Annotated in this window: 40 protein-coding genes (1 of these 40 running past the window's edge); 18 read left to right on the top strand and 22 right to left on the bottom strand. The window is 61.7% G+C overall.

Features of this window, described 5'->3' with window-relative positions:
• A protein-coding gene (locus BJQ17_RS06515) for a GGDEF domain-containing protein (protein ID WP_004577496.1) crosses the window boundary here: on the top strand, positions 1 to 144 show its 3' end. The gene continues 1,002 nt to the left of window position 1, outside the view; the window shows 144 of its 1,146 coding nt (coding positions 1,003–1,146); the start codon falls outside the window, past its left edge; the stop codon is at positions 142 to 144.
• Positions 145 to 265: 121 nt separating this feature from the next.
• Here the strand turns inward: BJQ17_RS06515 and ppnN are convergent, their stop codons facing one another.
• A complete protein-coding gene (gene ppnN, locus BJQ17_RS06520; protein WP_003256095.1) occupies positions 266 to 1,639 on the bottom strand; it encodes a nucleotide 5'-monophosphate nucleosidase PpnN in 1,374 nt (457 codons plus the stop codon).
• A 213-nt stretch (positions 1,640 to 1,852) separates the two neighbouring features.
• The gene (locus BJQ17_RS06525) at positions 1,853 to 2,914 is read right to left on the bottom strand and encodes a YeiH family protein (protein ID WP_070095790.1); all 1,062 of its coding nucleotides are present in this window, start codon (positions 2,912 to 2,914) and stop codon (positions 1,853 to 1,855) included.
• Positions 2,915 to 3,026: 112 nt separating this feature from the next.
• Here BJQ17_RS06525 and BJQ17_RS06530 point away from each other — a divergent pair, with 112 nt between their 5' ends.
• On the top strand, positions 3,027 to 3,914 hold the full coding sequence (locus BJQ17_RS06530) for a LysR family transcriptional regulator (RefSeq protein ID WP_070095791.1): 888 nt from the start codon (positions 3,027 to 3,029) through the stop codon (positions 3,912 to 3,914).
• Between the two features lie 217 nt (positions 3,915 to 4,131).
• Here BJQ17_RS06530 and BJQ17_RS06535 read toward each other — a convergent pair whose 3' ends face one another.
• Positions 4,132 to 4,587: a MaoC family dehydratase gene (locus BJQ17_RS06535; protein WP_004577493.1), complete on the bottom strand. Its 456-nt coding sequence runs from the start codon at positions 4,585 to 4,587 to the stop codon at positions 4,132 to 4,134.
• A gap of 231 nt (positions 4,588 to 4,818) precedes the next feature.
• On the opposite strand from BJQ17_RS06535, the gene BJQ17_RS06540 reads away from it, so the two are divergent.
• The 4 genes from BJQ17_RS06540 to BJQ17_RS06555 all read left to right on the top strand — a co-directional run bounded on the left by BJQ17_RS06540 (position 4,819) and on the right by BJQ17_RS06555 (position 9,644).
• A complete protein-coding gene (locus BJQ17_RS06540) occupies positions 4,819 to 5,844 on the top strand; it encodes an AraC family transcriptional regulator (RefSeq protein ID WP_004577492.1) in 1,026 nt (341 codons plus the stop codon).
• Positions 5,845 to 6,110: 266 nt separating this feature from the next.
• Positions 6,111 to 7,463 carry an aromatic acid/H+ symport family MFS transporter gene (locus tag BJQ17_RS06545; RefSeq protein WP_003256085.1) on the top strand — a complete coding sequence of 451 codons (1,353 nt, stop codon included), beginning with the start codon at positions 6,111 to 6,113 and terminating at the stop codon, positions 7,461 to 7,463.
• 28 nt (positions 7,464 to 7,491) lie between these two features.
• Positions 7,492 to 8,220: a nitroreductase gene (locus tag BJQ17_RS06550; protein WP_003256082.1), complete on the top strand. Its 729-nt coding sequence runs from the start codon at positions 7,492 to 7,494 to the stop codon at positions 8,218 to 8,220.
• Positions 8,221 to 8,324: 104 nt separating this feature from the next.
• On the top strand, positions 8,325 to 9,644 hold the full coding sequence (locus tag BJQ17_RS06555) for an OprD family porin (RefSeq protein WP_003256081.1): 1,320 nt from the start codon (positions 8,325 to 8,327) through the stop codon (positions 9,642 to 9,644).
• Between the two features lie 150 nt (positions 9,645 to 9,794).
• Here BJQ17_RS06555 and BJQ17_RS06560 read toward each other — a convergent pair whose 3' ends face one another.
• Together BJQ17_RS06560 and BJQ17_RS06565 are read right to left on the bottom strand one after the other, a co-directional pair.
• The gene (locus BJQ17_RS06560) at positions 9,795 to 11,207 is read right to left on the bottom strand and encodes a cytosine permease (protein ID WP_014860036.1); all 1,413 of its coding nucleotides are present in this window, start codon (positions 11,205 to 11,207) and stop codon (positions 9,795 to 9,797) included.
• A gap of 378 nt (positions 11,208 to 11,585) precedes the next feature.
• Entirely contained in the window at positions 11,586 to 12,038 is a 453-nt protein-coding gene (locus tag BJQ17_RS06565; RefSeq protein WP_012052000.1) for an Lrp/AsnC family transcriptional regulator, read from the bottom strand.
• 111 nt (positions 12,039 to 12,149) lie between these two features.
• Here BJQ17_RS06565 and BJQ17_RS06570 point away from each other — a divergent pair, with 111 nt between their 5' ends.
• The gene (locus BJQ17_RS06570) at positions 12,150 to 12,764 is read left to right on the top strand and encodes a LysE family translocator (RefSeq protein WP_003256078.1); all 615 of its coding nucleotides are present in this window, start codon (positions 12,150 to 12,152) and stop codon (positions 12,762 to 12,764) included.
• 66 nt (positions 12,765 to 12,830) lie between these two features.
• The gene (locus BJQ17_RS06575; RefSeq protein ID WP_003256077.1) at positions 12,831 to 13,463 is read left to right on the top strand and encodes a LysE family translocator; all 633 of its coding nucleotides are present in this window, start codon (positions 12,831 to 12,833) and stop codon (positions 13,461 to 13,463) included.
• A gap of 22 nt (positions 13,464 to 13,485) precedes the next feature.
• Here BJQ17_RS06575 and BJQ17_RS06580 read toward each other — a convergent pair whose 3' ends face one another.
• The 10 genes from BJQ17_RS06580 to BJQ17_RS06625 form a co-directional block, all read right to left on the bottom strand.
• A complete protein-coding gene (locus BJQ17_RS06580; RefSeq protein ID WP_070095792.1) occupies positions 13,486 to 15,669 on the bottom strand; it encodes an ATP-binding protein in 2,184 nt (727 codons plus the stop codon).
• Between the two features lie 150 nt (positions 15,670 to 15,819).
• Positions 15,820 to 16,383 carry an NUDIX hydrolase gene (locus BJQ17_RS06585; RefSeq protein WP_012052004.1) on the bottom strand — a complete coding sequence of 188 codons (564 nt, stop codon included), beginning with the start codon at positions 16,381 to 16,383 and terminating at the stop codon, positions 15,820 to 15,822.
• 2 nt (positions 16,384 to 16,385) lie between these two features.
• Positions 16,386 to 17,138, bottom strand: coding sequence for a GntR family transcriptional regulator (locus BJQ17_RS06590; RefSeq protein WP_003256074.1), 753 nt, complete (start codon positions 17,136 to 17,138; stop codon positions 16,386 to 16,388).
• A gap of 88 nt (positions 17,139 to 17,226) precedes the next feature.
• Entirely contained in the window at positions 17,227 to 17,616 is a 390-nt protein-coding gene (locus BJQ17_RS06595) for a carboxymuconolactone decarboxylase family protein (RefSeq protein WP_003256073.1), read from the bottom strand.
• Positions 17,617 to 17,802: 186 nt separating this feature from the next.
• Entirely contained in the window at positions 17,803 to 18,288 is a 486-nt protein-coding gene (locus BJQ17_RS06600) for a flavin reductase family protein (RefSeq protein WP_070095793.1), read from the bottom strand.
• A gap of 12 nt (positions 18,289 to 18,300) precedes the next feature.
• Positions 18,301 to 19,782 carry an aldehyde dehydrogenase gene (locus BJQ17_RS06605; protein WP_070095794.1) on the bottom strand — a complete coding sequence of 494 codons (1,482 nt, stop codon included), beginning with the start codon at positions 19,780 to 19,782 and terminating at the stop codon, positions 18,301 to 18,303.
• On the bottom strand, positions 19,779 to 20,612 hold the full coding sequence (locus BJQ17_RS06610) for an alpha/beta fold hydrolase (RefSeq protein ID WP_003256070.1): 834 nt from the start codon (positions 20,610 to 20,612) through the stop codon (positions 19,779 to 19,781). Before BJQ17_RS06610 ends, BJQ17_RS06605 begins: the two co-directional genes overlap by 4 nt.
• Positions 20,613 to 20,680: 68 nt before the next feature.
• The gene (locus tag BJQ17_RS06615; RefSeq protein WP_003256068.1) at positions 20,681 to 21,277 is read right to left on the bottom strand and encodes an amino acid synthesis family protein; all 597 of its coding nucleotides are present in this window, start codon (positions 21,275 to 21,277) and stop codon (positions 20,681 to 20,683) included.
• Between the two features lie 264 nt (positions 21,278 to 21,541).
• On the bottom strand, positions 21,542 to 22,582 hold the full coding sequence (locus BJQ17_RS06620) for an LLM class flavin-dependent oxidoreductase (RefSeq protein WP_003256063.1): 1,041 nt from the start codon (positions 22,580 to 22,582) through the stop codon (positions 21,542 to 21,544).
• A gap of 80 nt (positions 22,583 to 22,662) precedes the next feature.
• Positions 22,663 to 23,148 carry a flavin reductase family protein gene (locus tag BJQ17_RS06625; protein ID WP_003256061.1) on the bottom strand — a complete coding sequence of 162 codons (486 nt, stop codon included), beginning with the start codon at positions 23,146 to 23,148 and terminating at the stop codon, positions 22,663 to 22,665.
• 316 nt (positions 23,149 to 23,464) lie between these two features.
• On the opposite strand from BJQ17_RS06625, the gene BJQ17_RS06630 reads away from it, so the two are divergent.
• Entirely contained in the window at positions 23,465 to 24,871 is a 1,407-nt protein-coding gene (locus BJQ17_RS06630) for a cytosine permease (RefSeq protein WP_003256059.1), read from the top strand.
• 52 nt (positions 24,872 to 24,923) lie between these two features.
• Here BJQ17_RS06630 and BJQ17_RS06635 read toward each other — a convergent pair whose 3' ends face one another.
• Both BJQ17_RS06635 and BJQ17_RS06640 read right to left on the bottom strand, forming a co-directional pair.
• Positions 24,924 to 26,549 (bottom strand): methyl-accepting chemotaxis protein, encoded by a 1,626-nt coding sequence (locus tag BJQ17_RS06635; protein WP_003256058.1) that lies wholly within the window; start codon positions 26,547 to 26,549, stop codon positions 24,924 to 24,926.
• Positions 26,550 to 26,779: 230 nt separating this feature from the next.
• Positions 26,780 to 27,982, bottom strand: coding sequence for an NAD(P)/FAD-dependent oxidoreductase (locus tag BJQ17_RS06640; protein WP_003256056.1), 1,203 nt, complete (start codon positions 27,980 to 27,982; stop codon positions 26,780 to 26,782).
• A gap of 193 nt (positions 27,983 to 28,175) precedes the next feature.
• Between BJQ17_RS06640 and BJQ17_RS06645 the strand changes: the two genes are divergently transcribed.
• On the top strand, positions 28,176 to 28,715 hold the full coding sequence (locus BJQ17_RS06645) for an Rrf2 family transcriptional regulator (protein WP_003256055.1): 540 nt from the start codon (positions 28,176 to 28,178) through the stop codon (positions 28,713 to 28,715).
• Between the two features lie 46 nt (positions 28,716 to 28,761).
• Here the strand turns inward: BJQ17_RS06645 and BJQ17_RS06650 are convergent, their stop codons facing one another.
• The gene (locus BJQ17_RS06650; protein WP_003256054.1) at positions 28,762 to 29,673 is read right to left on the bottom strand and encodes an AraC family transcriptional regulator; all 912 of its coding nucleotides are present in this window, start codon (positions 29,671 to 29,673) and stop codon (positions 28,762 to 28,764) included.
• Between the two features lie 102 nt (positions 29,674 to 29,775).
• On the opposite strand from BJQ17_RS06650, the gene BJQ17_RS06655 reads away from it, so the two are divergent.
• The 5 genes from BJQ17_RS06655 (at position 29,776) to BJQ17_RS06675 (ending at position 34,265) form a co-directional block, all read left to right on the top strand.
• Entirely contained in the window at positions 29,776 to 30,336 is a 561-nt protein-coding gene (locus BJQ17_RS06655) for a carboxymuconolactone decarboxylase family protein (protein ID WP_003256052.1), read from the top strand.
• 99 nt (positions 30,337 to 30,435) lie between these two features.
• On the top strand, positions 30,436 to 31,500 hold the full coding sequence (locus tag BJQ17_RS06660) for an acyl-CoA dehydrogenase family protein (RefSeq protein ID WP_003256051.1): 1,065 nt from the start codon (positions 30,436 to 30,438) through the stop codon (positions 31,498 to 31,500).
• Positions 31,497 to 32,318 (top strand): ABC transporter ATP-binding protein, encoded by an 822-nt coding sequence (locus BJQ17_RS06665; protein WP_003256048.1) that lies wholly within the window; start codon positions 31,497 to 31,499, stop codon positions 32,316 to 32,318. Before BJQ17_RS06660 ends, BJQ17_RS06665 begins: the two co-directional genes overlap by 4 nt.
• Positions 32,305 to 33,510 carry an ABC transporter substrate-binding protein gene (locus BJQ17_RS06670; RefSeq protein WP_019751100.1) on the top strand — a complete coding sequence of 402 codons (1,206 nt, stop codon included), beginning with the start codon at positions 32,305 to 32,307 and terminating at the stop codon, positions 33,508 to 33,510. The genes BJQ17_RS06665 and BJQ17_RS06670 overlap by 14 nt, the downstream gene beginning before the upstream one ends.
• The gene (locus tag BJQ17_RS06675; RefSeq protein ID WP_003256045.1) at positions 33,510 to 34,265 is read left to right on the top strand and encodes an ABC transporter permease; all 756 of its coding nucleotides are present in this window, start codon (positions 33,510 to 33,512) and stop codon (positions 34,263 to 34,265) included. Before BJQ17_RS06670 ends, BJQ17_RS06675 begins: the two co-directional genes overlap by 1 nt.
• 111 nt (positions 34,266 to 34,376) lie before the next feature.
• Here BJQ17_RS06675 and BJQ17_RS06680 read toward each other — a convergent pair whose 3' ends face one another.
• On the bottom strand, positions 34,377 to 35,063 hold the full coding sequence (locus BJQ17_RS06680) for a GNAT family N-acetyltransferase (protein WP_003256043.1): 687 nt from the start codon (positions 35,061 to 35,063) through the stop codon (positions 34,377 to 34,379).
• A 75-nt stretch (positions 35,064 to 35,138) separates the two neighbouring features.
• The gene (gene argC, locus BJQ17_RS06685; protein ID WP_070095795.1) at positions 35,139 to 36,080 is read right to left on the bottom strand and encodes an N-acetyl-gamma-glutamyl-phosphate reductase; all 942 of its coding nucleotides are present in this window, start codon (positions 36,078 to 36,080) and stop codon (positions 35,139 to 35,141) included.
• Positions 36,081 to 36,236: 156 nt separating this feature from the next.
• Between argC and BJQ17_RS06690 the strand changes: the two genes are divergently transcribed.
• Entirely contained in the window at positions 36,237 to 37,115 is an 879-nt protein-coding gene (locus BJQ17_RS06690) for a LysR family transcriptional regulator (RefSeq protein WP_070095796.1), read from the top strand.
• Positions 37,116 to 37,180: 65 nt separating this feature from the next.
• On the opposite strand, the gene BJQ17_RS06695 is transcribed toward BJQ17_RS06690, so the two are convergent.
• Positions 37,181 to 37,831, bottom strand: a complete 651-nt coding sequence (locus BJQ17_RS06695) for a TIGR04211 family SH3 domain-containing protein (protein WP_010954473.1) — start codon at positions 37,829 to 37,831, stop codon at positions 37,181 to 37,183.
• A gap of 271 nt (positions 37,832 to 38,102) precedes the next feature.
• Between BJQ17_RS06695 and BJQ17_RS06700 the strand changes: the two genes are divergently transcribed.
• Together BJQ17_RS06700 and BJQ17_RS06705 are read left to right on the top strand one after the other, a co-directional pair.
• The gene (locus BJQ17_RS06700) at positions 38,103 to 39,446 is read left to right on the top strand and encodes an OprD family porin (RefSeq protein ID WP_070095797.1); all 1,344 of its coding nucleotides are present in this window, start codon (positions 38,103 to 38,105) and stop codon (positions 39,444 to 39,446) included.
• A 185-nt stretch (positions 39,447 to 39,631) separates the two neighbouring features.
• On the top strand, positions 39,632 to 40,111 hold the full coding sequence (locus tag BJQ17_RS06705; protein WP_070095798.1) for a VOC family protein: 480 nt from the start codon (positions 39,632 to 39,634) through the stop codon (positions 40,109 to 40,111).
• 80 nt (positions 40,112 to 40,191) lie between these two features.
• On the opposite strand, the gene BJQ17_RS06710 is transcribed toward BJQ17_RS06705, so the two are convergent.
• Positions 40,192 to 41,052 (bottom strand): BCCT family transporter (locus BJQ17_RS06710; RefSeq protein ID WP_175442712.1); only part of this gene is annotated, 861 nt, incomplete at its 5' end.

The following is a 41,052-nucleotide window of genomic DNA, read 5'->3' on the forward strand; positions in this document are numbered from 1 at the left end:
ATTGGTGCCAACGTGTTCGACCAGCCGCCGGCGAGCCTGGCGGCGTTGATCGAGCAGGGGGATGTGGCGTTGTACCAATCCAAACGTGGGGGGCGCGACAGCATTCGGTTTTTCGAGCGGACGGTGGTTGAACTCCGGCAGTGAGCGAGTCACCTAGGTGGGGGCGCTTTCATGTAACCCATGTGGGTGATCCGTACAGACGCTCCCGTCACCCGGCCCCCGCGTTTGACGGGCATCCATGCCCGTCCTCAGTAAAGCAGCGTGGTCAGGTTGCCACCTGATAGCACGGTACATACGCCGCGCCGCCTGGCAGCTTCATCCGGTGCTGGTCGACGAATGCCTGCAGCAGCCGGCCCAGCGGGTCCAGTACGGCGCTGTCACCGTGGATCTGATACGGCCCATGTTCCTCGATCAGGCGGATGCCTTTGTCCTTGACGTTGCCTGCGACAATCCCGGAAAACGCCCGGCGCAGGTTGGCCGCCAGTTCATGGGGCGGCAGCTCGCGACGCAAGTCCAGGTCGGCCATGGCCTGGTGGGTCGGGTCGAACGGTCGCTGGAAGCTCTCCTCGATCTTCAGCAGCCAGTTGAAGTGGAAGGCATCGTTGCGCTCGCGGCGGAACTGCTTGACCGCTTTGAGGCCTTCGACCATGTGCCGGGCGACTTCCGCCGGGTCATCAATGATGATTTCGTACAGGCGATGGGCCGCTTCACCCAGCGTGGCGCCGACGAAAGCGTGCAACTGTTGCAGATAAGGCTCGGCGCTGCGCGGGCCGGTGAGCACCACCGGGAACGGCAGGTCGTGGTTGTCCGGGTGCATGAGGATGCCCAGCAGGTACAGGAACTCCTCCGCCGTGCCGGCACCGCCTGGGAAGATGATGATGCCGTGGCCGACACGCACGAAGGCCTCCAGGCGCTTCTCGATGTCTGGCAGGATCACCAGTTCGTTGACGATCGGGTTGGGCGCCTCGGCGGCGATGATGCCGGGCTCGGTGAGGCCCAGGTAGCGGCTGCCGTGCATGCGTTGCTTGGCGTGGGCGATGGTGGCGCCCTTCATCGGGCCTTTCATCACGCCCGGGCCGCAGCCGGTGCAGACATCCAGCTTGCGCAGGCCCAGTTCGTGGCCGACCTTCTTGGTGTACTGGTATTCCTCGGTGCTGATCGAGTGGCCGCCCCAACACACCACCATCTTCGGCTCCACGCCCGGGCGCAAGGTACGCGCGTTGCGCAGCAGGTGGAACACGTAGTCGGTGATGCCCTGGGAGCTTTCCAGGTCGATGCGCTGGCTGGCCAGCTCGCTTTCGGTGTAGACGATGTCGCGCAAGGCGCTGAACAGCATTTCACGGGTGCTGGCGATCATTTCGCCATCGACGAAGGCGTCGGCCGGCGCGTTCAGCAGCTCCAGGCGCACGCCACGGTCCTGTTGGTGGATACGCACCTCGAAGTCTTTGTAGGCCTCAAGGATAGTCTTGGCATTGTCGACATGGGCGCCAGTGTTGAGGATTGCCAGGGCGCACTGGCGGAACAGTGTGTAAAGGCTACCGGTACCGACTTCACTCAGTTGCTGCACTTCACGTTGTGACAGCGTCTCCAGGCTGCCTTTGGGGCTGACGGATGCATTGATGACATGGCGTTGAGGCATCTAAGTCTTTCCTGTGCGGGTAAAACATCCTTCTTTGACACCACCATACCGAGAAATGTGGACGGCAACGAGGGGGGCTGTGAAAAACCTTGAGACCGGGCGGCCTGCTTCGCGAGTAAACCCGCTCCTATACAGGTACAGCGCAAGCCTTGATGGCGGTGCGGACCTGTGTAGGAGCGGGTTTACTCGCGAAGCAGCCGACTCGGTCTCCCGTCAGCCCAACAGCTTCTGCACCCCCAGGGTAATCGCCAACCCCCCGCCAACCAGCCACAGGTTGAGGATCGCCCCGGTCGCCAGCGCCCGTGGCCCGGCCTGGCGAATCTGGCTGAAGCGGGTCTCCATGCCCAACGCCGTCATGGCCATGGTCAAGGCAAAGGTGTCCAGGTTGTTCACGGCCTGGGTCACGCTGCCAGGCAGCACTTGCAGTGAATTCACCAGTACCAGTGCCAGGAAGCCGAAAGCGAACCAGGGCATGGCAATGCGCCCGTTGCCCTGCGCCTGGCCAGCCTTGCGCGAACGGCTGATCCACAGGCCCACCACCAGCAGTACCGGCACCAGCAGCATGACCCGGGTCATCTTGACGATGGTGGCGATATGCGTGGCTTCGGGGCTGACATTACTGGCCGCGCCTACCACCTGCGCCACTTCGTGGACTGTGCCGCCCAGCAACAGCCCGGCGCCCATGGTATCCAGATGCAGCCAGCCGGCATTGATCGCCAGCGGGTAAAGGAACATCGACAAGGTACCGAACAGCACCACGCTTCCGACTGCCATGGCGCTTTTATGGGGGGCGCTGCGCAGCGCCGATTCAAATGCCAGCACGGCGGCAGCGCCGCAGATAGCGCTGCCGGCGGCGGTGAGCAAGGCGGTATCGCGGTCGAGCTTGAACACTTTCATGCCACACCACAGGCCGATCAGCAGGGTACTGGTGACTACCAGCACCGACACGATAAGCCCCGACCAGCCGACTTCGGCAATTTCCTGCAGGCTTACCCGCAGGCCAAAAAATGCCACCGCAATGCGTAACAGGCCGCGAGCGGAAAAATTGATGCCTGCCGCCCAGCTTGCCGGTACGCCGTCACGCAGCGCGTTGCCATACAAGGCACCTGCGACGATACCCACGATCAGCGGGCTGATGCCCAGGTTGGCGATAGCGGGCAGGGCCGCCAGTTGAGTGACTGCGACCGCGAACAGCGCGACGAAAAGAATGCCATTGAGCCGCCCTCGGGTGGAGAGGGTAGGGGCAAAGGCAGGGTTGGACGGAACCGTGGCCATGTGAGTCCTCCGGAAAAGGTGTTTCGACAAGGCCTACGTTAATCTGGTTATAAGCTTATAAAAAATCGTAATTTAGGATGGCAAATATCCGAAAAGCTGATAATTTTCAAAAATGACCCCAGAACAGCTGATAACATTCGCCACGGTTGCCGAACACGGCAACATCAGCCATGCCGCTCTAGCCCTGCACCTGTCGCAGCCGGCGGTGTCCGGCCAGCTCAAGCTCTTGCAAGAGGCGTTTGGCGAACCCCTTTACCAACGTGCCGGCCGCGGCGTGCGGCTGACCGCGGCCGGTGAGCAGTTGCTGGCGCATGCCGAGCGCCTGCGCGAAACCTTCCGACAGGCGCAAGCATTGCGCGAGGCCATGCGCGGGCTGGAGCGCGGCACCTTGCGTATCGGCGCCAGTACCACGCCCGCCAGTTACCTGCTGCCTTACCTGATCGCCGATTTTCACGGGCGTCATCCGGATGTGCTGGTCAGCACCTCGCATGGCAACACGGCGGAGATCGTCGCCGCCCTGGACAGTGTTGATATTGCCCTGATCGAGGGGCCGCCCGGGCAGGAGTTGCCGTTGGGTACGCAAGTGACGCCGTGGCGCGAGGACGAGATCGTGGCGATTGTGCCCCGTGGGCATCCCCTGGCAAGCGGTGACCAGCAGACACTGGCGGCGCTCGGCACCTACCCCTTGGTACTGCGTGAAAGCGGCTCGGGTGTGCGGCAGATCGTCGAGCGGGCGTTTGCCCGTGATGGCGTGGCAATACGAGTGGCGCTGGAGATCGCTGGCGTTGAAGGGGTAAAAGAGGCGGTCCGGGCCGGGATGGGGGTTGGCTTTGTGTCGGCGATGTCCATTCGTCATGAAGATGGGGCGCTGCACCGGCTGCAGGTTGCGCCGCAGGCGCTGGTGCGGCGTTTTTCCATTCTGTTGCCGCATGGGGCTACGCCTTCGCGGGCTGCCTCGCGGTTTCTTGAATTGTGTGTTGCCATGCAAGAGGTGGGTTGACGGTGCTGGCCTCTTCGCGGGCGTGCCCGGTCCCACAGGTTACAGCACAGATGTTGAAGACTGCGCTGTACCTGGACTGCCCGCCAAAATTTGAAAGCCTGCGCGCTGCGCTTGCTCAGCCGCTTCGCGCAATTGCGACCCTCTGACGGCGGTACTTGAGAGAGATGTTTGGGGGCTTCTGAGCAATGAGGATTGGCCAAATGGATCGGCGTCGGGGTCATTTTGCTCGTGCGATTAGCACAGTCAGGTCGTAGGTCAACACCGAACCGGTGCCGGCTACCTGCACAGCAATCGCGAGCGTGACCCAGCCGCAATCGTCTCGACGAGCGTGCTGTGAGACATTCATCACCTTTGCCGTCAGGCTGAGCCTATCTCTCGGCTTCACAGGTCGATGCATGATGAAGTTTTCAATGCGGTGCCCGGCCACGACATGCGTCACCGAAAACAGCGCATCACACAGCATTCGCTGAGCCAGTGCGAAGGTATGCACGCCGCTTGCACAATGTACGCCCAGGGGGCTGGAAAGCGCCTGAACAGGATCAGTGTGCATGTATAGCGGATCGTATTGCTTTGCGAAGGCGATGATTTCGTCTTGCGCCAACGCTTCATCTCGATGGTGCGTCCACGCCTGGCCGACAGAAAACTGCTCCCAGAACATCTCGCTGGCACTCATGGAAAGGGCCTTAAACAGGTGGGGTGACTATCCTGTATGCAGGGGCGAGAATGAAGCAATGCCCGCTTACCTCAGGTGTTGTGACCTCTCTGGGCGGTAATCCAAAACGTGTTGCAATAAAAAACAAGGGGCGTTGACACCTGGCACAGTGATATTGGTACGGTAGATCTTCTACGGGTGTGTCTGCTTTGCAAGGCAGCCTTTGGTATCGAGTTAGCAACGGAGCCCCAGATGGAGTTTTCTGCCCACAAAGGCACTACGTCGATCAGCCTCGTGCGGGACGCACTTCAAGGAGCAGAACTGCGTGGCCTGGATGTTGCTACTGTGCTCAGCCACGCGCATATTGATCCACGCCTGCTGGACCAGCGCTATGCCAGGGTACCTGCTGGTACGTTCTCCAGATTGTGGATTGCGTTAGCGGATTTGCTCGACGATGAGTTTTTTGCGGCAGACAGTCACCCCCTTCGCAGAGGTAGTTTCAAGCTGATGGCGCAGTTGGCCCTCGGCTGCGACACCATTGGACAGGCGCTCAAGCGGATTCTGGCGTTTCTCAGGACTGCCCTTGATGACATCTATGGGTCGGTGGAGTGCGATGGAGAGTATGCTGCAATTGTCATCCATGATCATGGTGAGTCGCGAAGGGCGTTTTGTTATGGTGCCTGGCTGGTCCTCGTGCACGGTCTGCTTTGTTGGCTGTGCGACAGGCGCATCCCTGTTTTGAAGTTATCGATGCGTCCTCCTCAGCCAGAGGACGACAGCGACTATCGAATGCGTTTTTGTGAGGAAATCGAGTGGCGGGCCGAGAGAACCTCCGCTGTTTTCGAGAAGAATGTTCTGGAGTACAAGGTTTGCCAAACGCTCAGCACACTGCCTTTGTTTTTGAAGGGAACGCCAAGTAACTTCCTTGTGAAATACCGTAACGACGACAGCACGAGCATTACGATCCGGCGGCGACTAAAACTGCTCTCTCCACACACGTGGCCTGAACTCGATGAACTCGCACGCGACTTGAGCATGTCCAGTTCCACCCTACAGCGAAGGCTCTACGCTGAGGGTTTCACCTACCAACGGCTCAAAGATAATCTAAGGCGGGATATTTCCATCAGTCTGCTCTGCCGGGCAGGTATGACGGTGGATGGCGTTGCGTCAGAGGTTGGCTTCATTGAGACCAGTGCGTTCCACAGGGCATTCAAAAAATGGACGGGTATCACCCCTGGTGCTTACCGACGCTCGTTGCGTAGCCCTCGAGGGGACTAGTCCTCTGCGCTTGGGCTGATCACCCGCTGATTGAAGCCATCTGGTTTTCCAAAACTGCCCGTTCCGGTCAAGCAGAATGATGCCATTGGGCATGGTTGGGCCTTGCCATTAGGCCTACGATTTTTCTCGGGCGCCTTCTAGGGTCTCTCAACTCTCCCGACTTACACGCGGAACCATGCGTACCTGTGCGTGTGGTCGAGTTGTGCCAGATCGCTATACGTATGTGGACTTCAAAAACACAACAATAAGATTGAAGGAGACACGGTATGAGTTCTTTGAATATGTACACGTTGACCGAAGAGTCGAAGTTTAACCGCTTTCATGGGATTATTCTGTTCTGGTGCGTGTTAATTCTAATTATCGATGGCTACGACTTGGCAGTGGTGGGGGCTGCCTTACCGGCCATCATGGCCGATATGCAAATTGACGCAACCAGCGCCGGGGTAATGGCTGGCTCAGCATTGTTTGGGACAATGCTGGGCGCCATTTTTTTAGGCACATTGGCAGATCGAATTGGCCGGCCGAAAATGATCGCGATCTGTGTGGCGCTGTTCAGCGTTTTCACCGCTGCGGCAGGGTTCACTGACAGCCCGCTGACCTTCAGTATCATGCGCTTTATCGCCGGCTTGGGCATCGGCGGTGTGTTGCCCATCTGTACGGCGCAGATGGGTGAGTTCTCGCCCTTGAAAGTTCGCACCCGGCTGGTGACCATCGTTTTCGCAGGCTATTCGGTGGGCGGAATTCTGGTAGCCCTGACGGGTAAACAACTGATCGAAAGCTACGGTTGGCAATATGTGTTTTACGTGGCCGTCCTGCCAGTGGTTTTGATTCCTTTCATTCTCAAGTCAATGCCCGATTCTATCGGCTTTATGTTGAAGCAGGGTCGACAAGACGAGTTGAAAATCATCGCGCGTCGCCTTCGTCCTGACCTTGTGATCACGGATGACACGCAGCTCGTCGGCAATCCTCAGATTATCTCTGCTCAAGATAAGCCAGTACGAAGCCTTTTCCTGGAAGGCCGTGGATACAGCACGGTCATGATCTGGATGGCATTCATGACCGGGCTGTTCATGGTGTATGCGCTCAATTCGTGGCTCACCAAGTTGATGGCCATGGCGGGTTTCAGCCTCGGTTCAGCCCTGAATTTCGTCATCGTGTTCAACCTCGGTTCGATCTTCGGTGCAATTCTGGGTGGATGGCTTAGCGACAAATTCAGCATCAAACACGTCTTGGTGGTGTTCTATGTAGTGGGCGCGGTCGCACTCACGTTGCTGGGATATACCCGCTCCACCGAACTGCTCTTTGTCGTCGTGTTCATCGTGGGGGCCTCGACCCTTGGCACCCAGCTTCTGGCCTATGCATACGCCGGCGATTTCTATCCCTCCACCATCCGCTCAACTGGCGTCGGTTTTGCCTCGGGCGTCGGTCGCGTCGGGGCGATTGTCGCACCTGTTTTGATTGGTGCCTTGGTGTCGATGGCGTTGCCGCTGGAGCAGAACTTCATGGCAATCGCGCTCGCCGGCCTGGTAGGGGCTGTTGCAGTGACCATGATCAACCAATCTCGCTCGGACTCGGCTGTAGTGAGGAAGAAGGCCACGGTTGCCCACGAGCTGACCTGACCATAATGCTGAGAGACAGGTGCCAGGTATGCTTATTGATCGCTTGCGCAAATCACCGGTAGGTTCGGACGAAACTGCCCGTTTGATCGACTGGGCAATCGTCTCACGTCGGAGCATCAGGTCGTTCCTCCCAACCCCAGTTCCGCGAGAGGAAATTGAAGCGGTTCTGAACGTTGCGCGCTATAGCGCAACAGGCGTCAACCTGCAGCCCTGGAACGTGCATGTTGTTACCGGCGATATGAAGGCACGGTTGTCCGCAGCAATTACTGAGGTTGATGACCATCCGGCTGATGACCAACGCTTTTCTGATCCCTACGCGTATTACCCCAGGGAGTGGACATCTCCCTACATCGAACGGCGCAGGGAGGTAGGGTGGGGGCTCTATAGCTTGTTGGGCATCAGTCGAAGCGATAAACAAAGGATGCACGAGCAACACGGCCGGAATTATCGCTTCTTCGGGGCGCCTGTTGGCCTGTTCTTCACGATTGACCGCGTGCTTCAGGAAGGGAGCCTGCTGGACTATGGCATGTTCCTGCAAAGCCTCATGATTGCCGCACGGGGAAGAGGCTTGCACACCTGCCCGCAGGCAGCATTCCTTAAATATCACAGCATCATCACTGAAATGCTGGCAATACCGAAGAGCCAAATGCTCGTCTGTGGGATGAGCTTGGGTTATGCCGATGATGGCAGCATTGAGAACACGTTGGTTACTGGCCGTGAACCCGTGCGTGCATTCACGACCTTTCACTCAGAATGAAAAACCTGGCGTGCGCCCTGTCCAAGTTTAGCGCCGGGCAGGGTGATACTGTTTCGATCATTCCGCTAAAGCGGGCCTTCACCCATTTGTAGGATTGGCATTGCATGGGGCGCTTCGCTGCGCTCCATGTTCAAGCACACAACAAGAACAAGGTGCCTGTGATGTCTATTGCTTTAAAAAAATCGTTGGCTTGTTCAGCAGCATTGTTGGTCGCGCCTTATGCTTCTGCCGCGTTCGTGGAAGACTTCAAAGGCAGTCTCGAACTCCGTAACTTCTACTATAATCGCGATTTTCGCAATGATGGCGCCACTCAGTCCAAGCGCGATGAGTGGGCGCAAGGCTTTATTTTGAACTTGCAATCGGGTTTTACAGAAGGGCCCGTGGGCTTCGGTATTGATGCGATGGGCTTGCTGGGGGTGAAGCTTGATTCCAGCCCGGACAGAACGGGATCAGGGCTGCTGGCCTACGATTCCGACAGGCAGGTTGAGGATGAATACGGTAAGTTCGTAGCCACCGCCAAAGCAAGGATGGGTAAGACGGAGTTGAGGATAGGAGGGGTGAACCCTCTGATGCCTCTGCTCTGGAGTAATAACAGCCGCCTGCTGCCTCAGGTCTTTCGCGGTGGTTCGCTGACCGTCAACGACATCGATAAATTGACGGTAACGGCTATAAGGGTCAACGCCGTGAAGCAGCGTAATTCCACCGATTTCGAATCACTCACAGCCACGGGCTATGCCCCGGTTGAGGCGGATCACTACAACTACCTGGCATTTGACTTCAAGCCCACGAAGGACATGACCTTCAGCTTGCACGCCGCCGAGCTTGAAGACCTCTACACCTCCTACTTCGCCGGTATTAAAGTCATCAAACCGTTGGGGGAAGGCAATGTGATCGCGGATGTTCGCGTGTTCGATGCCAGCGAGACAGGCTCCAAAAAACTGGGTGAGGTGGACAACAGAACGCTGAGTAGCTACTTCGCCTACAGCATCAAGGGACACACCCTCGGTGGCGGTTACCAGAAGGCTTGGGGCGACACCTCGTTTGCGTTTGTAAACGGCACGGATACCTACCTGTTCGGCGAATCGCTGGTCAGTACATTCACTGCCCCTGAGGAGCGGGTGTGGTTCGCAAGGTACGACTTTGATTTCGCTGCGTTGGGTGTACCAGGCTTGCTGTTCACCACCCGGTACATGAAAGGTGATGATGTTGATCCTGATCTGCTGAAGAGCCGCCAAGCCGCTTCACTCCGCCTTAACGGGGAGGAGGGCAAAGAATGGGAGCGGGTCACTGATATCTCTTATGTCATTCAGAGTGGGCCGGCGAAGGGTGTTTCGTTCCAATGGCGAAACTCCACGAACCGCTCGACCTACGCTGACAGCGCTAATGAAAATCGCTTGATCATGCGTTACACCTTCAACTTCTGAATAGCGAAATGGGCCGGCCTTCTGGCGCCGGCCCCTTTTTTGCCATTCATTCCCAATCGACGGGTTCGCTGTTTCCCGCCTGAATTGCACCAGGCGTTCGGACGCCTGCACCCAGCCGTTTCATCTTTTGCTGCGAAAGGCCAGTACCGATCAAGCCACTGCTGCCAGCTTGGCGCTGGTCTGCCGACGACGGTAGGCACTGTCACGGCTCGCCAGCCACCAGTACAGCGGCGAGGTGATCGCCAACCCTACCAGCCACGACAGGTCAGCCCCGTTGATATGCTCGGAAATCGGCCCGACGTACAGCGGGGTGTTCATGAACGGTATCTGCACCACGATACCCACAGCGTAGGCGATCAGGGCCTGCGGGTTGTAGCGCCCATAGATCCCACCATCGACCTGGAAGATCGACTGGATGTCGTAGTCACCTTTGTGAATGGCGTAGAAGTCGATCAGGTTGATCGCCGTCCACGGCACCAGCACCACCAGCAGTACCAGCACCATGTCAACGAAGTGGCCGATGAAGTCTGCCGAAGCGAACACCGCTACCACGCAGCAGGCCGACAGCACGATCAGCGACAGCACTGCACGGCTTTTGGCGGTGGGGATCCAGCGGTAGGCGAACGTTTGCACCAGGGTGATGATCGACAGCACCGCGCCATACAGGTTGAGGGCGTTATGGCTGATCACACTGAGCAGGAACAGCACCAGCATGATCGGGCCGAGCGTGCCGGTGGCCAGCTTGACCGCGTCCATGGTGTCCATGCCGGCCGGGATCGCCAGCACGGCCACGGCGCCGAAGATGAACGACAGGCTTGAACCCAGGGCCGAGCCCAGGTAGGTGGTCCAGAAGGTCGAGCTGACTTTGACATCTGCCGGCAGGTAGCGCGAGTAGTCCGACACATAGGGCGCAAAGGCGATTTGCCACAACGCCGCCAGCGACACGGTGGCCAGCCAGCCGGCCAGGTTGAAGCCGCCGCGGGTGAGGAAATCGTCGCTCTGCACATGGGTGAAGATGTAGGCGAAGCCAACCACGATACCGATACCCAGTACCCAGGTGCCAATGCGATTGAGCACGTGGATGAAGCGGTAGCCGATGATGCCGATGATGCCTGAACCCAACGCACCGATGACGATGCCCACCGGTACCGGAACGGCGTCGACCACGCCATGCAGTGACTTGCCGGCAAGGACGATGTTGGAAGCGAAGAAACCGATGTACATGACGCCGGCGATCACCACCACCAGCAGCGCGCCGAGGGTGCCGAACTGGGCGCGGCTCTGGATCATCTGCGGAATGCCCATTTGCGGGCCCTGGGCCGAGTGCAGGGCCATCAGCACCCCGCCGACCAGGTGACCGACGAGGATGGCGACGATGCCCCATACCAGGTTCAGGTGGAACAGCTGCACACCCAGCGCGCCGGTGACGATGGGCAACGGCGCGATGTTGCCGCCGAACCAGAGTGTGAACAGATCCCTTACCTTTCCATGGCGGTCTTGCGGGGGCACGTAGCCGATCGTGTGTTTTTCTATCAGGGGTGCCGAATTGGCTGCACTGGTCATGACTGACTCCAAGGCAAGGTAGGGCATTGGGAACTGCCCGGGGGCGTGCCGGCGGTGGGCGACGCGTTCTTGTTGGAGCGATGATGAGGGGCGCGGGGGTAACGAGAAATTAGTAAATATGTGCCCATAAGCGTTAAAAAAACTAAGGCTGACAAAAGCTTAAGCGGGTGACGGTAGCAAGGAGAGTGCCAGCTGGCTGAAGGCCGTGGGGTAGAGGGGCGGCGGGTTGGCAACCCGGATCACGGTGGGCTGGGTTGGTGCGATGTGCGCGTTTTCAGGGCAGATGAAAGGTTGCCTGGGCTGGCCTTTTTGCGGGTAAACCCGCTCCTACAGCAGGCGCGGGTTTACCCGCGAAGGGGCCGGCACAAGAGGAAACAGCTACATGGGGAGCAACCGATCCTGAATCACTTCCTTCATCACCAAGGTCGAGCTCAAGCGTTTCACATTGGGAATACTGGTCAGATGCTCGTCATACAGCTTCTGAAACGCCGGCAGGTCCTTGGCGACCACATGCAGCAGGTAATCCGGGTCGCCAAACAGCCGCTGCGCTTCGACAATCTGCGGGATCTGCGCCAGTGCCGTTTCAAAGTCCGCCACCGGCTGGCGGGTCACCTCGCGTAGCGTCACGAACACCAACGCGGCAAAGTTCAGCCCAAGGGCGCTCGGTGCCAGCCGTGCGTGATAGCCCAGAATGGCGCCGGACTCTTCCAGTGCCTTCAAGCGCCGATGACAGGGTGACAGGCTGAGCCCCACGCGGTCGGCCAGCTCGGTTACCGACAGGCGCCCGTCTTTTTGCAGCTCGGCAAGGATTTTTCGATCGGCTCTATCCATTGGGAAGAATCTTCCAATTCATGAATGCAAAGGGGAAATATACGAAAGAATATCCCCGAGCGAAATCCGTAATCTTTCGACATCCCAATGCAGTAGATAAGGAAGATTCAAGTGGCTATCAGTGTGCTGACGGCGTTCTGGGCTGTGTCGATGCTGTTCGTGATTACCCCCGGTGCAGACTGGGCCTATGCCATCTCGGCCGGCATGCGTGGGCGCTGGGTGATGCCAGCGGTGGCGGGGATGTTGTCGGGGCATTTCCTGGCCACGCTGGTGGTGGCGGCCGGGGTCGGCAGTTTGCTGGCAGGTCACCCGTTGGCGCTGACCTTGCTGACCCTGGCGGGGTGCAGTTACTTGCTGTGGCTGGGCGGCAACCTGTTGCTCAGCCCGGCATTGCCGGCGGCCGGGCAGGGCGGCGCGGGGGAGTCGGGCTCACGCTGGGCGTTGAAGGGTTTTTGCGTCAGCGGCCTGAACCCCAAGGTATTCCTGCTGTTCCTGGCCCTGCTGCCGCAGTTCACCGACCCGCAGTCGAGCTGGCCTGTGCCCTTGCAGATCTTGTTGCTGGGGCTGGTCCACCTGTGCAGTTCGCTGGTGATCTACACGCTGGTCGGCTATGGCGCCAAAGCTGTACTGAGCACTCGGCCGGGTGCGGCAAAGCTGGTCGGGCGGGTGTCGGGGATGGCGATGATTACCGTAGCCCTGGGCTTGATAGCCGGGCAAATGACCTGAATTTACCGGTTCAGCATGACTTCAGATAAACTCGCTGCAACCTAATGCACAACCAGGATGTGCCCCGTGCCCGAAACCACGCAACTGCTCACGTTCGCCTTGATTTGCCTCGGCATGGTCCTGACCCCAGGGCCGAACATGATCTACCTGATTTCCCGCTCGATCTGCCAGGGCCGCCAAGCCGGGTTGATTTCGCTTGGCGGTGTGGCTCTGGGCTTCGTCATCTACATGTTCTGCGCGGCAATGGGCATCACGGCGCTGGTGATGGCGGTACCCTTTGCCTACGACGCGCTGCGCATCGGTGGCGCGCTGTACCTGTTGTACCTGGCCTGGCAGGCGCTGCGGCCGGGTGGCCAATCGCCGTTCCAGCTCCGTGAACTGCCCGCCGACAGCCCGCGGCGGCTATTCACCATGGGGTTTGCCACCAGCCTGCTCAACCCCAAGATTGCCGTCATGTACCTGTCGCTCATGCCGCAATTCATCGAGCCGGGCCACGGCAGCGTGCTGTTGCAGTCGCTGGTGCTGGGTTCGACGCAGATCGCCATCAGCGTTACGGTCAACGCGCTGATTGCGATCATGGCCGGTTCCATCGCCGTGTTCCTGGCTGGCAGGCCGCTGTGGCAACAGGTTCAGCGTTGGTTGATGGGAACGGTGCTGGCGGGGCTGGCGGTGCGCATGCTGGCAGAAGGGCGCCGTTGATCGCCTATTGCGATGCAAGGTATCAGTGGCCGAATACTTTGCCGAGTATCTGGCACACCTGTTCTGCCGAGTAGGGTTTGGCCAGGAAGGTGAACCCTTGGTGCCCGCCTTCGGCAATCGCCTCGCTATAGCCCGAAGTCAGGATCACCGGCAACTGCGGGCGCTGGCGGCGAAGTTCGCGGGCCAGTGCCAAGCCACCCATTCCGGGCATGACCACATCGGAAAACACCGCATCAAAATCACCTGCCGGGCCAGTCAACTGCGCCAGCGCTTCTTCTGCCGACCGTGCATAGCTGATTTGGTAGCCGTGGTCCTCGAGGAGCTGAGCTGTGAAACTGCCCAGGTCGGGATTGTCTTCTACCACCAGTATTCGTCGCCGCTCGCCCTGTACCTGTGGCTGGCTGCCGGCCGAGGCGTCTTCGGGCGAGGCCGCAGTTGGTGCCTCCTGCGGCAGATACAGGGTAAAGGTGGTGCCCTGGCCGGGGATGCTGTTCACCTGTACATCGCCCCCGGATTGCTTGGCGAAACCAAACACCTGCGACAACCCGAGCCCGGTACCTTCACCTGGGGCCTTGGTGGTGAAGAACGGGTCGAAGATGCGCTCCAGCAACTCGGTGGCAATACCGACTCCGTTGTCGCTCACCGATATCGCCGCGAACGGGCCTGGCTGTGAAGGCTGACCGCGCAAGGCCGGCAGGCACTGGTCGGCCTGCAGGCGCAGCTGCAAGGCACCTTCGCCAGCCATGGCATCGCGGCCGTTGAGCATCAGGTTGATTACCGCGGTTTCCAACTGGCTGAGGTCGGCGCGGATGTGGCAGGGCGCCTGGGGTAGCTGCAGCTCGACCCGGATGCGCGCGCCAGTGACGGTGTCGAGCATGTCGGCCATGGCTTCCAGCCGTGGCCCGGCTTCGAACACCTGTGGGCTGAGGGCCTGGCGTCGGGCAAAGGCCAGTAGCTGGCCGGTCAGTTTGGCACCACGGTCGACTGTGTCGGACATGGTCTTGAGGTAGCGCTCGCGGCGCTCCTCGGCCAGGTTGGGGCGCTGCAGGAAGTGCAGCGACGAGCGGATGATGGTCAGCAGGTTATTGAAGTCGTGGGCTACGCCGCCGGTCAGCTGGCCAATGGCTTCCAGCTTCTGGGCTTGGCGCAGCACGGCCTCGGTGTGCAGCAGCTGAGTGGTGCGTTCTTCTACGCGATGTTCCAAGGTCGTGTTGAGCGCTTCAAGGGCCGCCATCGCTTCGCGCACTTCGGCATGGGCCTGCGCCCGCTGTATGTGCGCCCAGCATCGCTCGGTCACTTCGCTGATCAGTGTTTGCTCGTAGTCGGTCCATACCCGGGGTACGCGGTCGTGAATCGCCATCAGCGCGGTCAGCCTGCCACCCTTGATCAGTGGCATGCAGATGGTGGCCGTAATGCCGATGGCCTGAAAAGTCGCCGCCTCGTCAGTGGCCAGTTCGCGCAGGTTGTCGTTGATCACCAAGGCCAGGCCGCTGCGCAGGCGGCTGACCGCCAGGCGGCCGAAGTCATGCAGGTGATAGTGGCCCACCAGGCGTGGTGAGCCGGGTGTCACCGCATCGCCGCAAATGGTGAAACCGTCCTCGTCGGGGTCCATCGTTGCATAGGCGCAGCTGGACAAGCCAAGGTGCTCGACCAGCATGCGGGTGGTGATGGCCATGATCTGGTCCGGGTCGGTCGCCTCGGTCACGGCTCGCCCGAGGGTATCGAGAAAGTTCAGGCGCTGGTTGGTGACCACGCTGGCGGTGGTTTCGGTGACCGTGTCGAGCATGCCCAGTATCTCGCCATCGTGGCCGCGAATCGGGCTGTAGCAGAAGGTAAAATAGGCCCGCTCCAGGCCGCCGTTGCGGTCGATCATCAGCGGGAAGTCTTCGATGTAAACCGCTTCGCCGGCCAACGCGCGGGCCGCCATGCTGCTGATTTCATCCCAGGCTTCGTGCCACACGTCGCGGAAGGGGATGCCCAAGGCCAGGGGCTTGCGACCGAGAATCGGGGTGAAGGCATCGTTGTACAGGGTAATCAAGTCCGGGCCCCAGAGCACGGCTTGCGGAAAGCGCGAGGCCAGGCACAGAGCTATCGTGGTTTTCAGGGCATCGGGCCAATGTTCCAGCGGGCCCAGCGGGGTGGTGGCCCAGTCGTGGTTGCGGATGCGTTCGGCCATTAGCCCGCCGCCATCTAGCCATCTAGCCATGTGCTTTGCCGGTCCTCTTTCTCAAGGCCCTTAGGGTGCACCGAGAATAGACCGTTGGCGAGGGTTTTGTGAGGGCTGTGCCACTGCACGAGCCTCTGTAACTGCGCGATCCGGGTGAGTGCAGGTTCACCCGCGAAGAGGCCGTACCGGCTAGCGCATGAAGTGCACCTTGCCGGTGTCATCATTGCCCATGTAAATGCCATACACCCCGGCCTGCCGCTCGAGGATGTAGCGTTCGAGAATTTGCCGGATGGCCGGGTAGTAGATCTCATCCCAGGGGATTTCATCCGGCTCGAAGAACTTGTACGCCAGCGTCTCAGGCCCGTACTGCCCGGTTTCTTCGGTGACGATGGCTCGGAAGATGATGTACACCTCGCTGATCTTTGGCACGCTGAAGATCGAATACGGCGAGACGATGTCTGCACGTACGCCGCTTTCTTCCCATACCTCGCGCAGCGCCGCCTGCTCGGTGGTTTCGCCAGCCTCCATGAACCCGGCAGGCAAGGTCCAGGTGCCGGGGCGAGGGGGAATGGCGCGCTGGCACAGCAGGTACTTTCCATCGCGCTCGATGATGCAGCCGGCGATGATCTTGGGGTTGATGTAATGGATGTAGCCGCAGCCGGTGCAATGCAGGCGTTCGTGGGTATCGCCTGTGGGAACGCCCCGGGCCAGTTCCGTGGTGCAGTGCGGGCAGTAGCGCGGGGCATTGGGCATGATCAGCGACCTATGCGGGGTTCCTTCAGGGCCAAGGGTTCGACAATGTCGCGCACCTTGGCGTTGTCATCCTGCTTCTGGCGCAGGTAGTCCAGGGCCACCTTGGCGGCGGCGCGGACGTGGTCGACCGAGGCCTGGTGGGCTACCAGCGGGTCACCGCCCTTGATGGCCTCGACGATCTTTTCCATTTCGCGGTTGCTGGCGCCGCGGCGGTTTTCCTGCGATACCGAGGTGGCGCGCAGGTAGCTGATGCGTGCTTGCAACTGGCGCAACTGCTGGGCCGCCACCTGGTTGCCGGAGCCTTCCAGCAGCACATCGTAGAAACCTTGTACCGAATCCAGTACCTGTTGCAGCTCACCTTCTTCCAGTGCCTCGCGGTTCACTTCCAGCGCGCGTTCCAGCGCACGGATGTCCTTGGCCTTGGCGTTGAGGGTGAACAGTTGCACGATCAGGCCTTCGAGCACACAGCGCAGCTCATAGATGTCACGTGCGTCTTCCAGGGTGATGATGGCCACCCGTGGGCCTTTGGCGTCGGCGAACTCCACCAGGCCTTCGGACTCCAGGTGACGCAGCGCTTCACGTACCGAAGTGCGGCTGACGCCGAGGCGGTCGCACAGGTCGCGTTCGACCAGGCGGTCGCCGGGCAGCAGGTGAAAGTTCATGATAGCGGCGCGCAGCTTGTCGAGCACGATTTCGCGCAGAGTAACGGGATTGCGGTTGACCTTGAAGCTGTCGTCGAGTGGCTGGCGTTTCATCAGGTGCGCTCTTTATGAGGCTGTTGCGCCAACATCGCGGAATGCCTCGAACCGAGGCTTTCCATGCAGTGGTTCGAACAGCCCGTTGTTAACGGGTTGGCTCCGCATCGGCTTCGGCAAAGGCTTCACGGGCCAGGCGGAAACTGTCCACCGCCGCGGGTACGCCGCAATAAATGCCGACCTGGAGCAGGATTTCGCGAATCTGTTCACGGCTCAGGCCATTGCGCAGGGCACCGCGAATGTGCAATTTGAGCTCGTGGGGCCTGTTGAGCGCGGAAATCATGGCCAAGTTTATCATGCTGCGCTCTTTCAGCGACAAGCCTTCACGGCCCCAGACGTGACCCCAGCAATACTCGGTGACCAGCTCCTGCAACGGTTTGGTGAACTCATCTGCGTTCTGGATCGAGCGGTTGACGTAGTCCTCGCCCAGCACCTGGGTGCGGATTTTCAGACCCTTTTCGTACTTTTCATTGCTCATGTGCAGTACTCCGGCATAAAACAGGGGCCGCAACCGAGGGTGAGACGATTAGCGCGACCCCTGAAAACAGGGTCATCGGTGTTGGCTTTTTCGCGGGCTTGCCCGCTCCCACGGGTCCCAGGATCTGTGCGATACCTGTGGGAGCGGGCGAGCCCGCGAAAAAGCCAACACCGACTTCAAGATGTATCAGCCAAGCGGCGGCAGGGCGCCGAGCTTGCCTTTGTGGTAGACCATCGGGGTCTCCGGCTCGGCCGGCAACACCAGGTTCTTCACCGCGCCGACAATGATCGCGTGGTCACCGCCGTCGTACTCGCGCCACAACTCGCACTCGATGATCGCCGTAGCCTTGGCCAGCAGGGGGTTGCCCAGCTCGCTCAGGTGCCACTCCACGCCCTTGGCCTTGTCCTTGCCCTTGCCTGCGAAGGCATAGGCTTCGGCGGTCTGGTCGGCGGACAGCAGGTGGATGGCGAACTGCTTGCTGTCGCGCAGGATCGGGTAGGTGTCGGAGGCGTAGTTGGGGCAGAACAGCACCAGCGCCGGGTCGATCGACAGCGCGCTGAATGCACTGGCGGTGATGCCGACGATGCCGCCGTCGGCGTCCAGGGTGGTCACTACCGTGACGCCGGATGGGAAGGAGCCCATCACGTCTTTGTAGATGCCGGGTTCGATCATCTCGTGTTCCTCTTAGCGCATCACGAACGGGTCGGGCATCGGCGCGATGGACAAGTTGATCCACACGGTCTTCAGCTCGGTATAGGCCAGCACCGAATCGATGCCGCTCTCACGGCCGTAGCCGCTGTTCTTGAAACCACCTATCGGTGCCATGGCCGACACGGCACGGTAGGTGTTGACCCAGATGATCCCCGAACGCACGTCGCGGGCCAGGCGGTGGGCACGGCCCAGATCGCGCGTCCAGATGCCGGCAGCCAGGCCGAATTGCGAGTCGTTGGCTATGGCCAGTGCTTCTTCTTCGGTCTTGAAGCGGATCACCGCGGCGACCGGGCCGAACACTTCTTCCTGCATGATGGTCATCGCGTTGCTGTCGCACTCGAACAGGGTCGGCTCGTAGAACCAGCCGTCACCTTCAACGTCGGCACGCTTTCCGCCCATGTGCAGTTTTGCGCCTTCGGCCTTGGCTGCTGCCACCAGGCCTTCGACGACTGCCAGCTGTTGCGCGGTGGCCATCGGGCCCATTTCGCTGGCGTCGTCCTGCGGGTTGCCGATGCGGATGCGCTTGGCGCGGGCAATCAGGCGCTCGACGAACACGTCGAAGATTTCATCCTGCACCAGCAGGCGCGAACCGGCCACGCAGCTTTGCCCGGACGCGGCGTAGATGCCGGCCACGGCGCCATTGATGGCGCTGTCCAGGTCGGCGTCGGCGAAGATGATGTTCGGCGACTTGCCCCCCAGTTCCAGCGACAGCTTGGCGAAGTTTTCGGCACTGCTGCGCACCACGTGGCGGGCGGTGGCGGCACCGCCGGTGAAGGCGATCTTGCGCACCAGCGGGTGGCGGGTCAGCGCCGCGCCGGTGCTGGGGCCGTAGCCGGTGACCACGTTGACCACACCGGCCGGGAAGCCGGCCTCAAGGGCCAGTCGGGCCAGCTCGAGGATGGTCGCCGAGGCGTGCTCGGACGGTTTGAGCACGATGGTGTTGCCGGCAGCCAAGGCCGGCGCCAGCTTGATCGCGGTGAGGTACAGCGGGCTGTTCCACGGGATGATCCCGGCAACCACGCCGATTGGCTCGTGCACGGTGTAGGCGAACAGGTCGGGTTTGTCCAGCGGCAGGGTGCCGCCTTCGAGCTTGTCGGCCAGGCCCGCAGTGTAGTGGAAGAACTCTGGCAGATAGCCGACCTGACCGCGGGTTTCGCGGATCAGCTTGCCGTTGTCACGGCTTTCCAGCTGGGCCAGGTGCTCCTTGTTCTCGGCAATCAGGTCACCCAGACGACGCAACAGCTTGCCGCGCGCGGTGGCGGTAATGCTGCGCCACGCCTTGCTGTCGAAGGCACGCTGGGCGGCCTGAACGGCCAGCTCCACATCGGCTTCATCGGCGTCGGGCAGTTGCGCCCAGGCCTGGGCGGTGGCCGGGTTGAGGCTGTCGAAGGTCTTGCCGCTCTGGGCATCGCGCCATTGGCCGTCGATGCACATCTGGAAACGAACGAGGGTCATGCAACAATCCCCTTGGCGGATTCGGTGAGGGTGCGGGCTTGGGTGAGGAAGTCCAGCAGCATCTTGTTGACTTCACGCGGTGCTTCCACCGGCATCATATGCCGTTGCTCGGCGAGGACCACACTGCGTGCGCCAGGAATGCTGGCGGCGAGCTGGCGGGTCATGGCCGGGGTGGAGCCCGAGTCGAGTTCGCCGGTGGCGATCAGCGTCGGCACCTGGATACTGCCCAGGTCGTCGGCGCGGTACATGTCCTGAGTGGCGAACAGCGAATAAGTGGTGTGGTAACCCTGCGGGTCGTTGCTCGCCAGCACCTGGCGAATGGCGGCGACCTGCGCCGGGTTGGCAGCCTTGTATTCACGGCTGAACCAGCGGTCCAGGGCAGCATCGACGTTGGCGTCTGGGCCCAGCTCCGCCGCCTGGGCAGCGCGGGCGATCACCCCGGCACTTTGCTCGGGGGTGCGGTTGAACACGCTGTTGAGCACGACGAGTGCAGCCAGGCGCTGCGGGTAATTGAGGGCGAACGCACGGGCAACCAGGCCGCCCATGGAGAAGCCGATCACGGTGGCTTGTGCAATTTGCAGGTGGTCAAGCAGTTCGGCGAGCTGGTCGGCATAGCCTTCCAGCGGTGTGTCGGCGGCCGGTACGCGGCTTTGACCGTGGCCGAGCATGTCGTAGGCGATGACGCGGTAGTCGTTGGCCAGGCCAACGAACTGACCGCCCCACATTTCCTTGTTCAGGCCCACGCCGTGGATCAGTACCACGGGTTGGCCCTGGCCGACATCCAGATAGCTGGTGCCGGCAGGTGTGCGTTCAGCGACAGGCTGAATCATGGAGGGCGCTCCTTGAAGGTCGGGCGCGGCGGGTAAGCACGCCACGCCCCGGCCCGTCTTGGTTGTTGTTATTGAGCGTTGGCTTTTTCGGCAGCCAGTTCTTCCAGGTCGATGTAACGGTTGCCGATGCGCGGGTGCAGGCGGCCGCCATCGGCTGCGCCCAGGACCACGACGATTTCATCGGCACGCGGGGCATCTTCGATCTGCATTTCCAGGGTGATGTAGTGCGAACGCAGGCCTTCGTCGTCCTTCTGCATCATCGGGATCTGGATCGAAGTGCCTGGGCCGCCGCGCTTGTTGGTGAAGCTCAGGTAGCTCTTGGCCTGTACCGCCTCGCGGTAGTGGTTGCCGAAGCGCAGGGTATGGATGACGGCCGAGGCGTGCTCGATTTCGCCATCGGCGCCGACGACGGCGGCCTTACCGTAGGCCTCGATCTTGTCGGCGCCGCCAATGGCAGCAGTCAGGCGCTCGACCATCAGGGCACCCAGCTCCGAGCAGTTGGCGCGAATTTCCGGCTTCAGATCTTCAACGAAACCGCGACCGGCCCATGGGTTCTTGATCACGACGGCCAGGCCGACCATGGTCACCGGCTTGTCGGTGGCTTTGCCGCCTTCGATGCGGGTCTCTTCGGAGTAGGTGACGATCTTGCGGATTTCGAAACTCATGGATGGCTCCTGGTGAGGGTTATCAGCTCTTGTTGTCTGATGGTATACCATAATATTTGTTGTGCAAGAGGTGTCAGGAAATTTCTCTTGCCGGGGGACGAAAGGTGGCCTGATGCCTTGATTTCTCTGTTGTCTGTACTGGCCTCTTCGCGGGCTTGCCCGCTTCCACAGGGACTGCACAGGTTTCAAAAAAAAGCCCGCTCACGCAGGCCGAAGGGGCCCACGGGAGCGGGCGCGCCCCGCAATGATTCAGGCAATGGGAATTCAGGCGAACGCCGGCACCACTTCCTTGATGAACAGCTCGAGCGACTTCTTCTTCTCGGCGTGGGGCAAGCTGTTGTCGCACCAGAAGCTGAACTCGTCGACGCCCAGTTCCTGGTAGTACTTGATGCGTGCGATGATCTCTTCCGGCGTGCCGATCATGGTGTTCTTGCGGATGTTCTCCAGCTGGAACGCCGGCACTTCGGCGAATTTCGACTCCGGGCTCGGCTCCAGAAAGCCATTCACCGGGGTGGTCTTGTTGCCGAACCAGGCATCGAAGGTGCGGTAGAAGCGCGAGATCGCCTGGGCGCCGACCTTCCAGCCTTCCGGATCAGCCGGGCTGTGCACATGGGTGTGGCGCAGCACCATCAGTTGCGGGCGCGGCACGTCTGGGTTGTTGTCCAGGGCGGCCTGGAACTTGTTCTTCAGGTCCAGCACTTCTTCGTCCCCCTTCATCAGCGGGGTGACCATGACATTGCAACCATTGGCAACGGCGAAGTTGTGCGAGTCCGGGTCGCGGGCGGCGATCCACATAGGCGGCGTGGCGTTGAACGGCTTCGGTACGCTGGTGGAGGTCGGGAACTTGTAGATTTCACCGTCGTGGGCGTAGTCGCCTTCCCACAGCTTACGCACCACCGGTACCATCTCGCGCAGCGCCTTGCCGCCGTCGGTGGCCGGCATGCCACCTGCCATGCGGTCGAACTCGAACTGGTAGGCGCCGCGGGCCAGGCCCACTTCCATGCGGCCGTTGCTGATCACGTCGAGCAGGGCGCATTCGCCAGCGACGCGGATCGGGTTCCAGAACGGCGCGATGATGGTGCCAGCGCCCAGGCGGATCTTCTCGGTGCGCGCGGCCAGGTAGGCCAGCAGCGGCATCGGGCTTGGCGAAATGGTGTATTCCATGGCGTGGTGTTCGCCGATCCACACGGTGCTGAAACCGCCGTCTTCGGCCATCAGGGTCAGTTCGGTCAGGTCTTCGAACAGCTGGCGGTGGCTGACCTGTTCATCCCAACGTTCCATGTGTACGAACAACGAAAATTTCATGGGTTTTTCCTCAACGCTTGTTATTGCCCGTCAGTCAATCGGGCTTCAGTGTGGGAGCAGGCTGCGTCCAACTGCAGGCTTCAGGCAAAGGCCGGCAGGCTGGCCATCTTGCCGCGGCAGTACACCATCGGCCGTGGCGCTTCGGCAGGGACGATCAGGTTGTGTACCTTGCCGACCATGATGGCGTGGTCGCCACCTTCATATTCACGCCACAGTTCGCATTCGATGACGGCGGTGGCACCGGCCAGGATCGGGTTGCCCAGTTCGCTCAGGGTCCACTCGATGCCGCTGGCCTTGTCCTTTCCCTTCTTGGCGAACGCGTAGGCTTCAGCCTGCTGTTCACCGGACAGCAGGTGAATGGCAAAGCGCTTCTGCTTGATCAGTACCGGGTAGGAGTCGGAGGTGTAGTTGGGGCAGAACAGCACCAGCGGCGGGTCCATCGACAGGGAGGAGAAGGCGCTGGCGGTCAGGCCGACGACCGAGCCGTCGTCGTCCTGGGTGGTGATGACGGTAACGCCGGACGGGAAGGAGCCCAGAACGTTCTTGTAGACAGTTGCGTCGATCATCGGGAGTACCTCTGAAGGGCTGCGGTGGTCCGCGGTTTTTATCGTTGATGTGTCTGATGGTATACCGTAATACCTATTTTGCAAGCGGAATTTTCAACCCTGCGTTTTCGCGATGAACGGCCCAAAGCCACGAAAACCGTGGCCTTGAGCGGTGAGGCGGTTTGTCGCAGGGGTTTCGCAAGCGGATCAGTGGCCGTTTTTTCATGCGGATCAGTGTTGTCAAAAGTTTGGAATACCATAATATGGTCCGCAGCTGAGAGGCCGCCTTGATGCGGTTTCCTTACAAAGATAAAAACGACCTTTCGAGCTGAAAACCATGTCCCAACCGTCGTCGCAACACCAGTTTGTCGAGAATCACACGGTCGATTACGTTCCACCTGCCGAGCGCCATGGGAAGGCGCGCGACCTGTTCACCCTCTGGTTCAGTACCAACATTGCGCCATTGCCTATCGTGACCGGCGCCATGGTGGTCCAGGTGTTCCACCTGAACCTGTTGTGGGGCCTGATCGCCATCGTGCTGGGCCATCTGGTCGGGGGCGTGGTCATCGCCCTGGCCTCTGCACAGGGGCCGCAGCTGGGCATTCCGCAAATGGTGCAGAGCCGTGGCCAGTTTGGCCGCTACGGTGCCTTGCTGATCGTGTTCTTCACCGCGCTGATCTATGTCGGCTTCTTCATTTCCAATATCGTCCTGGCGGGCAAGACCATTCACGGCATCGCGCCGAGCGTGCCGATGCCCGGCGCGATCGTGATCGGTGCCCTGAGTGCGACTGCCATTGGCGTGATCGGCTACCGCTTTATCCATATCCTCAACCGCATCGGTACCTGGGTGATGGGCTCGGCGTTGCTGGCCGGTTTCATCATGATGTTCGTCCAGGATCTGCCGGCGGACTTTTTCAGCCGTGGCGCGTTCAACCTGTCGGGCTTCATTGCCACCGTGTCGCTGGGTGTGATCTGGCAGATCAGCTTCTCGCCGTACACCTCTGACTACTCGCGCTACCTGCCCCGTGAAGTGGGCATTGCCAAGCCGTTCTGGGCCACTTACTTCGGCGCCACCCTGGGCACCATCCTGTGCTTCAGCTTTGGTACGGTGGCGGTGCTGTGCGTGCCGGAAGGCACCGACGCAATGGATGCGGTGAAGCAGGCCACCGGCTGGCTGGGCCCGATCCTGATGGTGCTGTTCCTGCTTAACATCATCAGCCACAACGCCCTCAACCTTTACGGCGCCGTGCTGTCGATCGTGACCGCGATCCAGACCTTCATGGCCGAGTGGACGCCGAGTATCAGGGTACGGGTGATCCTGGCCTCGATCATTCTGGTGGGCTGCGGGATGGTGGCACTGAATGCCTCGGCGGACTTCATCGGCCAGTTCATCGGCCTGATCCTGGCGCTGCTGCTGGTGCTGGTGCCGTGGGCTTCGATCAACCTGATCGATTTCTACCTGATCAAGAAGGGCCAGTACGACATCGCCTCGATCTTCAGTGCCGACGGCGGCATCTATGGCCGCTTCAACCACCACGCGATCATTGCCTATGCCTGCGGCATCCTGGTGCAGCTGCCGTTTGCCAATACTTCGCTGTATGTGGGGCCGTACTCGAACATTGTCGAAGGGGCTGACCTGTCGTGGCTGTTCGGCTTGCTGGTGACCGTGCCGCTTTACTACTGCCTGGCGACGCGCGGCAAGGCTGTCGAGAAGGCGGGGCGGGTGGTAAGCGTCAACGACTGATAGACCGCTGTTGCTGTAGCCGGGGCCGCAATGCGGCCCCGGCTGTTTTGGATCAAACCTTGAACTGCGCCACCATCCCGTTCAGGTCCACCGCCAACCGCGACAGATCCTGCGCCGCCGCACTGGTCTGGTTCGCGCCCGCCGACGTTTGCATCGCCAGGTCACGAATATTCACCAGGTTCCGGTCCACCTCGCGTGCGACCTGCGCCTGCTCTTCCGAGGCACTGGCAATCACCAGGTTGCGCTGGTTGATCGAAGCAATGGCCTCGGCAATCACTTCCAACGCCTGCCCTGCGCTTTGTGCCACTTCCAGCGTACCCGTGGCGCGACCCTGGCTGCTGTGCATTGCTGTCACTGCCCGCTCGGTGCCGTTCTGAATCCCGGCAATCATCTGCTCGATCTCTGCCGTCGATTGCTGGGTACGGTGGGCGAGGGCGCGTACCTCGTCAGCCACCACGGCAAACCCACGTCCTGCCTCTCCGGCCCGTGCCGCCTCGATGGCGGCGTTCAGTGCCAGCAGGTTGGTCTGCCCGGCAATTGCACCAATCACGTCCAGCACCCGGCTGATCTCGTTGGCGTTGCTGGCCAGCTGCTCGATCTCAACTGATGTGCCGGTCACATCCGCTACCAGATGCTGGATGGATGCCAGCGCCTGGTTGACCTGGTCGCGGCCATCGCGGGTGGTCTGGTCAGCGCCTTTGGAAGCATCAGCAGTGCTGACCGCGTTGTTCGCCACTTCCTCGACTGCCGCAGTCATCTGGTTCACCGCCGTGGCGGCCTGGTCGATTTCTGCACTTTGCTGATGCAGGCCGCGGCTGGTGTCTTCAGTGACGGTGTGCAGTTCTTCCGAGGCCGAGGCCAGTTGGTCGGAAGACGCGGCGATCTGGCGAATGGTATCGCGCAGGCTGCCCTGCATCCGGCTCAGGGCGCGCAATAGCATGGCCGGCTCATCGCGGCCGGTTACCCGTATCTCCCGGGTCAGGTCGCCGGTCGCCACGCGCTCGGCCACAGCCAGCGCGTCGGCCAGCGGCACGACGATACTGCGGGTGAGCACGGTAGCGATGGTGGCAAGGGCCAGCATGATCACCACCAGTGAGGCAACCAGCGCGGTGAACGCTTCGTCCGCTACGTCGCTGCTGCGCTGCGAGGCTTGTTCGGCACCTGTGCCGTTATAGGCGATCAACGCTGCCATGGCCTGCATCATGCTGTCGGCGCGCTGAGTCAGCGGGCCGCTGATCTGCTGCTTGGCGTCGTCCATGTGCCCAGCTTGAATGCCTTGCAGCACACGGGTCTGTAATTCGAAATAGTGCTGATAAGCAGCGCTGAAGGCATTGAACAGGGCGCGGTCATCGGCAGCGATGATCGTGTCGGCATAATCCTTCAGCGCATTATTCAGCTCGGTATTGATGCCGTTGAGCATCTGCAGGTTGCGCTCGCGGTCACTGGGGTTGTCGTCCAGCGCGGCACGCAAGGTGACGGCGCGGGCACGCCCGAGGTTGGTGCTGATGTCACCGAGGGCTATTACGGCCGGCATCCAGGTCACCCGGATTTCATCCGTGGCCTTGTCCATCTGCCGGGTTTCGTAAAGTGCGATCAAGCCCATGAACAGGACCAGGATGCCCAACAGGGCGAACACGCTTGCAGCGCGAATGCCGATCTTCAAATTCCGTAACTGCATGGAATGCTCCTTGACGGTGGCGTGCAGGCCTCAGGAGCTTGGGTGGATGGCCGGGTCACCGGTATGGCGCCAGGCTCTTGATGCGCTGCGGAGTTGTTTGTGTGTCTCACCCTCGTGACTTTTTTGATTTCAATGATGCCATATGGCCATCATTATTGAACAGCCATTCAATGTAACGGCCAAAACTGACAAAACCGCCAATTGTTGACGGTTTTGTCAGGAAAACGCCGTTAAACGATGGCGATCATTGGGTCCGCCGCAGCCAGCGCCAAGGCGCGGTCAGCCGCTGGCGGGTAAATCCATACCGAGTTGATCTGGCGCTTGAGGGCCTTGCCTTCCTGGCCGTGCAGCTTCAATTCGCGCTCCCAGCCTTCGCTGAAGGCGGCGCCCCAGTCGCCCAGGTCCAGGCAGGTGACGTATTTGGGCTGGCGATACAGCACCGGCTGCAGGCCGAGCAGGTCGGCGGCGGCGTTGTTACCGGCGTGGCGGCCCATGGGGATGGCGTGCTGGCACGTCATCAGGGCATGGTTGCCCAGGTCATCCACCGCAGCCCAGGCGGTGTCGCCGGTGGCGTAAACGTGCTCCTGGCCCAGCACTTTCAAATGGCCATCCACTTTCAGCCTGCCGAAGGTATCGCGCTCGCCGGCAACGTGCGCCGTCAACGGACTGGCCTTGACGCCAACGGTCCAGATTACCGTGTTGCTGGCGATGTGCTCGCCGTTGTCCAGGGTGACTCCCGCAGCATCGACAGCCACCACCGAAGCGCCGGCCAGCCATTCGACCCCGGCCTGTTCACACGCGGCAACAATCGACGGTGTGATCCCTTCACCCAATGCCGCCCCCACTTGCGCACCACGGTCGACCACCACTACCCGCAATGCCGCGTCGGCCCCGAAGATCGAGCGCAGGCGAGTAGGCATTTCGGTTGCGGTCTCGATGCCGGTGAAGCCGCCGCCGCACACCACCACGGTATTGCGAGTTGGCGAAGCGGGCAGGGCGGCCAGATCGACCAGATGCTGCTCCAGGCGCATGGCCGATTCCATCTGGTCGACATCGAACGCATGCTCCGCCAGGCCTGGTACTGCCGGGCGGGCAACCTGGCTGCCTGCGGCCAGGATCAGGCGGTCGTAGGCGATGCGCTGTGGCTGGCCGTGGGTATCGGTATAGCTGACGCTGCGACCTTCGGTGTCGATGCTGTCGGCGTTGCCCGGGAAGAAGTGAATGCCCACAGCCTCGAACAGATCACCCAGAGGCGCCTTCATGCCATGCACGTCGGCCTCGTAAAAGCGCGGACGAATGCGCAGTTCCGGCTGTGGCGCCAGCACGCTGATGCTGAGGTCGGCACGTTGCGCCTGGTCGAGTAGGCGGGCAGCGCTCAGGGCGCTCCAGACACCGGCAAAGCCGGCACCGATGATCAGGATGTTGGATTTCATGAAGGTGCTCCGCAAGGTTCGAAGAGGGCATCGGGGGCCAGCTGTATGGCCTTCGAGTAACTACGACTATATCGGTCGTAGTTTCCTTCGGCAAGGGCTTTTCCCTTTGCGGTGGAGCAACCTTTTGACACCTTGTTTTGTCAGTGCCGGGGCATCGGCGTAACATGTACGACAAAATCGGTCGGAGATTTGAATGTCGCTTTACAGTGCTGGCGTGGAATACGGTATCCATTGCCTGTTGTTTTTAGTCGACGAGCGCGGTGAAACTCGTGATTCCAGCGTGCGCGACCTGGCCGAGTTGCAAGGCGTGCCGCAGGAATACCTGGCCAAGGTCTTCACCAAGCTGGCCCGTGCCGGGCTGGTGGCGGCCACCGAAGGCGTGCGCGGCGGCTTCCGCCTGGCGCGGCCGGCGGCGCAGATCAGCGTGCTGGATATCGTCCATGCCATTGATGGACCAAAGAAGATCTTCGATTGCCGCGAGGTGCGCGAGCGTTGCACCTTGTTCGACGGCTCGCCGCCGCGTTGGGCGACCGAGGGTACCTGTGCGATCCACGCAGTGATGCTGGGGGCGCAGAAGCGCATGGAAGCGTCATTGGCACAGCAGACTGTGCTGGACCTGGCCATGCGCTTCGGGCGCAAGGCCCCGGCTGAATTTGGCCAGCAGGTCGATGCCTGGATGGGTGAGCGGCGGGAGGCCAAGGGGGCTGGGGATATTCCGGTAGACCAGGTGTGAAGGGCTTGCCCGAACCGGCCTTTGCGCGAGTAGGGAAGTACGCCGATCAGCGCCCTTCGTGTTGGCGCCGATAGGCCCCAGGCTGCACCCCCATGGCCTTGGCAAACGCCCGGGTAAACGCCGCCACCGACTGATACCCCACCTGCGCACCCACTTGCTCCACGGTATTACCCGCCCGCAGCAACTGGCTGGCATGGCGCATGCGCAGTGCCAGCAGCACCTGCCCTGGCGATTGCCCCGCCAGTTCGTTGAAGCGCTTGAAAAACGCAGACCGCGATAAGCCGGTGCAGGCGGCCATGCTCTCCAGCGTCCAGGCTTGCCCCGGTTGTTCGATCAACTGCTCCAGCAGCCCGGTAAACGCTGGCTGGCGAGCGAGGGCGACAAGCCCGCCCAGTGACTGCCCGGCAATGACCTGCTGGCGCAGCACGTACAGGAACAACAGGTGCGTCAAGCGCTCCAGCAACGCCTGCGACGGGCCGGCGGCCCGCCGGCATTCTTCCAGAATGAGCTCGAACAGCGCCCGCGCCGCACTGCCGGCGGGGTCTTCGGCGCGCAGCAGGATCCAGTCGGCCAGGCCTTCGACAATCAGTGAAGACAGGCCGGACTGGAAATGGAAGAAGCCGCAAACCAGCCCGACGCCGTCGCTGGCTTCGCTATCCAGCGCCTGCATGGCCTGGCGCGGTTGGGCACAGGCGTCGACCGGGTCCTGATCGCTGGACAAGCGATAGGCAAGGTCGCGCAACAGGAATACGGCATCTCCCTTCTCCAGGCGCACCGGTTGCGGCAGGCCGTCAATGTGCAGCCAGCACTGCCCTTGCACCACCAGGTGGAAGCTGGCGCGGCCCATGCCCTGGGTGCTGGCATGCCAGCCACCGCAATAGCGCCCGACATGAAACAGGCTGGCATCGAGCTCCAGGCCCTCTAATAACCAATCGACAAGGTGGCTGGACGAAATCATCTAATACAAAGACTCAGGAACAAGGAAAGGCGACTGATGAATATGGAGGGTAGTTCTTATAACCAACAGACTGTAGTGACACTCATCAAAGGAGATCACTGCATGTCCTCGCGCATTACTTTACACACGCTGCAGAGCGCCCCGGAAGCGGCACGGCCGTTTCTTGAGAATGCCCAGAAGAATTCCGGCTTCATCCCCAACCTGCTCGGCGTGCTGGCCAACGCCCCGGCGGCGCTTGAAACCTACGTGACCGTTTCGGCACTCAATGGCAAGTCTGAGCTTGGCCTGGCCGAGCGTGAAGTGGTGCAACTGATCGCGGCCACCCAGCATGGCTGCGACTTTTGCGTGGCCGGCCATACGGCCGTCGCGCTGAACAAGGCCAAGCTGCCGCAGGAGGTGGTCGATGCTCTGCGTGCCCGTGGCGAACTCCCCAACGCCCGCTACGAAACCCTGGCCGCCTTTGCCCGCGAAGTGATCGCCACCCGTGGCAATGTCAGCGAAGCCACCTACCAGGCCTTCCGTGAGGCCGGCTTCAGTGAAGGCAACGCCTTGGAGGTGATTCTGGGCGTAAGTCTCGCAACCCTGTGCAACTTTGCTAATGTTTTCGCCCAGACGCCACTCAACGAAGAGCTTGGCAAATACCGCTGGCAGCCTTCTGCGTAGCCCACCTGTGATAATGGCCCTTACCAGGCCGTTGTAGGAGCGGCCTTGTGCCACGAACGGGCCGCAGAGCGGCCCCGGCGTTATCAAAGGAGCAAGACCATGCAAGATTGTGCATTTCGACACTGGCTGGATGCCAATGCCGAGGCCATCGACCGGGGCCTGTGCGAACCGCAGCAGGTGCTGGCGCAGATCGCAGAATCGCAGCTGTTGCGCACAGGGGTCGACCCAGCGCTGGGCGGTACGGGCGGGCAGGTGACCGATGCGGTCGAGGCCATCGCCGCCATTGCCAGCCGCTCATTGGCTGCGGCTTTCGTCTGCTGGGGCCAGCGTGCCTTCATCGAATACCTGCTGCACAGCCCCAACCAGCCCCTGCGTGAGCGCCTGCTGCCGCGCCTGTTGACCGGTGAATTGGCCGGTGCCACCGGGCTGTCCAACGCCATGAAGTTCCTGTCCGGTATCGAAGCGCTGCAGGTGCGTGGCCGCCCGGCAGCCGATGGCTGGCACCTGGAAGGGCGACTGCATTGGGTGACCAACTTGCGTAAAAGCGGCTTCGTGGTGGCGGCGGCCATCGAGGATGAAGCCGGCGGCGCGCCGTTTGTGCTGGCCATTCCTTCCGACGCTCAAGGCCTGGAGCGTTCTGATGATCTACAACTGATGGGCCTGCAGTCGAGCAACACGGCAGCACTGGCTTTTCACCAGGTATCGCTGGCACGCGACTGGCTGCTGCATGAAAATGCACGCGAATTCCTGCCACGGGTACGCCCGGCATTCCTGGCGCTGCAATGTGGCATGGCCATCGGCCTGGCGCGACGGGCGCTGGAAGAGGTTCACGCGCACCTGCATGGCCGAGCGTCGTTCCTCGACGAAGCCTGTGAGGTGCTTAGCGAACGCCTGGAAAACACCGTCAGCGAACTCAAGCAGGGCTTGCTCGACGGTCGCTTCCAGCAGCAGCCGGCGGCCTTGTTCAAGCTGCGCATCATCCTGGCTGAAAGTGCTGCCGACGCAGTACAACTGGAATTGCAGGCCAGTGGCGGCAAGGCTTACCTCAGCGAATACGGCGAAGGGTTTGCCCGCCGCTGGCGGGAGTCGGCCTTCGTGCCGATCGTCACGCCCAGCCTGGTGCAATTGCGCGCCGAACTGCAGCGCCAGGCGGGCGTTGCATGAGCGCAGTGTTGCTGAAGGCCTGTGACATCCGCCTGGGCTACCCGCGTGAGGGGGGTTGGCAGCAGGTGCTGGCGCAGTTCGACCTGCAGCTGGCGCCAGGTGAAGTCGTGAGCATTCTTGGCCCCAGTGGTGTGGGCAAGTCAAGCCTGCTGCGGGTGCTGGCAGGCCTGCAGCAGCCTGGCGGCGGTAGCGTGAGCTTGCACGGCCAGCCGCTGCAGGGGCCGCACCCGCGTCTGGCGGTGGCCTTTCAGGACCCAAGCCTGCTGCCATGGCTGAGCCTGGAGAAAAACGTCGCCTTCGGCCTGGACTTCGCCCGTCAGCCCAAGCTGGCGGATGCCGAACGCCGTGCACGCATCGACCATGCGATTGCGGCTGTGGGCCTGGCCCACGCGCGTGGCCAGTACCCGGCGCAGTTGTCTGGCGGCATGGCCCAGCGCACCGCGCTGGCCCGCTGCCTGGCACGCCAGCCCGAAGTCTTGCTGCTGGATGAACCCTTCGGTGCGTTGGATGAGGTGACCCGCGCCGACATGCAGCAGCTGCTGCTGCAACTGATCGCCACGCACAAGACCGCGGCCGTGCTGATCACTCACGATATCGACGAAGCCCTGCTGCTGTCAGACCGGGTTCTGCTACTGGGCAACCACCCAGCGCACATCCTTGGCCAGTGGCACATCGACCTGCCGCAACCGCGCACGCAGAGGGTCGAAGAGCTGGGGGCCTTGCGCATAGACATCCTCAAAACCCTTCGGCGGGCAAGCCGCACAGTCGAACCTACCCCAACCCCTTTGCCCTCGGAGGCTGTCCATGTGCATGGATGACTGCTGTTCTTCTTCTTCGCGTCGTGACTTCCTAAAGCTCGGCGCCATGCTCACTGCTGCCGGTGCATTGCCGTTGCTGTCGAGCTTGCAGGCGCGTGCCGCTGCCGAGCCGGACGCGCCGGTGCGTATCGGCTACCTGCCGATCACCGATGCCACGCCGCTGCTGGTGGCACATAACAACGGCTTGTTCGAGGCCGAAGGCATCCAGGCCGAGCGCCCGGTGCTGCTGCGCAGCTGGGCGCAGGTGATCGAGGCATTCATTTCCGGCCAGGTCAATGTCATCCACCTGCTTTCGCCGATGACGGTGTGGGCGCGCTATGGCAGCAAGGTGCCAGCCAAGGTGGTGGCCTGGAACCACGTGGGCGGTTCGGGCCTGACTGTAGCGCCGGATATATCCGACGTGAAACAGCTTGGTGGCAAGACAGTGGCCATTCCGTTCTGGTACTCGATCCACAATGTGGTACTGCAACAGTTGCTCAACGACAATGGCCTGACGCCCGTGTCGAAGCCGGCCAATGCGCAACTGGCCGCCAACGAGGTCAACCTGCTGGTGCTGCCACCGTCCGACATGCCACCCGCACTGGCCAGCAAGCGCATTGCCGGCTACATCGTTGCCGAGCCGTTCAACGCACTGGCCGAGAACCTCAAGGTGGGCCGCGTGCAGCGCTTTACCGGCGATGTATGGCGCAACCATGCGTGCTGCGTGGTGTTCATGCACGAGCATGACCTGAATAACCGCCCGGAATGGTCGCAGAAAGTGGTCAACGCCATCGTCAAGGCCCAGCAATGGACCCGTGACCATCGCACCGAAGCCGCCGCACTGCTGTCCCGGGCGGGCCCCAACAAGTACACCCCGCACGAGCCTGCGGTGCTGACCAAGGTCCTGGCGCCCGCCGCCGAAGACCGTGCTGGCTACATTGCCAGTGGTGCCATTCGCCATCAGCAGTGGGACGAAAAGCGCATCGACTTCCAGCCATACCCGTTCCCGAGTTACACCGAAGAGCTGGTCAAGCGCCTGAAAACCACCCTGATCGAAGGCGACAATGCCTTCCTTGCCGGGCTGGATCCGGCGTATGCCGCCCGCGACCTGGTCGACGATCGCTTCGTGCGTAATGCCATCGCGACAGTGGGTGGCCCGTCGGTGTTCGGCATTGCCGACAACTTCGAGCGTAGCGAGGAGTTTGCGGTCTGATGCGCACCCATGTCGTACATGCCGGCCTTGGGCTGGTCGGGTTGCTGGCCTTGTTGCTGTTATGGTGGGCCGGTGTAGCACTGTTCGGCCAGGCCGACGGCCTGTCGGCGCGCTTTTCGCCGGCGGCAACCCTGGCCAGCCTGGTCGAGCTGCTGGGGCAGGGCGAGGTCTATGGGCATATCTGGGTCAGCCTCAAGCGCATCCTGATTGGGCTGCTGCTGGCGCTGCTGATGGGTGTGCCGCTGGGCTTGCTGGTAGGCAGCTACCGGCACCTGGAGGCGGCGACCACGCCAGCATTCCAGTTTCTGCGCATGATATCGCCATTGTCGTGGATGCCTGTGGTGGTGATGCTGATGGGCGTGGGTGACCAGCCGATCTACTTCCTGCTGGCGTTTGCCGCGTTGTGGCCGATCTTGCTGAATACGGCGGCAGGGGTGCGTCAACTGGACCCGCGCTGGCTGCAACTTAGCCGCAGCTTGAGTGCAACGCGCTGGGAAACCTTGTGCAAGGTGATTGTGCCGGGGGTGATCGGTCACGTGCTGACGGGCGTGCGCCTGGCCATCGGTATTCTGTGGATTGTGCTGGTGCCGTGCGAAATGCTTGGGGTGAGTGCGGGGCTTGGGTATTTCATTCTTGATACCCGCGACCGGCTGGCGTATTCCGAACTGATGGCGATGGTGCTGCTGATTGGCGTGCTGGGGTTTGTGCTGGATGCCCTGGCGCGTGGGCTGCATCGGCGCTGGGTGCATGGCTGAAAGGCCAATGGGGCTTCTTCGCGGGCTCGCCCGCTCCCACAGGTACATCACCGGCCTTGGGCCTTACGGTATTCCTGTGGGCGCGGGCAAGCCCGCGAACAGGCCATCGGATCAATGCACGGTCTTGCGCTGGCGCACACATTCCTGGGCCTGAGCGGTCAGCTCATCCAGCCGCTCATCGCGCATCTGCTCCGCTTCGATCATTGCATCCTCACCCTGCTGGTTAAGCAGATAGGTGTGAATCTGCAGCACTTCAGCCGTCTGATAAATCGGCGCAATGTCCAGGCGCCCGATCAGCGCACCACTGGGCTGGCCGGTACTGCTCATCAGCACCTGCGGTCCATTGGCGGCCACCACTTGCATGCCCATCGCCTCGAACCACGGCACCTGGTTGGCAAAGGCGTTCAGCTCCACGCAGGCATGGCGCGACCGCAGGTCGCCCAGTAGAGCACGGGCGATGCCCTGGCGGCGATGGCTGGCGCACACGGCCAGAAAGGCCAATGCACAGGCCCGTCCATCGTCCTGGGCTGGCAGCGACAGCGCAAAGCCCAGCAACTGGTCCGGTGCTTCGGCATCCAGCGCCAAGGTAAGTGCCACCGCCAGACCGCGGGCGCCGTCCAGCGCTTGCAGGTACTGGTGGACTTCCATGCCGACGCCGTACTGGTACAGCGGGTACAGCGGGTTGTCGACAGCGATGGCGACACTGCTCAATTCGCCGACATTGTGAATGACCAGCTCGCGGATCTGGTTCTGGAAAGATTCGGGTGGCACGCTGTCGAGGCGGCTCAGGATGAACATCTGGGGGCTCCGGCGGATGAGAATACGACCCGCGCTGTGTTGGCGCGGGTGTACAGTCTAACCGGTTTTGCCGCATCAGCCGTGTGCCTGTAAGGCACCGAGCATCAGGTCGAGGTTTTGCACGGCAGCACCAGAGGCACCTTTGCCCAGGTTGTCGAACACTGCGGTGAGCAGTACCTGGCCATGCTCGGGGTTGGCGTACAGCGCCAGGCGCAGGTCATTGCTGCCGTTCAATGCCTCGGGGTCGAGGTTTGCCGCAGCGCCGCCCTGATGCAGAGGCATCACCTGAACATGGCGGGCACCCTGGTAATGCCGTTCCAGGCAGCCTTGCAGCTGCTCGGCGCTGACCTGTCCAGGCAGCAGGCGAAGCTGCAGCGGAATGCTCAGCACGATGCCTTGGCGGTAGGCGCCATAGCCGGGCATGAACATCGGCCGCGCCGACAACCCCGCGTGCTGCTGGATCTCCGGTACGTGCTTGTGCGCCAGCTCCAGGCCATACAGCTGTAGCGCCGGCGCTTTGGCGGCGCCGGGCTGTTCGTGCCGCTCGACCGCCGCGCGACCACCGCCGGAGTAGCCAGACACGGCGTGGATGTTCAGGGGGTAGTCCGCAGGCAGCAAGCCAGCCTTGACCAGTGGGTGCAGCAGCGCGATGGCGCCGGTGGGATAGCAGCCGGGATTGCTGACACGCGTACTTTGCGCGATGCGCTCGGCTTGCTGTTCGTCAAGCTCCGGCAGGCCATACACCCAGCCTGGTGTGGTGCGGTGCGCCGAGCTGGCGTCGATCACCCGCACCTGTGGGTTGTGGATTGCGGCCACGGCCTCGCGGGCGGCGTCGTCGGGCAGGCACAGCAGGGCGATGTCGGCGCTGTTGATCGCTTCGCGGCGGCGTTGCGGGTCCTTGCGCTCGGCCTCGGGGAGGGTCAGCAGGCGAAGATCGCTACGGCCCTGCAGGCGGGCATGGATCTGCAGGCCTGTGGTGCCTTGGTCGCCGTCGATGAAAACAACAGGGGTGTGCATGCTCGGGGTCCGGTTGGGGAAAGATAGCCTATGCTCGCCCGTAGCGTTGGTAATGAAAATTTGAATATGATGATCGATACATTCAGGTTTTCTGAATGAGTTTTGAAACCCGTGGTGAACCTGTGGGTTTACCCGCAAAAGGGCCGGCTCTGAACAATGCGCGAAATCAGCCTCGACCGCCTCCGCACATTGGTGGTCATCACCGACCTGGGCTCCTTTGCCGAGGCCGCCCGCCAGCTTAACCTGGCGCCGCCCACCATCAGCTTGCACGTGGCCGAGTTGGAGGCGCGTATCGGCGCCCCGTTGCTCACCCGCACCCGCGGCCAGGTGCGGCCTACCGTCATCGGTGAAACACTGCTGGGGCGTGCCCGACGCCTGCTGGCGGACGCTGACTTGGCGCTGGACGAAGTACGCCGGCAGGTCGAAGGGTTGACCGGGCGTGTGCGGCTGGGCGCCTCCACCGGTGCCATCGCCCATTTGCTGCCGCAGGCGCTGGCGCGCCTGCGTGTGGAGCACCCGGGGATCGATGTGCAGGTCCAGGTGCTGACCTCCCAGGCGTCGCTCGCGCGCTTGCGTGAGGGCACACTGGATATCGGCCTTGTGGCCTTGCCGCAGGTGGCCGGCAAAGGGCTGACGGTTACCCCCTGGCGGCGCGACCCGATCCTGGCGTATGTGCCGGCCGACTGGCAGCCACCGGTCAGGATCACCCCGGCCTGGCTGGCGCAACGGGCGTTGATCCTGAACGACAGCACCACCCAGCTGTCGCGGGTTACCGGCGAATGGTTTGCAGCGGCGGGGTTGTACCCCGAACCGCGGATCGAGCTGAACTACAACGATGCGATCAAGAGCCTGGTCGGCGCCGGGTACGGGGCGACCTTGTTGCCGCAGGAGGGGGAGGCGACCGAACTGGACCGGCGCATTGCCCGCCGACCGCTGCGGCCGGGGTTGTGGCGGCAGTTGGGTATTGCGTGTCGGGAAGGGCAGGTGGAGCGGGCCACGGGGTATGTGCTGGAGGCGCTGGAACGGTTGCGGTAGGGGGGGGCCGCTGCTGCAAGACCTGTGGCAGGCCTGCACGTTCCAGCCCCGACGCCTTGCCGAACTCAGAACCAGCGATCGTTCTTCTTGCGCCCACGGGTCAGTGCCGGCAGGATCAGCCCCGCCAGCAAGCCTGCACCGGCAATGCTGCCGCCATACACCATGTAGCGCATCATCACCTGCTTGTTCTCATCCCCCAGGCGGGCCTGGGTATCGCGCAGGTCCGACTGGCTCTGATCGAGCTGCTCGTTCAGTGCCTTGTTGCGTGCCTCCAACTCGTCAATCAGCTGCTTGCGCGAATCAAGCGTTTCCTGCATGCCCTGTACGCGGTTCTTCCAGCTGTCGTCGATGGTCTTCAACTGCCCGGTCAGTTCGGTGACCTGGGCATCGAGCAACGGCAGGCGCTCGTTCTGCCCGGGCACTGCCTGCAGGTCGTTGCTGAGGATCCACACCACATCGCCGTTCTGCCCGCGCACCTGGCTGTAATTGCCCTGGCTGCCGAGCAGGGTCAGCTTCTGCCCGGACTTGAGCGTGCCGACAATGCGGTGCCCGTCGGTCGGGCCGCTGCGCACGTAGGTGCTCAGGCTGTCACTGACCCAGCGTGCGTCGCTGGCAGGCTCTTCGGCGTGCACGGGGGCGGCCAGGCCCACCAGGGCGGCAATCAGGCCGATGCGCAGGGCAGGGAGGGCGGAAGCATTTGGGCGGGAATCGGGCATGTTGGGTCTTCGCTGAAACAGGACAAAAAGTAGGCCCGGTGACTGGGCCGATGAACCGGTCGGTGAGTTGACCGTCAGCGAAAGACCGTTTTTTTGTCAGCAGGTTCACTGCCTAGTGTCGGAAATGTCTGCAGAATGTTGCAGTGCCCGCCCCAGAGCGCTGCGTTGCCGATGACGCAATTGTAATGCGCCGATCACCTTGGCGTTATCTGCCGGCCGTCAATCTTGGCCCGCCGACATAACAACAAATGCGACGTTCAAGGAGCATCGGATGACGTGCAGATCACCCCTGACACTGGCTGCTTGCCTGGCGCTGGCCGGCGTTGGCAGCCAGGTTGTTGCTGCAGAAAAAAGTGCGGACGGCTTCATGGAGGGCAGCACCCTCAGCGTGCTTAACCGCAACTTCTACTTCAACCGCGATAATCGCGATTCTGTGGCCCCCACACACAACCCGAGCAAACAACCTGACAACGGCTACTCCGAGGCCTGGGGGCATGCCGTGATTACCCGATTCGAGTCGGGCTTCACCCAGGGCACCGTAGGTGTTGGCCTGGATGCGTTTGCCATGCTTGGCCTCAAGCTCGACACTGGCGGCGGCCGCAACGGCGGGCGCAGTTCTTTCGACGTATTGCCGGTTGACCGCGACGGCCAGGCACGTGACGAATACACCAAGGTGGGGGGCGCGGCCAAGCTACGACTGTTCGACACGGTACTGAAGGTGGGGGATGTGTTCCCGGCCAACCCGGTGGTGGCGGCTGGCGACTCGCGGCTGCTGCCGGAAAGCTTCCGTGGGGTGACCCTGGAGAACACCAGCATCAAGGACCTTACCCTGCAAGCCGGGCGTCTGCATGCCATGAGCCAGCCGATGTCCAGCGACCTGCGGGAGAACTTCGTGACCTTCTATGGCGGCCCGGTCGATTCGCCCTGGATCGCCTACGGTGGGGGGGATTACAGGCTCAATGAGCATGTCAGCGTCAGCCTGTTCAGTAGCCGGCTCAAGGACGCGTGGAACCAGTACTACGCCGGCACCAGCCTGAGCTGGCCACTGAGCGAGGCGCTGGCGCTGATTGGCGGTTTCAACTATTACAAGGCTGTGGATGAAGGGCAGCAGCGCCTGGGCGCCTTTGACAACGACATCTGGAGCGCCAAGCTGGGTGTGCGCTTTGGTGCTCACACCCTGGCCCTGACGCACCAGCGCAACAACGGCGACGACGACTTCGACTACCTGCGTCAGTCCGACTCGATCTTCCTCGACAACTCCATCCAGTACAGCGACTTCAACGCGCCCAAGGAGCGTTCGTGGATGCTGCGTTATGACCTGAACATGGCTGCCTACGGCGTACCCGGGTTGTCGTTCATGACACGCTACGACAAGGGTACCGATGCTGACTACTCCAATGCCAACGCCACCTACATGCGCCGTGACGTTGCGGGCAACCCGCTGACCGACCAGAAACGCTGGGAGCGTGACATCGAGGTGAAGTATGTGGTGCAGACGGGCGCGGCCAAGGACCTGTCGTTGCGGGTTCGCCAGGCCACCACCCGGGCCACGGCGTTCGAGTCGGACCTGGACGAAGTGCGGCTGATCGTGGAGTACCCGTTGTCGATTCTGTGATTCCACCTTGGCAACCTTGTTGCTCCTTTGGTTTGGGTGGATTTTCTGGCGCTCCGCTTGGGGCGCTTTTTTTATCGGCTTGATCGCCTATCAAACCTGCATTTGCATCAGGTTTTCAGGTGCTACCGGTACGCCGGGGCTATGGGGCTAGACTCAAGGCTCACCTTCGATCGTGGAGCAAGACCATGACTGCCAAGAACACCGTCTGCCTGTGGTATGACCACGCTGCCGAAGAGGCGGCGAACTTCTATGCCCGAACTTTCCCCGATAGCCGGGTGGTCGCTGTGCACCAGGCACCCGCCGATTACCCTTCAGGCAAGCAGGGCGATGTGATCACCGTGGAATTCACGGTAATGGGTATCCCGTGCGTGGGGCTCAATGGTGGATCGGCCTTCAAGCACTGTGAGGCATTTTCGTTCCAGGTCAGTACCGTGGACCAGGCAGAGACCGACCGCTTGTGGGAGGCCATTGTCGGCAACGACGGCGAGGCCAGCGTTTGCGGCTGGTGCAAGGACAAATGGGGGATTTCGTGGCAGATCACTCCACGCATCCTCATCGAAGCCATCGGCCACCCCGACCGTGCGGCGGCCAAGCGTGCGTTAGAGGCCATGATGCAGATGGGCAAGATTGATGTGGCGAAGATAGCGGCGGCGTTGAAAGGTTGAAGCGGGTCTGTGTTTCAGCAGGCGCGGCCTCGAATCGCGAACGGGCTGCGTGGCAGCCCGTGGTTTTCGGGTTGGCGCCGTCAGTTGCTGGTTACTTCGGCCTCTGCCGCTGTCTTGGCCGATGCCTTCTTCTCCTGCACCACAATGTAGAACTCCTCCCCATGCTTCACCGCCCCATACAGTACGGCCTTCTCGATCAGCTCGTTGCCGCGCAGGTGGCGCAGCATCATCGGGTCCTTGCGCAGGTCGCGGTACAGCGCCAGGCATAGCAGCACCATCACCACCACGAATGGCAAGGCCACGACGATGGTCAGGTTCTGCAGCCCGGTCAGCGCCTCGCCAGGGTTGCCTGGGTCGCCGATCGCCAGCATGATCGCCGCCACCGTACCAGTCAGCGTCCCCCAGAAAATCACTGTGCGTCGCGATGGCGCGGTGGTGCCGTGTTCCGACAGCGTGCCCATCACCAGCGAAGCGGCGTCGGCGCCCGAAACAAAAAAGATGCCCACCAGGATCATCACCAGCACCGAGGTTGCCGAGGCCAGCGGGTAGCTGTCCAGCAACTGGTACAGCGCGTGATTACTGTTGACCGCCCCGTTGGCCAGCTGGAAGGCGCCCTCGCGCACGGCCTCGATGGCGGCGCCACCGAAGATGGTGAACCACACCAGGCTGACCAGGCTTGGCACCAGCAGCACCCCGGTAACGAACTGGCGAATGGTGCGACCGCGGCTGATACGGGCGATGAACATGCCCACGAAAGGCGTCCAGGAGATCCACCAGGCCCAGTAAAACACGGTCCAGCCGGCCAGCCAGCTGTTCATCTGCTCGCCGCCGCTGGCGTTGGTGCGGGCCATCATTTCCGGCAGCATCTTGATGTAGATGCCGAGCGAGGTCGGCAGCAGGTTGAGCATCAGCAGCGTCGGCCCGACCATGAACACGAACAC

This window comes from Pseudomonas sp. NBRC 111139, assembly GCF_001753955.1.
In the GTDB taxonomy this organism is placed as follows: Bacteria; Pseudomonadota; Gammaproteobacteria; order Pseudomonadales; family Pseudomonadaceae; genus Aquipseudomonas; species Aquipseudomonas alloputida.

Bases quoted from the DNA above. Each gene is read 5' to 3' on its own strand.
- BJQ17_RS06660 (WP_003256051.1), top strand. From the start codon at position 30,436: ATGCAAGATTGTGCATTTCGACACTGGCTGGATGCCAATGCCGAGGCC.
- BJQ17_RS06690 (WP_070095796.1), top strand. From the start codon at position 36,237: ATGCGCGAAATCAGCCTCGACCGCCTCCGCACATTGGTGGTCATCACC.
- BJQ17_RS06665 (WP_003256048.1), top strand. From the start codon at position 31,497: ATGAGCGCAGTGTTGCTGAAGGCCTGTGACATCCGCCTGGGCTACCCG.
- BJQ17_RS06590 (WP_003256074.1), bottom strand. From the start codon at position 17,138: ATGAAACGCCAGCCACTCGACGACAGCTTCAAGGTCAACCGCAATCCC.
- BJQ17_RS06555 (WP_003256081.1), top strand. From the start codon at position 8,325: ATGGGGCGCTTCGCTGCGCTCCATGTTCAAGCACACAACAAGAACAAG.
- BJQ17_RS06630 (WP_003256059.1), top strand. From the start codon at position 23,465: ATGTCCCAACCGTCGTCGCAACACCAGTTTGTCGAGAATCACACGGTC.
- BJQ17_RS06550 (WP_003256082.1), top strand. From the start codon at position 7,492: ATGCTTATTGATCGCTTGCGCAAATCACCGGTAGGTTCGGACGAAACT.
- BJQ17_RS06610 (WP_003256070.1), bottom strand. From the start codon at position 20,612: ATGATTCAGCCTGTCGCTGAACGCACACCTGCCGGCACCAGCTATCTG.
- BJQ17_RS06650 (WP_003256054.1), bottom strand. From the start codon at position 29,673: ATGATTTCGTCCAGCCACCTTGTCGATTGGTTATTAGAGGGCCTGGAG.
- BJQ17_RS06695 (WP_010954473.1), bottom strand. From the start codon at position 37,831: ATGCCCGATTCCCGCCCAAATGCTTCCGCCCTCCCTGCCCTGCGCATC.
- BJQ17_RS06530 (WP_070095791.1), top strand. From the start codon at position 3,027: ATGACCCCAGAACAGCTGATAACATTCGCCACGGTTGCCGAACACGGC.
- BJQ17_RS06585 (WP_012052004.1), bottom strand. From the start codon at position 16,383: ATGCCCAATGCCCCGCGCTACTGCCCGCACTGCACCACGGAACTGGCC.
- BJQ17_RS06620 (WP_003256063.1), bottom strand. From the start codon at position 22,582: ATGAAATTTTCGTTGTTCGTACACATGGAACGTTGGGATGAACAGGTC.
- BJQ17_RS06560 (WP_014860036.1), bottom strand. From the start codon at position 11,207: ATGACCAGTGCAGCCAATTCGGCACCCCTGATAGAAAAACACACGATC.
- BJQ17_RS06600 (WP_070095793.1), bottom strand. From the start codon at position 18,288: ATGATCGAACCCGGCATCTACAAAGACGTGATGGGCTCCTTCCCATCC.
- BJQ17_RS06580 (WP_070095792.1), bottom strand. From the start codon at position 15,669: ATGGCTAGATGGCTAGATGGCGGCGGGCTAATGGCCGAACGCATCCGC.
- ppnN (WP_003256095.1), bottom strand. From the start codon at position 1,639: ATGCCTCAACGCCATGTCATCAATGCATCCGTCAGCCCCAAAGGCAGC.
- BJQ17_RS06655 (WP_003256052.1), top strand. From the start codon at position 29,776: ATGTCCTCGCGCATTACTTTACACACGCTGCAGAGCGCCCCGGAAGCG.
- BJQ17_RS06545 (WP_003256085.1), top strand. From the start codon at position 6,111: ATGAGTTCTTTGAATATGTACACGTTGACCGAAGAGTCGAAGTTTAAC.
- BJQ17_RS06535 (WP_004577493.1), bottom strand. From the start codon at position 4,587: ATGAGTGCCAGCGAGATGTTCTGGGAGCAGTTTTCTGTCGGCCAGGCG.
- BJQ17_RS06700 (WP_070095797.1), top strand. From the start codon at position 38,103: ATGACGTGCAGATCACCCCTGACACTGGCTGCTTGCCTGGCGCTGGCC.
- BJQ17_RS06680 (WP_003256043.1), bottom strand. From the start codon at position 35,063: ATGTTCATCCTGAGCCGCCTCGACAGCGTGCCACCCGAATCTTTCCAG.
- BJQ17_RS06640 (WP_003256056.1), bottom strand. From the start codon at position 27,982: ATGAAATCCAACATCCTGATCATCGGTGCCGGCTTTGCCGGTGTCTGG.
- BJQ17_RS06675 (WP_003256045.1), top strand. From the start codon at position 33,510: ATGCGCACCCATGTCGTACATGCCGGCCTTGGGCTGGTCGGGTTGCTG.
- BJQ17_RS06625 (WP_003256061.1), bottom strand. From the start codon at position 23,148: ATGATCGACGCAACTGTCTACAAGAACGTTCTGGGCTCCTTCCCGTCC.
- BJQ17_RS06645 (WP_003256055.1), top strand. From the start codon at position 28,176: ATGTCGCTTTACAGTGCTGGCGTGGAATACGGTATCCATTGCCTGTTG.
- BJQ17_RS06540 (WP_004577492.1), top strand. From the start codon at position 4,819: ATGGAGTTTTCTGCCCACAAAGGCACTACGTCGATCAGCCTCGTGCGG.
- argC (WP_070095795.1), bottom strand. From the start codon at position 36,080: ATGCACACCCCTGTTGTTTTCATCGACGGCGACCAAGGCACCACAGGC.
- BJQ17_RS06705 (WP_070095798.1), top strand. From the start codon at position 39,632: ATGACTGCCAAGAACACCGTCTGCCTGTGGTATGACCACGCTGCCGAA.
- BJQ17_RS06525 (WP_070095790.1), bottom strand. From the start codon at position 2,914: ATGGCCACGGTTCCGTCCAACCCTGCCTTTGCCCCTACCCTCTCCACC.
- BJQ17_RS06670 (WP_019751100.1), top strand. From the start codon at position 32,305: ATGTGCATGGATGACTGCTGTTCTTCTTCTTCGCGTCGTGACTTCCTA.
- BJQ17_RS06605 (WP_070095794.1), bottom strand. From the start codon at position 19,782: ATGACCCTCGTTCGTTTCCAGATGTGCATCGACGGCCAATGGCGCGAT.
- BJQ17_RS06635 (WP_003256058.1), bottom strand. From the start codon at position 26,549: ATGCAGTTACGGAATTTGAAGATCGGCATTCGCGCTGCAAGCGTGTTC.
- BJQ17_RS06615 (WP_003256068.1), bottom strand. From the start codon at position 21,277: ATGAGTTTCGAAATCCGCAAGATCGTCACCTACTCCGAAGAGACCCGC.
- BJQ17_RS06565 (WP_012052000.1), bottom strand. From the start codon at position 12,038: ATGGATAGAGCCGATCGAAAAATCCTTGCCGAGCTGCAAAAAGACGGG.
- BJQ17_RS06595 (WP_003256073.1), bottom strand. From the start codon at position 17,616: ATGAGCAATGAAAAGTACGAAAAGGGTCTGAAAATCCGCACCCAGGTG.